Origin of the sequence: Rhizobium sp. YJ-22 (genome assembly GCF_029601685.1) — a bacterium.
Taxonomy (GTDB): Bacteria; Pseudomonadota; Alphaproteobacteria; order Rhizobiales; family Rhizobiaceae; genus Metarhizobium.
Window position 1 is genome coordinate 338074 of sequence record NZ_JARRIR010000004.1, and the last position, 56912, is coordinate 394985.

Genomic DNA, 56912 nt, shown 5'->3' on the forward strand with positions numbered 1-56912 from the left:
ATCGGCGGGGGCATCCATGGGCTCAATATCCGATCAGGAATGGATCGAAGCCAGCCCGCCGATACTCCGTCTCGCGCATCAGCAGATCGAGGCCGAGGCTGGCGACGTCGTCGGCGACGATATCGAGCGAAGGATTGCGGTTCTGGTAGAGGATTTTCGTCCAGCTTTGGCAGCCGTCGCAGATTTCCGCCTTGATCGACGCCTCCTCCGCCTCGACGGCGCGATAGCCGATACCCTTGGTCGAGCCGCAGGCGAGGCATTTAACCCGCACCTCGTTCCAGCGTGTGGCGCAGCAGGAACAGACGGCGTAACGCGCCCCTTCCGCCCCATGCACGCCAACGACCAGCGAGCCGACCGGCCGGCCGCCGCAGGCGGGGCAGACGCCGACGCCGACCGGCACGAGGCGGGATGCCTCCAGCATCGCAGCAAGGCGTGCGGCATGGACCTGCACCGCCGCCGCCACGAACAGATGATGGGCAACGCTATCAGGCGGGATGGTGTCGGAGAGCACGTTTTCCAGCATCCACCCGCGCGTGTCGGTATCCGTGCCGATGACCGCCTCCAGCGCCTCGCGGGCCTGTTGCGGCATGTCGACGGTTCTTGCCGATGTCAGGAAAGCCTCCAGCGTCTCGCGGCAGGCGGCCTGCCCAGCCAGCATCAGCCGGTCGATGGGCGGCATGGCGGCGGCGCGCGCCCGTTCCACCTGTTCGGCATCGAGCGGCGGCACCGGAGGAAGACTGTTCGAAAGAGTGGCCTGCAGGCGGGAAAGATCGGCGAGAAAATGCAGGTAGGACGCCAGCCGGCTGGTTTCCGCAAGCCCCTCGAACCGTCTGGCGCGATCCTCGAAAAGCTGCGGCAGGCGGGGGAGCACCGCAAACGGCGCCTTGGAGATACCGCCGATCACGGAAGGATCGGGCTGAAGCGTGGAGGACGTGTTCATTTCACCTCCGGGCCGACCGGCCACGGGTTTCAAGGAATTTATTCTGCCGGATCGATCCGGCCGCGTCCAGCCAGCTCTTTCAGCCATTTGCGATGATGCCGCCAGGCCCAGCCGCCGGTCACCGTGCCGCGCGTCATGGCGCTCAGCGTGCCGCGCGTCCAGATCGCTGCGTAGACATGCAGGATGAACAGCATGATGATCAGCACAGCCGAAACAGAATGCACGAGAACGGCGATGCGGCGAAGCAGGATCGGCGTCGATTCGCCGAAATACTGGTCCCAGATCATCAATCCGCTGCCGATCAGCACGATGATGAAGAAGGCCATGCCCCAGAAGATGAATTTCTGGCCGGCATTGTATTTGCCGATCTCCGGCAGCTTTTCCTCATGCCCGGCGACGACGTCGTTTATCTGCGACACCCATTGCACATCGACGCGATTGGGCAGGTTCGCCCGCCAGAGCTGCGCGAACAGGATGAAGAAGCTGACGAACAGCACGACGCCGATCCAGGGATGCAGCATGCGCGTATTCTGCCCGCCGCCGAACAGACCCGTCAGGAAGAACAGCGAGGGATGGAACAAAGCGAGCCCCGACAGGAGCAACAGGATCAGGCAAGTGGCCGTGATCCAGTGGTTGATCCGCTTGGCCGGGCCGTAGCGGTTCACCGTCACCGGCGGGCCGCGGTGGATCGCATCGCCGGGCAGCACATCCTTGGAGATGGACATCAGGCGTCCTCCTTCCGGCCTTTCGCCGCATCGACCAGCTTTTCGGCGTTTTCCTCGTCTTCCGGCTGCACCCTGTTGGCCTTGCCGAAGATGCCGTGCAGAACCGCGCCGGCGGCGGCAACGCCCATGGCGGCGAGGCCGACATATTTGGTGACGCCCTTCCAGGCCTGGACGATGCCGGAAATCTTCGGATCGTCCGGCAGGTTGGCGTAGATATGCGGCTTGTCGGCGTGGTGCAGCACATACATGACATGCGTGCCGCCGACGCCCGGCGGATCGTAAAGCCCGGCATTCTCATAGCCGCGCGATTTCAGGTCGGTGATGCGCTCCTCGGCATGGCTCTTCATGTCCTCCTTGGTACCGAAGACGATAGCCTGCGTCGGGCAGGCCTTGGCGCAGGCCGGCCCCTGGCCGACGGCGACGCGATCCGAACAGAGCGTGCATTTATAGGCGCGGTGATCGACCTTGGAGATGCGCGGAATGTTGAACGGACAGCCCTTCACGCAATAGCCGCAGCCTATGCAGTTCTCATGGATGAAATCGACGATGCCGTTCGAATATTGCACAATGGCGCCGGGCGCCGGGCAGGCCTTGAGGCAGCCGGGATCGGCGCAATGCATGCAGCCGTCCTTGCGGATCAGCCATTCGAGATTGTCGTTCTCGGGGTTGATCCACTCGGTAAAGCGCATCAGCGTGAACATGTTTTCGGTGAGGTCATGCGGGTTGTCATAAACCCCGACATTTTCCTCGATCTCAGGATGGGTATCGTTCCATTCGACGCAGGCCGACTGGCAGGCCTTGCAGCCGATGCATTTGGAGACGTCGATCAACTTGGCGACCGGGGTGAGCTGCCGCTCCGGCGGCGGCAGGTCCGCGGTCGCCGAACGCCGCACCAGATCGCGCGGCGTCAGGTTGGTTTCCATCGGCTGCACGGGGGGATTGCTGACGGCGGTGCGCGGACTGTCCATCATGCGATACCCTCCTGCGGCGGCGTCGTGGGCTCGATATTGACCAGAAATGCCTTGGATTCCGGCGTCTCGATATTGGCGTCACCGACGAAGGGCACCAGCGAATTCGGCCCGAAGCCCTTCTTCGCCGCGCCGGTGAAACCCCAATGCAGGGGAATGCCGACGACATGCACGGTCTTGCCGTCGCAGATCAGCGGCCGGATGCGCTTGGTAACCAGCGCCTTGGCCTTCACCGAACCGCGTTTCGACCAGACGCGGACCCAGCCGCCCTTTTCGATGCCCTTTTCCTTGGCCAGTTCCTCGGAGATTTCAACGAAGAATTCCGGTTGCAGCGCCGCATTCACGCGGTTGTGCTTGGTCCAGAAGTGGAAATGCTCGGTGAGGCGATAGGACGTCGCCGCATAGGGGAACTCGTCCGACTGGCCGAGCTGCGCGGCATCCGTCTGGAAGACGCGCGCCACCGGATTGCCGCGCATCTTCGGATTGAAGACATTGGCGACCGGCGATTCGAATGGCTCCATATGCGCCGGGAACGGCCCGTCGCGCATCAGCCCGCGCGTAAATAGCCGCGCTGTGCCCTCCTGGTTCATGATGAACGGGCCGACGTCCTCCGGCTTGGCGTTCGGCGCGATATCCGGTACGTCGTAGCCCGACCATTTCGTGCCGTCCCATTCGATGATTTTTCGCGTGGGATCCCAGGCCTTGCCCTGCAGGTCGCAGGAGGCGCGGTTGTAGAGTGTGCGCCGGTTCAGCGGCCAGGCGAAGGTCCAGCCGAGATAGGCGCCGGTCTCGTCGGGATCGTGGTTGTCGCGGCGGGCCATGTTGTTGCCCTGCTCATTGAAGCAGCCGGAATAGATCCAGCAGCCCGACATGGTCGAGCCGTCGTCGCGCAGTTGCGAGAAGTTCAGCACCTGCTTGCCGGCCGGCACCAGCATCTTGGTCGGATCGGCGGGATCCATGAGGTCGGTCAGCGCCCGGCCGTTGATTTCCTTGGCCAGTTCCTCCGGCGTCGGCTCGTTGGGATCGGCGTAATCCCAGGAAAGGTTGACCACCGGATCGGGGAAGGCGCCGCCTTCCTTGCGATAGAGATCGCGCAGCCGCAGGAAGATCTGGGCGATGATCCAGGTGTCGTGCTTGGCCTCGCCCGGCGGCGTGCCGCCGGCCCAGTGCCATTGCAGCCAGCGGCCGGAATTGGTGAGCGAGCCCTCCTCCTCCGCGAAGCAGGTGGTGGGAAGCTGGAACACTTCCGTCTGGATCGCGGCCGTATCCACCGGGTTGAAATCGCCGTGATTTTCCCAGAAGCGCGCGGTTTCCGTCTCCAGCGGGTCCATGGTGACCAGCCATTTGAGATTCGACAGGGCCTTGGTGTTCTTGTCCCTGTTCGGGAAGGCCAGGATCGGGTTGAAACCCTGGCAGATATAGCCGTTGACCTTGCCGTCATACATCAGCTCGAACATACGCAGGACGTCATAGGAGGGCACATCGAGCTTGGAGAGGTAGTTGAAGGCCCAGTCGTTGTCGGCGCGGGCGAAATCGCCCCACATGGCCTTCTGGAAGGAGACCATGAACTTCTTGTAGTTTTGCCAGTAGCTGGTCTGGCCCGGCCGCAGCGGCTTGAACAGCCGCGTCGACATATAGGTCTCGAACGTCTCGTCCTTCTCGCTCGGCATGGTCAGATAGCCGGTGAGCAGGTGCGACATCAGCCCGAGATCGGTCAGCCCCTGAATGTTGGAATGGCCGCGCAACGCATTCATGCCGCCGCCGCGCACGCCGATATTGCCGAGGATGAGCTGCAGCATCGCCATGGCGCGGATGTTCTGCGAGCCGCTGGAATGCTGGGTCCAGCCGAGCGCATACATCGAGGTCATGGTTTTCGTCGGCGTCGAGCATTCCGAGATCATCTCGGCCACCTTCAGGAATTTCTCCTTCGGCGTGCCGCAGATGCGCTCGACCATCTCGGGCGTATAAGGCGCCAGATGCTCCTTCAGCAAGTTCCAGACGCAGCGCGGATGAGCAAGCGTCGGATCGGTGGTGACGAACCCGTCCTCGCCCAGCACATAATCCCAGCTCGATTTGTCATAGTCGCGCTTTTCGGGGTCGTAGCCGGTGAACAGCCCGTCCTTGTAGGCAAAACCGTCCTTGACGATGTAGGAGGCGTTGGTGAACGCCTTCATGTACTCCCACTGCACCTTGCCGTTGTCGATGCAATATTTCATCACCCCGTTGAGGAAGGCGATGTCCGTTCCTTGGCGGATCGGCGCGTAATAATCCGAAACCGAGGCCGTGCGGGTATAGCGCGGATCGACGACGATCAGCTTGGCGCCGCGATGGGCCTTGGCTTCCGTCACCCATTTGAAGCCGCAGGGGTGCGCTTCCGCCGCATTGCCGCCCATGACGACGACGAGGTCGGTGTTCTTGATATCGGTCCAGGCGTTGGTCATCGCGCCACGGCCAAATGTTGGGCCCAAACTGGACACCGTAGGGCCGTGTCAGACGCGTGCCTGATTATCGAAACCGACTATTCCCAGGCTCTTGGCGAATTTGAAGGTCGCCCAGGCCGTTTCGTTGGTGGTGGCGGAGGCGGCGAGCATGCCGACCGTCGACCAGCGGTTTACCGCAATGCCCTTGGCATTGGCGGCGACGAAATTGGCGTCGCGGTCGTCCTTCATCCGCCGCGCGATGCTATCGAGGGCCTCGTCCCAGGAGATGCGCTCGAATTTATCGGCCCCGGGCTTGCGATGCATGGGATATTTCAGGCGGGTCGGCGATTTGACGAAATCCTTGAGCGCCGCCCCCTTGGGACAGAGCGTCCCACGATTGGTGGGGTGATCGACATCGCCCTCGATATGGACGATATCGGCCGTCTCGCCTTTGCGAAGGTCGCCCTTCGAATAGATGATGATTCCGCAGGCGACGGAACAATAGGGGCAGGTGTTGCGGGTTTCGGTCGTGGTGGTGAGCTTGAAAGGCCGGACATGCGCCGCTTCCGCAGCCTCCGCTTCTCCAAACCCCATCGCACCGAGCGACGTTGCCGCGACCCCTGCTCCCGCCAGCTTCAGAAAGCTGCGCCGGGAGAGATCCACGTTCATTGACGGTCTCCGTTAAACCAAGCCGTGCGACTAAGTTTAGGACTCAAGTCCTATAAGTCAAGCATGAAAGGCTTGGGGAAGCCGTTGCTTACCTCACTGAAGAGGGACGATATCCGCCGCCGCGCCCAGTTCCCGACGGGCGAGATCGACGACGCTGGCCTGATGGGTGAAGACGATGGTCTGGAAGCGTTCGCCGGTGGCCGCAAGCGTCTTCAGACCGAGTGCGACACGCTCGTCATCAAAGGTCTGGAAGATGTCGTCGACGATGAGCGGCGCCGGTTCGTTGCGGGTGGCGTAATCCTCCAGGAAGGCGAGGCGCAGCGCCAGGAAAAGCTGGTCGCCCGTGCCTTCGCTCAAACCCTCCAGCGGCACACGCTCGCCACCCTGACGCTCGACCATCAGCCGCAATTCGTCGCGCTCGTCATATTCCTGCAAAAGCCGGGCGAAACGCCCGCCGGTCAGCGCCGAAAAATGCTCGCCGGCGCGCTGCATCACCGGATCGGCATGGCGCTCGCGATAGGCTTCCATCGATTTCGCCAGCATCGACGAGGCGAGCTTCAGCACCACCCATTGCCGCGCGAGGTCGCGGGCCTCTTCCTGGGCCGCCTGCTTTTCGAAGACCGCATGCTCGGCGCTGGCGCCGGTTTCCAGCGCTTCGCGCTCGCGCTCGTTCTGGCTGCGGCGGGCGACGAGTTCGCCATGCTTTTCGAACTGGCGATTTTCCTCTTCCTCCAGAGCCTCGATCTCCAGCCCGGCGGCGACGGGATCGAAACCGGAAAGCAGGGCGCGCAATTCGGCTTCGCCCCGGCCTTCCGCCTGTGCATCGAGGCGCAAGCGGCGTTCCTGAAGGCGCTCCAGATGGCGGGCGCGTTCGGAGAGACGCGGCAGCGCGGCGTCGAGATCGCCTGACGGCAAAGCTTTGGCCAGTTCCTCGATGCGGCTCTCGGCCTCGTGCATCGCCGTCTCGGCCCGCTGATGCCGGGCGCGGGCCTCGCTCAGATTTTCGTCCAGTGCCTGCTTTTTCTGATGAGCCGTGCGGGCGGCAATTGCCTTTTCATGGACCAGGCTGATCGCGGCATCGGCGGCGAGCGTCGCGAGCGACGGATCGACCGTGCCGATGACGGCCGCGACACGCTTTTCATAAGAGCCATTGTCCCGCTGCATGCCGGCGACGCGGCGGCGGCGGTTTTCGCGCTCCAGCAGCAGTTCGGGCACGGCGCGCCAGGCCTCCAGCGCAGCGAGCGCCATATCGATTTCCGCTTGCGGCGATTCGCCCTGCCATTCCAACCGCAGGCCGACAACCGAGCAGGCAGCGGAAAAATGCTCGCGCCAATCCTCGCTCTGCGCGAACAGTTCCGATTGCCGCATTTCGAGATCGGATACGCGGCGCTGCGCCGCCCGGCGTTCGCCATCGCGGCTGCGGCTTTCCGCCCAACGTTCGCCAAGGGCGGTTATCTGGCGCTGGATCGCCTGTGCCAGCGCCGTGACCGGCAGCCCCTGCCCCTCGACGCCGATCGCATCGGCAATGCCCTGCAGGACGGGTGCAATACGCTCCGCCCCACGGGCAACGATGGCGATCTGGTCTTCCATCACCGATATCGCCGCCTGTTGGCGGAAAAGCTCATCGACGCCACGGCGCCAGTCGAGCATGGCTTCGACCGTCAGCGGCACGATGCCTGCATCGGCGAACTGGGCCTCGAAATCCGCGCGGCATTGTCCGGCCTGCGCTTCCGCCGCATCAAGAGCGGCACGGGCTTCCTCACTCTGGCGCTCGATGCGCGACAGGCGCAGCCGCGCCTCCGCATGGCGCGAGAGACGGTCAGCATTGGCCTCGGCGGTGTCGGCCAGACGATCCGCATAGGCGATCAGGTCGGCGACGACGGCGCGGTCCTCGTCGGTGGATTTTGGGCCGAGAGCGGCGAATTGCCGGTCGCGGCGGACACGCAGCGCCAGGATGTCGTCGCGGGTGACGACCGCGCCTTCCGCGTCGTCCAGCGTCTCCTCGATCTCAGCCGCTTCCGTGGCCAGCGTTGTCAGGCGCGTGGCGGCGGCGCGGCGCTCGGCCTCGATTTTCTCCTGCCGCTGACCGAAACGGGAGATGAACGCAAGTTCCGGCAGCGGGCGGGCAAGCAGGCGCTCGACATCATCGACAGCGGGTTTCAGGCGGCGGCCGGACAGGGCCAGCGCCTCGCGCGCCCGCTCCACCTGCACATAGAGGCCATCGAGACGGGCCAGCGCCGCCAGTTCGTCGGAGAGCGCGGCCAAACGTTCGGCATAGGGTTTCGGGTCGATCAGCCGGCCGAGATCGCCGGCCTCGTCAAGCGCCGCCAGCCGTTCCTGCTCGGCGGCCTGTTGCCGGGCGAGATCGGCGGTGGCGCGGGCGAGCGACTGGCCGCTATCGGCAAGGCGCTTCAGGCGGGCGAGATCGGCATCGGAGGGCTGGCGCGATTCCAGTTCCTCGGCATCGCCGAGCCCGAGCCGGCGGGCGAGATGCGACAGGTTGGCGTCATAGGTCGCGACCTCGCGCTCTATGGCCGGCAGGTCGCGCCGGGCCTTGGTATACCCGCCCGTATCGGCAAACAGGGTGGTGATCTCGGCGGCAACGGCGAGAAGCCCGGCATCGACTTCGATGCCGCCGCTCTCCGTCGAGAGGCGTTCTACGGTCTCAGCCTCGCGGCGCAAGCTGTCGGTCGCGGTGCGGCGCTGATCCAGCGCCTGGGTCAGCGCTTCGGCAAAACCGGCGGGCAGGCCGTCGAGATCGGAGAAGGCGGCAAGCGCCGCCGTCTCGCGGTCGATTTCCTGCACCAGCGGCTGCAGTTTCTTCAGGCCGCGAAGCTGCTCCAGCCTGGCTCGGCTCTTGCGGCGTTCTTCCTGAAGGCTAGCGAGTTGAGCTTCCAGCTCACCGGCTTCGCCGACCAGCTTCTTCCAGTCCGAAGAGCGCAGTTCGAGCTGGCTTTCGCTGTGGCGAGCGTTGTCGTAACGCTCCACCGCCTGGAAGAAGCTGTGCTCCTGCTTCTTGCGCGGGCCGAAAATCGTCGCCGCCTCGTCGTCCAGCGATTGCCGCAGCTTTCGCAGGCCCATCAGGCCGGAAGCAGCGGAAAACAGCAGCGTGCCGATCTCGCCGCCGCTTTCGAGCATGGCGCGGCCGCCTTCGCGCAGATCATGGGAATCGAGGCCGAAGGCACGCTTGAAAATCTCGCGGTTGAGCGAGCCGAGGAAGGGCACCAGCGCATCCTCGCGCAGCGCCGTTTCCTTGTCGTCATCGGCGAGCAGCGTGTTTTTGGTGCCGCGGCGGCGGCGGAACCGCAGCGTCTCGCCGTTGCGCGCGGCAATCGCCGCGCCGATGCGCAATTGCGCCGGATCGTGCAGGAAGCTGTAGTGCGCCGTGGCGCGCGGATAGCCGAACAGCAGGTCGCCGATAGCCGACAATGCCGAGGATTTGCCGGCCTCGTTGGGGCCATAGACGATATGCAGGCTGGCCGCCGGATTAAACTGCAGCATCCTGTCGGTCAGTGCGCCGTAGCGCAGGAGGTCGAGACAGTCGAAACGCATATCAGGCGCCCTCCCCATTCGCACGCGCCTGCAGCAGCGCGCGGGCCTCGCTCAGCAGGTCCGCAAGTTCGGTTTCGAGCGGATTGTCGCCCGCGCCCGCGCCGCCCGGCATTTTTTGCGCGATATCGCGGATGAAGGCGGCGATATCCTCGGCCAGTTCGCCCGCGCCGCTTTCGACCAGCAGCGCCGACAGGTCGAGCGCATCGCCCGCGCCGGCTTGCGGCAGCGTCAGCGGCTCGATGCGCAGGTCGAGCTTTTCCAGCCAGATATCCTGATGGCAGCGATGGGCGGCGGCCTGCGCCTCGTCGCGCAGATCCTGCCGGCGCGAAACGAGATGGGCGTGGTGGCGGCTTTTGCCTGTCAGGCGCAGCCGGAGCGCCAGCGGGCGATCCTCCATCCCATCGGCAAGGCCGGCGGCCTCCGCCTCGATACGCCGAACGACCGCGGACATATCGTCGTCGCCGTCGAGCGTGACTGTGAGTTCAGCAAAACGCGCCTCGTCGACGATCATCCGTTCATAGCGGATACGTCCCTCATCTACCGTCACCAGGACCGCGCCCTTGGAGCCGCGCTCGCGGATGCTGCGGCCCTGCAGGTTGCCGGGGAATATAATCAGCGGATCCGTGGCCACCACTTCGTAATCATGGACATGGCCGAGTGCCCAATAATCGTAGCCGCGCGAGCGCAAATCATCGACGGAGCACGGGGCGTAGGGTGCGTGCGGCTCGCGGCCGGTGAGCGAGGTGTGCAACACGCCGATATTGAACCAGCCGGCGACCGGCTTCGGATAGGTCAGCGCCAGATTGTCATTGGCAGAGCGCTGGGCGAAACCCTGGCCGTGCAGCGCCACCTTCAGCGCTTCCAGCAAAAAGGTCTGCGGGCGTTGTGTGGAAAATTCGTGGACATTTCCCGGCAGGGTGATGGTGCGGGTGATCACGCTTTCGGCGTCGTGATTGCCGCGCAACAGGTAGACGGGAATGTTTTCCCGCTCCAGCCGCGCCATTTCGCGATTGAAGAACAGGCCGATCTTGTTGTCCTTCCAGTCGCCGTCATAGACGTCGCCGGCGATCAGGAAGAAATCGACGCGGGCTGCGATCGCCTGGGTCACCAGATTGCTGAAGGCCTTGCGGCTGGCCTCGACGAACAAAGCGGCGATGCCGGCATCCTTCAGCGTCAGGCCCTGGAACGGGCTTCCCAGATGCAGGTCGGCGGCATGGACGAATCGAAATGAAGTCATCGGCTTCCTGACACAAGATAGATCCTTCATTTAGGAAATATCCGCCGCGATTGATACCGCCTTCGGCTTCTGTCCTATGGGATTTTGCCTCTGCGCATGGCATAGCGGTTCATTACCCCAAGCAACGGATGGAGATTTCCATGAGACAGCACGCATTCGGCCGCCTGCCCTTCACCGTCAGCGACATCGGCTTCGGCGCCTGGCAGATCGGCGGCTCCTGGGGCGATGTCAGCGAGGCGGATGGCCGCGCCGCCCTCAACGCCGCGCTCGACGCCGGCATCACCTTCGTCGACACCGCCGACGTCTATGGCGACGGCCGCTCGGAAAGGATCATCGCCGACGTGCTGGCCGCGCGCGGCGGCGACCGCCCGATGGTGGCGACCAAAGCCGGGCGGCGTCTGAACCCGCATGTCGCCGACGGCTACACCAGGGCCAATCTCGAAGCCTTCATCGATCGCAGCCTTGCCAATCTCAGGGTCGACAGCCTCGACCTCGTGCAGCTTCATTGCCCACCGACCGAGGTGCTTTACCGGCAGGAGGTGTTTTCCGCTCTCGACGACTTCCAGAAAACGGGCAAGATCAGGGGCTACGGCGTCAGCGTCGAGAAGGTCGAGGAAGCGCTCAAGGCGATCGAATTCCCCGGCGTCGCCAGCATCCAGATCATCTACAACATCTTCCGCCAGCGCCCGGCCGACCTGTTCTTCCACGAAGCGAAACGCAGGAACATCGCCGTCATCGCTCGCGTGCCGCTGGCCAGCGGGCTGCTCTCCGGCAAGATCACCGGCGAAACCGCCTTCGCCGCCGACGACCATCGCAACTTCAACCGCAACGGCGAAGCCTTCGATGTCGGCGAGACCTTCGCAGGCGTGCCATTCGAGGTCGGGCTGCTGGCCGTCGAAGAGGTGCGCAAGCTGGTGCCGGCAGGTGCCGGCATGGCGGCCTTCGCGCTGCGCTGGATTCTGATGAACGAGGCGGTCACCGTCGTCATTCCCGGTGCTCGCAATGCCGAACAGGCGAAGGCGAACGCGGCGGCCAGCGATCTCGCGCCATTGTCGGCCGACGTCATGGCGGCAACGCGCGACATTTACGACCGCCTGATCGCGCCGCATGTTCATCAGCGATGGTAAAGCCGGCATGGACTGAAAATGGAAAGGCCGGGCGACAACCCGGCCTTTTTTGATGTCCGCCAACCGCAATCCCCGATCAGTTGATACCTTCGAGGTCGACCGCGAAGAACAGGGTCTCGCCGGAGGAATCGTCGACGCCGTCATTGTCGGTCACGGCGTAAGCCTTGCCGGCCTTGTCGAAGGCGAAGCCTTCAAGCTTGTCGAGGACATAGCCGTTGGTGGCGGCCTTCAGGTCGGGGATGAAGTCGTGGACTTCTTCCTTGTTCACGACCGGCAGTTCGCCGCCGATCTTGCCCGGCTTTAGGTTGGCGATGGCGACGCGGTAGAGTTTCTTGATCCTGGCGGCATCGCCGATCTGGTTGTCGCGCTCGATGATGTAGACGTAATCGCCATGGGCGGTGATTTCGGAAAGGCCGACCCAGCCCTTGTCCGCCTTGTCGAGCGGGTAGCGCACGGCACCCCATTCCTTGCTCTCCGGCTTGTAGGAAACGAGCTTGACGAAACCCTTCTCGTCCGTGCCCCATTCGCGCTGCACCGCCATCCACAGTGTCTGCTCTGCGCCCGAACCGATGCTGGTGATGCCTTCGAAGCCGAAGCGCGTCTCGCCCTGCAGCAGTTCTGCCGGCAGCGCGATCTCCTTCTTGATCTCGCCCTTTTCGTTCACATTGTAGAGCGCATGCGGCACCAGCTTGGCGCTATCGCCCTCGGAGGCCAGCCAGAAGCCGCCCTTGCCGTCAAGCGTGATGCCTTCGAGGTCGAGCTTCTGGGCCGGCTGTCCTTCGCGCTTGACGACCAGCGCCCTGGTGATTTCCGCCGGCTTCTTCGTGGCGTCGATGGTGTAGATGGTCGGCTGCATCGAATAGAAGGAATCGGAGACGGCATAGAACGTGCCGTCCTTCTCCGCATCGCCCACGAGGCCGGACAGGGCGCCCCAGCCGATCGGCGCATCGTCGACCATGGCCGATTGCAGCGTCGGATAGGCTTTTTCGCCCTCGGCATATTCGTAGAGCATCACATGGGCGCCGGCGCCGCCGTCTTCGCGCAGGTCGGCCTCATTGGCAGTGACCAGCAGGCTGCGGCCGGGAATGGCGACCGCGCCTTCCGGCGAAATGCCGGACGGCAGGATCTGCATCAGTTCCGGCGCGCCACCCGTATCCTTGAAGACGCCGACGACCGAGGCGCGCTCGGCCAGAACGAAAAAGTAGGGCTGCCCGCCGAAGGTCGCGGCTTCCAGACCCTCCGGCTCGATGCCCTTGGCCTTGGAGCGCTTTTCCGGATAGTGGCCGAGACGGGCGACTTCGTGCTCGAAGCTGCTGCCGGCTTCGTAGAGGATCTTGCCGGTGGTATCGAAAATGGTGAAGCCGCGCGAGCCGCCCTCGTAGTCGCCTTCATTGGCGACGACGAGGCGGTCATTGCCGAGCCACTTGACGGCATCGGGTTCGCGCTTGCGGGCGTCCTGCTTGTCGGTAAACTTCAGCGCGCCGTTCGACTTGCTGTCGATGCCCTGGAGGTCGACGGTGCCAGCGGAGAAATGGCTTCTCACCGTGCCGGTCTTGCCGTCGATGATGACGATATGATTGTTTTCCTGAAGGGTGAGCGCGATCTCGCCCTTGTCGTTGATGGCGACGAATTCGGGCTCGGGATCCTCAGGCGCGATCTCTGCCAGGCCGGTCACGGCCACATGCCGGATCGAGCCGCAATCGGCAACGCCGTCCTTGAGGTCGACGATGACGAGATCGCCGGCCGGCATCTGCGGCAGCTTGCCGTCGTTCAGCTCTTCGTCGCGCTCGTTTTCGATGGCGATGGCGGCAAAGGTCTTGTCATGGGAGAGCGCGATCGAATCCGGCTGGCCGCCGAGGTCACAGCTCGCCTCTTCCTTCTTCGTTGCGATGTCGACCACCGACAGCTTGCCGGAGGGCTTCTGCTTGCTTTCCGAGGTGTTGACGGCGACCAGCGCCTTGGCGCCGGCAACGGCGACCGACGTCGGCTCGCCACCCATCTTCAGGGCGCCGAGCGGCTTAGGCGCATGTGGATCGGTGATGTCGACGAAACCGATGGCGCCATAGGGGCTGTCGGAATAGATGAGTTCCATGCCGTCTTCGGTCGCAGTGATGATTTCGGCCGAGGTCCTGGTCGCCTTGTCGGCGTCCTTGGGCAGGTTGTCTGCAACGGCAAAGGCAGCAATACGATTGAAAACCTGTTCGGCCTGCGCGGGAATTGCCGCCGAGGCCAAAAGAGCGGTCGTCAGGGCCACGCGGGAAAATCGGATCGTCATGAGGAAACCCCCTGTTTCCGGTCAAAAGATACGAGAGGGCTTTTGCGGCATCGACATGACAGCGGCATGACGGCCGAACGGTCTCGCCCATCAAAAAGCCCGGCAGGGCCGGGCTTATGAGAGTGCCAAAGCGCGTCACGATCTTTCAGATTCGCTCCTGCGCTTCAGGTCTTTGATTTTCGCATGTCAGCTATTGACGGCATCCTTCAGGCCCTTGCCAGGGGTGAACTTGGGCACGTTGCGCGCGGGGATGTCGACCTCGGCGCCGGTCGAGGGATTGCGGCCCTTCGACGCCTCGCGGTGGCTGACCGAGAAATTGCCGAAGCCGGCCAGGCGCACGTCGCCGCCCTTCTTCAGCTCCGCTTCCACCGCTTCGAAGACGGCATCGATGGCGGACGCAGCATCGGTTTTCGTCAGGCCGGACTTTTCGGCAACGGCAGCGACCAGTTCACTCTTGTTCATGTTTCCACCCTTTCCATGATTTGAAACGATCCGGCTTGGCCGGCGCCATGCACCAGACCTCGCCTTTGCAAACTCTTTCCTTGACGGCACGATTCGGAGTCCCGCCACACGGCCAAGCACAAGCCCGGCAAAAATGTCAAAAACAAGCAAAAGCCGCGGAATTCTCGTCATCCGGGCATCTCAGGTGGATAAAGTGGCGCATTGATCCGGGTTTTCAACATGCGAAAGGCCGGCAATTGCCGGCCTTTCGTGATTTCCTGTCCTGAAACCTCTGCGCGAGGCAGGGATCAATGGGCGATAAGCTGACCGTCGTCGACACCTTCGACCGACGTCACGACCGACGTCTCGACCACGCCATCCCATTCGATCGGCTCGGGCATGCGAAGCAGCGCATGACGCAGCACCTCGCCCATGCGTGACACGGGCACGATTTCCAGGCTGTTCTTCACATTGTCCGGAATGTCGGCCAAATCCTTGGCGTTCTCTTCCGGAATCAGCACCTTCTTGATGCCGCCGCGCAGGGCCGCGAGCAGCTTTTCCTTCAGGCCGCCGATCGGCAGAACACGACCGCGCAACGTGATCTCACCGGTCATCGCCACATCCTTGGAAATCGGGATGCCGGTCATGATCGAGACGATGGCGGTGGCCATGGCGACACCGGCGGACGGGCCGTCCTTCGGGGTCGCGCCTTCGGGAACGTGAACGTGGATGTCGCTCTTGTCGAAACGCGGCGGCTCGATGCCGAAATCCACCGCGCGCGAGCGGACGTAGGACGCGGCCGCCGAGATCGATTCCTTCATCACGTCCTTCAGGTTGCCGGTCACCGTCATGCGGCCCTTGCCGGGCATCATGACGCCTTCGATCGTCAGCAATTCGCCGCCGACTTCAGTCCAGGCAAGACCCGTGACCACGCCGACCTGATCCTCACGCTCGGCTTCGCCGTGGCGGAAGCGCGGCACACCCAGGTAGTCATGGATGTTGGCGGCGGTCACCTCGACCGAGATCGCCTTGCCCTTGATGATTTCCGTCACCGCCTTGCGGGCCAGCTTCATCAGCTCGCGCTCGAAGTTACGCACACCCGCTTCGCGGGTATACTGCTGGATGACCGCCAGGAGCGCATCGTCGCTGACCGAGAATTCGTGCGGTTGCAGCGCATGTTCCTTGATGGCCTTGGGCAGCAGGTGCCGCTTGGCGATTTCACGCTTCTCGTCTTCCGTATAACCGGCGATGCGGATGACTTCCATACGGTCCATCAGCGGCGCGGGGATGTTCAGCGTGTTCGCCGTCGTCACGAACATCACGTCCGAAAGGTCGTATTCGACCTCCAGATAGTGGTCCATGAAGGTGGCGTTCTGTTCCGGGTCGAGCACTTCGAGCAGGGCCGAGGACGGATCGCCACGGAAGTCCATGCCCATCTTGTCGATTTCGTCGAGCAGGAAGAGCGGGTTGGAGCGCTTCGCCTTCTTCATCGACTGCACGACCTTGCCCGGCATGGAGCCGATATAGGTACGGCGATGGCCGCGGATTTCCGCTTCGTCGCGGACGCCGCCGAGCGCCATGCGCACATATTCGCGGCCGGTCGCCTTGGCGATCGACTTGGCGAGCGAGGTCTTGCCGACGCCCGGAGGACCAACGAGGCACAGGATCGGGCCTTTGATCTTCGTGGCGCGCGCCTGAACCGCCAGATATTCGACGATGCGTTCCTTGACCTTGTCGAGACCGAAATGATCCTCGTCGAGAATCTTCTCGGCATTGTTGAGGTTGGTCTTGATCTTCGACTTCTTGCCCCACGGAATGCCAAGGAGCCAGTCGAGGTAGTTGCGCACCACCGTCGCCTCTGCCGACATCGGGCTCATCGAGCGCAGCTTCTTCAGCTCCGCATCGGCCTTTTCACGGGCTTCCTTGGAAAGCTTGGTCTTGGAAATGCGCTCTTCGAGCTCGGCCATTTCGTCACGGCCGTCCTCCCCGTCGCCCAGTTCCTTCTGGATCGCCTTCATCTGCTCGTTGAGGTAATATTCGCGCTGGGTCTTCTCCATCTGGCGTTTTACACGCGAGCGGATGCGCTTTTCCACCTGCAGAACGGAGATTTCACCTTCCATGAAGCCGAGCGCCTTTTCGAGGCGGGTCTTCACGCTGGTGGTTTCCAGCATTTCCTGCTTTTCGGTGATCTTGATCGACAGATGCGAGGCGACCGTATCGGCCAGCTTCGAGTAATCCTCGATCTGGCTTGCGGCGCCGACCACTTCCGGCGAGATCTTCTTGTTCAGCTTGACGTAGTTCTCGAATTCCGAGACCACCGAGCGCGCCAGGGCTTCCACCTCGACGGCATCGTCCTGCGGCTCCTCGAGCACATGGGCATTGGCTTCGTAGAATTCCTCGCGATCGCTGTAGCCGTCGATATGGGCGCGGGCACGGCCCTCCACCAGCACCTTGACGGTGCCATCGGGCAGCTTCAGCAACTGCAGGACATTGGCAACCGTGCCGATCTCGTAGATCTGCGACGGCGACGGATCGTCGTCGCTGGCATTGAGCTGTGTCACGAGCATGATCTGCTTGTCAGACCCCATGACTTCTTCCAGCGCGCGAATGGATTTTTCGCGTCCGACGAAGAGCGGCACGATCATGTGCGGGAAGACCACGATGTCGCGCAACGGCAATACCGGATAGGCAACGCTCTCAGTCGGGGCAGACGTTTTTTTCGTCATTCTCATTTCCTTTCCATAGCCCCGTCGCCGGGGTGTTTGCCGAGCCTGCTTTTATGCGATCCGGCAAAATTCTGTCCGCCTACAAGTGGAGGCCCCCGCCCCATTTTTCAAGGTTCGGTCCCCGCCGCCACCGCGATTGTGACAGCCACGTATATGCTACACTAACCGGTGCAAGCTGATGCGTGGCTTGCGCCCTTTGGCGGCGCGGAATCAGGCATTCAACGATGGTACGCCAATCGCCCGGGAACCAGAAGCTTTTCCTTCAGCCCCGCAAACCCCCGTGAAAACAAAAAGGGCCCCTGCTGGGGCCCTTCATCACTGCTTGGTCGTCGCCATCCGGCGACGGTCAGGCGGAAGCGTTGGCCTTTTCCTCGCGGTCGGCATAGATGTAGAGTGGACGGGCATTGCCGCGCACCACATCGTCCGAGATGACCACTTCGCGCACGCCTTCCAGTTCCGGCAGTTCGAACATGGTGTCGAGCAGGATCTTTTCCATGATCGAGCGCAGGCCGCGCGCGCCGGTCTTGCGCACGATGGCGCGGCGGGCGATCTCGCGTAGCGCATCCTCGTGGAAGGTCAGCTCGACGTCTTCCATCTCGAACAGGCGCTGATACTGCTTGACCAGCGCGTTCTTCGGCTCGGACAGGATCTGGATCAGCGCATCCTCGTCGAGGTCTTCCAGCGTCGCCAGCACCGGCAGACGGCCGATGAATTCGGGGATGAGGCCGAACTTCACCAGATCTTCCGGCTCCAGCTCGCGCAGGACTTCGCCGACGCGGCGATCATCGGGGGCCTTGACGGTGGCGGCGAAACCGATGGAGGTCTTCTCGCCGCGCGCCGAGATGATCTTGTCGAGGCCGGCAAAGGCGCCGCCGCAGATGAACAGGATGTTCGTCGTATCCACCTGCAGGAATTCCTGCTGCGGATGCTTGCGGCCACCCTGCGGCGGAACGGAAGCGACGGTGCCTTCCATGATCTTCAGCAGGGCCTGCTGCACGCCCTCGCCCGAGACGTCGCGGGTGATCGACGGGTTGTCCGACTTGCGGGAAATCTTGTCCACTTCATCGATATAGACGATGCCGCGCTGGGCGCGCTCGACATTGTAGTCGGCGGCCTGGAGCAGCTTGAGGATGATGTTTTCCACGTCCTCGCCGACATAGCCGGCTTCGGTCAGCGTCGTGGCGTCGGCCATGGTGAAGGGAACGTCGATGATGCGGGCCAACGTCTGGGCAAGATAGGTCTTGCCGCAGCCGGTCGGGCCGACCAGCATGATGTTCGACTTCGCCAGCTCGACGTCGCCGCCCTTGGAGGCGTGCGCCAGGCGCTTGTAATGGTTATGCACGGCCACGGAGAGAATGCGCTTGGCCTGCTGCTGGCCGATGACGTATTCGTCGAGAACCTTGATGATGTCCTGGGGCGTCGGAACGCCGTCGCGGGACTTGACCATCGAGGACTTGTTTTCCTCGCGGATGATGTCCATGCACAATTCGACGCATTCATCGCAGATGAAAACGGTCGGCCCGGCGATCAACTTCCGGACTTCGTGCTGGCTCTTGCCGCAGAAAGAACAATAGAGGGTGTTCTTGGAATCCCCCCCGTTGTTGCCGCTGACTTTGCTCATATCACTTTCCTTCCAGCACGCCGCCGATCCGCCAGCCTGCGGATAAGCGGTCCACTCTTTTCGCTTGGGCCCCACGGGAACATGCCCACTGGGCGACGCCAACAGGGAAGCCGTTTTACCGGAGTTTGTCCGCGTTTCCAGCGGTTCCAGGGCCCGACAACACGAATCCCACCGAGACTGATGCTATGTCATAAAAATTCAACATAGCATTAATGGCTATTTTGACAGCCCTCTCCGCCCTTGGAAACCCACCCATCGTTCACAAATGGGATAGAACTGTGGCGGAGAGACGACATGCCTTGCAATTATCAGGCCGTTTCGCCTTCAACCTCGACGCGCGAGGTCATGACGCGGTCGATCACGCCCCAGGACTGCGCCTCGTCGGCGTCCATGAAGTGGTCGCGGTCCAGCGTCTTCTCGACTTCCTCGAGGGTGCGGCCAGTATGCTTGACGTAGACTTCGTTCAGGCGGCGCTTCATCTTGAGGATGTCGCGGGCGTGGCGCTCGATGTCCGATGCCTGGCCCTGGAAGCCGCCGGAGGGCTGGTGAACCATGATGCGGGCGTTCGGGGTCGCGAAACGCATGTCCTTGTGGCCGGCGGCGAGCAGCAGCGAGCCCATCGACGCGGCCTGGCCGATGCACAGTGTCGAGACGGCAGGCCGGATGAACTGCATCGTGTCGTAGATCGCCATTCCGGCGGTAACGATACCGCCCGGCGAATTGATGTAGAGGGCGATTTCCTTCTTCGGATTTTCCGCTTCCAGGAACAGGAGCTGGGCGCAGACCAGCGTCGCCATGTGGTCCTCCACCGGTCCGGTGAGGAAAATGATACGCTCCTTCAGCAGGCGCGAATAGATGTCGTAGGACCGCTCGCCACGATTGGTCTGCTCAACGACCATCGGAACCAACGCCATGGCGGTATCAACTGGATTAGTCATCTCTGTCCTTCATCATGCTCATTCCGACCGCCTCGGTGGGCTTGAGGGAATCATTTTGAATTCGTGTCAACCCTTACATAGAGTGTCACAGGCCCGGACTTCAAGACGCGATGGGCGTTATCGTCGCAGCCGTCCCGGGGCCTCTGGCCGTCCTCCATGCCTGCTATCGGCCTCTTGTGACAGGATGGCCCTTAATTCGACGTTATGGGCGCCCGCGCCCACCGCTTTTCGCGCGCGTAAGGTGAAGGATGTGTGAAAGTGCCGATCCTGTTGGCATCTGTCCCTGTGTGAAACACCCGTCCACAATTTCGGCCTGTCGTGGAAACCGGAATTTAAGGTGTACTTGCTTAGCTGAACGCCGGATATTCAACCAGAAGGGGTAAGCCTTGATCGATGTGAAGACCGGCCTGCTTCTCTGGTCGGCGGAGGCGTTGACGCTGGCCGCGATCCTGATGGTCGCCTGGGTCCACAAGCGTGCGGTCCGTTCCTACCTGTTCTGGAGCCTGGGGCTCTTTGCCCATGGCGCCGGCGTCGCGCTCGTTTCGCTGCGCGGCCATATCCCGAATTTCCTCTCGATCGAGATCGCAAACGGCGTGGCTTTGAGCGCTTACGCCTTCGCCGTCTCCGGCCTCTGTCATCGTGACGGCAAGCCGTTGCGGGCTGCGGGACTGCTTCCGGCGACGCTCTGGGTCGGCTGCATGTTCATTCCGGGCGTGCGGGAAAACCTGGGCTACCGGGCGATGACTTTCAACTTCGGGTCGTGCATCGGCGCGCTGGTCGTCGCCCATTGCCTCTGGTCGCCCGGCTTCGCGCGCCTTGCGACGCGGCGCCAACTGGCGGTCATCTTTCTGCTGCAGGCGATTTCATCCTGCATCGGCGCGGTGGTGATGGCGATCTTTCCCGCCGACACGCTGCAGCAGATCGCCAGCACGCCGCTGACGGCGGCGACCTCCGCAACCTTCCTGGTGCTGGAAGTGCTGTTCGTCAGCAAGATGGTGATGGACGAATCGGAAAAACGGCTGAAGGATCTGGCGCTGATCGACTCGCTGACCGGCGTGCTCAACCGGCGCGGCTTCTTCGAGCGATTCGAATCGATCCGCGCGCAAGCCCTGCGCGAGGGACGATCGATCGGCATCGTGCTGTTCGACCTCGACCACTTCAAGCAGATCAACGACCGCTACGGCCATGCAGCCGGCGACCAGACGCTTATGGTGTTCTCGCGCATCGTCGCGCGGCGCATGGCGTCGCAAGGGGCGTTCGCCCGCCTCGGCGGGGAGGAATTCGCCGCCATCCTGCCGGTGGAAAACACAGCCGTCGCCCGCGCTTTCGCCGAGGGCGCGCGCCAGGAACTGGCGCTGAAGCGCATCTTCGCCGCGCCTTACACAATCGGCGCCACCGTCAGCGCCGGCGTCAAGGTGATGGCAGCCGAGACCGCCAGCGCAGACCTGATGCTGTCTATGGCCGACAAGGCGCTCTATGCCGCCAAACATGCCGGCCGCAACCGCATGGTCGTCGCCGGCGAGGAGGCCGAGCCTCAAGACGATGAGGAAGGGCCTGCCGATATCGATGCCTGCGTCCAGCAGCTGCGCAGCCTGCATATGTCGGGGAATTGCCCCGCCGACAGGACTTTCAAGCGCGGCTGAAACAGGATAAGCCGATCATCATGACTGCATCCTCGCTCCTTACCGTCGATCACGACGCCCGTCACGTTTCCCTCGATGTGCGCGACCCCGCCTTCTACCGCGACCCGAACCAGGTCTATGCGGCGCTGCACGCCATGGCGCCGACCTTCTATTGGAAAGAGCAGCGGCAGTGGTATTTCACCGGTTACGACCATGTGAACGCCCTGTTGCGCGACCGGCGATTCGGCCGGCAGATCCTGCATATCGCCACGCGCGAGGAACTGGGGATTCCGGCGCCGCTGCCGCATACCCGGCATTTCGACGCGGCCGAGGCCTGGTCGCTGCTGGAACTGGAGCCGCCGGAGCACACGCGGCTGCGCACGATGGTCAATCGCGCCTTCGTCTCGCGCCATGTCGAGAAGATGAAGCCGGAAATCGCCGCCCTCTCCCACCAGTTGATCGACCGTTTCGAAAGGGATGGCGAGACCGAGCTGTTGTCCAGCTATGCCGACGTCATCCCGGTCACCATGATCGCGCGGATGATCGGCATTCCCGAGGAGATGGGCCCGCAACTCCTGAAATGGTCGCATGCCTATGTGCGCATGTATATGTTCGCCCGTACGGAAGCCGACGAACATGCCGCGGACCAGGCGGCGGAGGAATTTTCCTATTATCTGCGCGGCATGATCGCCGAACGGCGCGCAAGCCCGCGCGACGACCTGCTCAGCCACATGATCCACACCGAACACAAGGGCCAGTACCTCACCGAGGAGGAACTGATCTCCACGGCCATCGTGCTGCTCAACGCCGGCCACGAGGCGACGGTGCATCAGATCGGCAATTCGGTAAAGACCATCCTCGACAGCGGACTATCGCCAAAGACATTGTTCGGCGATGCGACGGCGACCGAGCGCACGGTGGAGGAATGTCTGCGCATCGGCGCGCCCGTGCATATCTTCGAGCGCTATGCGCTTGAAAGTGTCGAGGTCGACGGCATTCCGTTCCAGCGGGGTGACAAGGTGGGACTCATTCTCGCCGCCGCCAATCTCGATCCGAAAAAATTCTCCGATCCTCTGGCATTCAAACCGGAGCGCAACGAGGGACCGAACCTGTCCTTCGGCGCCGGCATCCATTTCTGCATCGGCGCGCCGCTGGCGCGGCTGGAGCTCAACATCGCCCTGCCAATCCTGTTCGAACGCCTGCCGGGCCTGAAACTTGCAGGACAGCCGGTCGTGAAGGACGTCTATCACTTCCACGGATTGGACCGGCTGGATCTGAGCTGGTGATCTTTGGTTTTTTGTATGACGCGCAAAACGCTGCACAGTTTTGCGCGTCATGCTTCAGAGCCGGATCACATAATCCTTGCGAGTCGTTTCAACGACTTCCCAGCTTCCGTTGAAGCCGGGCTTCACGACCAGCCGGTCGCCTGCCCTTAGGTGAATCGGCTCGCCGCCCTCTTCCGTGAGGATGGAGTGGCCCTCGAGGATGTGGAAATATTCCCACTCGTCATAGGAAACGCGCCACTTGCCGGGGGTCGCTTCCCAGATGCCGGCATAAACGCCGCCTTCGGCCTCATCGAGGTTCCAGGTGCGGAATTTCGGGCTCCCGGAAATCAGCCGGTCGGCCGCCGGTTCGCCGGCCTCCGGCTCGATGCCGGCGGTGTCGAAGGTCAGGAATGTGGACATGGTCTGCTCCGAAGGAAAACGGGCGACCCCTTGGGCCGCCCGTGGAAAAATGCGTCAGGCTTTCGCCAGCGCCTGTTCGAGATCGGCGATGATGTCGGCGACATCCTCGATACCGACCGAGAGCCGCACGACGTCGGGTCCGGCGCCGGCCGCGACCTGCTGGTCCTCGGTCAACTGGCGGTGAGTGGTGGAGGCCGGATGGATGACCAGAGAACGCGTGTCGCCGATATTGGCGAGATGCGAGAAAAGTTCGAGGCCTTCGACGAAGGCCTTGCCCGAATCGTAGCCGCCCTTGAGGCCGAAGGTGAAGACCGCGCCGGCGCCCTTCGGCGAATAACGCTGCTGCAGGGCGTGGTTCGGATCGCTTTCAAGGCCGGCGTAATTGACCCAGGACACCTTGTCATGGCCCTTCAGCCACTTGGCTACGGCCAGCGCATTGTCGCAGTGACGCTGCATGCGAAGCGGCAGCGTCTCGATGCCGGTCAGCAGCATGAAGGCATTGAACGGCGAGATCGCCGGGCCGAAATCACGCAGGCCCAGCACGCGGCAGGCGATGGCGAAGGCAAAATTGCCGAAGGTGGAATGCAGCACCATGCCGGCATATTCCGGGCGCGGCTGCGACAGCATCGGATAATTGCCGGATTTCGACCAGTCGAAGGTGCCGCCGTCGACGATGACGCCGCCCATGGAATTGCCGTGGCCGCCCATGAACTTGGTCAGCGAATGCACGACGATGTCGGCGCCATGCTCCAGCGGACGCACCAGATAGGGCGTCGCCATGGTGTTGTCGACGATCAGCGGCAGGCCATGCTTGTGCGCGACCGCGGCAATCGCGGCGATATCGACGAAGGTGCCGCCGGGATTGGCGAGGCTCTCGATGAAGATGCCACGGGTGCGGTCGTCGATCTGGCTTTCGAAGCTCTGCGGATCGGCCGGATCAGCCCAGCGCACCTGCCAGCCGAAATTCTTGAAGGCATGGCCGAACTGGTTGATCGAGCCGCCGTAAAGACGACGCGCGGCGACGAAATTGTCACCCGGCTGCATGATGGTGTGGAAGACGAGAAGCTGCGCGGCATGGCCGGAGGAGACGGCAAGCGCCGCCGTGCCGCCTTCGAGCGCCGCCACACGCTCTTCCAGAACCGCTTGCGTCGGGTTCATGATGCGCGTGTAGATATTGCCGAACTGCTGCAGACCGAACAGGGCGGCCGCATGATCGGCATCGTTGAAGACGAAGGATGTCGTCTGGTAGATCGGCGTTGCGCGCGCGCCGGTCGTTGGGTCCGGCTGCGCTCCGGCATGAATGGCCAGCGTGTCGAAACCCGGATTGTCCTTGGGCATGAAGATCCCTCCCGTTTGAAATGTCGGGCGGATCATACTCATTTCGAAGGCGATGTTAACCCGCGAAGTTTGGCAAACCGACGAGAGTTTCCGCTTTTCCCTGACTCACGAAAACGCCCTATCTGCTTGCTTTACGGCCCTCCTGCCGGAGCAACCATCACGCCATCACGCGCGGATATTCGATTGCCGGGCAGCGGTCCATGACGACGCGGATGCCGGCGGCTTCCGCCCGTTCCGCCGCGTGATCGTCGCGCACGCCGAGTTGGCCCCAGATGACCTTCGGCAACGGGTCGAGCGCCAGCGCCTCATCCACCACCTGCCCCAGATATTCGGGGGCGCGGAAGACGTCGATCATATCGACGGGCTCGGCGATATCGGCGAGCGTCGCCACCACCGTCTGACCGTGAATCTGCTTGCCGGCCAGGCCGGGATTGACCGGGATCACGCGGTAGCCCTTGCGCAGCAGGAAGCCCATGACGCCATGGCTCGGCCGCTCCGGCTTCGGGGAGGCGCCAAGAAGAGCGATGGTCTTCACCGTGCCCAGGATATCGCGAATGAAACTCGCGTCATAGTGATCGTGACTCATGAAACCTTTCCTCGCACAATGCGTCAAGCAAGCGCCTCTCCTCGCCACACGTTAGCAGGCGGGCGCAGGGGCGCAAGAAAGGAACGCAATCATGCAACGATCAGTTCAGGCTGCCATGCTCGGCCTTCTCCTCTTCGCTGGCGCCGGTGAAGCCCAGGCCATCTCCCGGTACAATGCGCCGTCGATGACCTGCGCCGCCGCCAATGCCGCGGCACGCGCCGAAGGTGCGGTCATCCTGCGTTATCCCTCGCAGAAAGTGCGCGGCATGACGCTTTTCGAGCGGGCGGTGCGCAGCAGCGCCGAATGCGGCAATCATGAATATGCCGAGACACGCTTCATAACCACCTCCGACGCCGCTCGTTGCCCGATCCTCGCCTGCGCGCCCGCCACGGACGACGACTGGTGGCTGCGGCCCTGATCGAGGGGCAAGGAAAAAGGTCGACCGATCCCGAGGGATGACACTGCCGATTTTGCGGACGGATGCCACAAAGCATCTTGTTTTCGCCTGCGCGCTGGCCCAGAAGTTGGGCGGTCTTCCGCTTCCTTCGGATAATATCTCCCGTGTCCCCCGAAATCATCCTCCTCGTCCTGCTTGGCGCCCTGCTGCACGCCACCTGGAATGCCATCGTCAAGGCCGGCGACGACAAGCTGATCGGCGCGGCGATGATCTCGGCCGGCGGCGGGTTGTGCTGCATACCCTTCCTGCCCTTCGTGCCGTTTCCGCATGTCGAGTCGCTGCCCTATCTACTGGCCTCGACCGTTCTGCAATTCGCCTATTTCCAGCTCGTCGCCATTGCCTATCGCATCGGCGATATCGGGCTGGTCTATCCGTTGATGCGCGGTGTGGCGCCCTTGATCGTCGCCATGACCAGCGGCTTCGTCCTCGGCGAGCATCTGAGCCGCACGGCGATGCTCGGCGTCACCACCATCTCGGCCGGCATCATGACGCTGGCCTTCGAGGCGCGGCATGGAAACCGCAACGCCGTTCTCGCGGCGCTCGCCAATGCCGGGGTCATCGCTGCTTATACCTTCGTCGACGGGGTCGGGGCGCGGCTCTCGGGCAATGCCATTTCCTATACGCTGTGGATGTCGCTGCCGCCGCCGGTGCTGCTGTTCGCCTTCGCGATCTATAAGCGCGGCAAGGCGCAAGTGGCCTCCTATGTCCGCCGCCACTGGCCGCGCGGCCTGCTCGGCGGTGCAGGCTCGACCACCTCCTACGGGCTGGCGCTCTGGGCCATGACGAAAGCGCCGGTCGCCACCGTCGCGGCGCTGCGCGAAACCGCGATCCTCTTCGCCATCGTCATCTCCGTGGTCTTCCTGAAGGAGAAGGCGAGCCTCTGGCGCTACGCCGGCGGCGCGATCATCGCCCTCGGCGTGCTGGTACTCCGGCTCGCCTGATCATTCTTCCCATTGCGGATGGCGCTTGCCTAGGAAAGCGCCGATGCCCTCCTCGGCATCGCGGGCCAGCATGTTCTCGACCATGGTCGCGGAGGCGAAGTCGTAGGCTTCCTCCACCGGCATATCGAGTTGGCGATAAAACGCCTCCTTGCCGATCTTCAGCGCCTGCGGCGATTTCGAGGCGATGACGGAAGCATATTTGCTCACCACCTGCGCCAGATATTGCTTGGGTACGATGCGGTTGACGAGACCGAAATCCTTGGCGGTGGAGGCGTCGATGGTTTCACCGGTCAGCAGCATTTCCATCGCCTGCTTGCGGTGGGCGGCGCGCGAGACGGCGACCATCGGCGTCGAGCAGAACAGGCCGATATTGACGCCCGGCGTGCAGAAGGTCGCGGTATCGGTGCAGATCGCCAGATCACAGGAGGCGACGAGCTGGCAGCCCGCCGCCGTCGCCAGCCCATCGATCTCCGCGATCACCGGCTGCGGCAGCTTCATGATCTGCAGCATCAGGTCGGCGCATTGGCGCATGGTCTTTTCGAAGAAGGCGCGGCCGCGATCCTCGTCCTGGCGGTGCGCCGTCAGTTCCTTGAGATCGTGGCCGGCGGAAAACACCTTTCCGGCGGCGGCGATGACCACCACCTTGACCGCGCGGTCTTTTCTCGCTTTGTCGAGTTCCGCCGCGAGCGCATCCATCATGGCGATTGACAGCGCATTGGCCGGCGGATTGGTCAGGGTCAGCCGCAGGATGCCCTCGGTGCGATCGGCGGTCACCAGCGCCGGCGCATCTTCCACGCCGTCTTTCCTGAATGAGACAACTTCCGCCATGGCATCCTCCTGCTGATCCGTGCAGGAGAATTTAAACCCATGGGAAAACCCGGCAAGCCGGCCTGCCGCCGAAAACGCCTTTTCCTGATGTTTTTCGATCCCTGACGCCACCGAATGCGAGCATCAGGATGTGGTAATATGATACCACATTATTAAGCCTTTGATTTCAAAGGTTTCTTTTTACGGCGATGAAAAGCCGTCACCTTGACCGCATCCGACCGCTCCCGTATAAGCCACGCCAGCATGAAACATCGGCCTTCGTGGCCACGCGGCATGCGCTTTGGACCGGTTCTTCCATCCAAAAAATCAAGCAACAAGAAACGCTCCGCGCCACCAGCGCCGGGGTCCAACAAGAGAGTAACCGAAAATGGCAACTTTCGTTCAGAAGCCCGCAGAGGTGGAGAAGAAGTGGGTCATCATCGACGCCGAAGGGCTCGTCGTTGGCCGTCTCGCCTCCCTCATCGCCATGCGCCTGCGCGGCAAGCATAAGGCAACCTACACCCCCCACGTCGACGACGGCGACAACGTCATCGTCATCAACGCGGAGAAGGTCGCCCTCACCGGCAAAAAGTACAGCGACAAGACCTACTACTGGCACACCGGCTATCCGGGTGGCATCAAGGAGCGCACGGCTCGCCAGATCATCGAAGGCCGCTTCCCGGAGCGCGTCCTCGAGAAGGCCGTCGAGCGCATGATCCCGCGTGGTCCGCTGGGCCGTCGCCAGATGAAGAACCTGCGCGTCTACGCCGGCTCGAACCATCCCCATGAAGCGCAGCAGCCGACCGTCCTCGACGTCGCCAAGCTGAACAGCAAGAATGTAAGGAGCGCCTGATCATGGCCGATCTTTCTTCCCTGAAGGACCTCGCTCCGGCTCAGGACGCTGCCCCGACGCATGTCCGCAAGGTCGACGCCCAGGGCCGTTCCTACGCAACCGGCAAGCGCAAGAACGCCGTTGCCCGCGTCTGGGTCAAGCCGGGCTCCGGCAAGATCACGATCAACGGCAAGGAATTCGGTCACTACTTCGCCCGTCCGGTTCTGCAGATGATCCTGCGCCAGCCGGTCGTCGCCGCTGCCCGTGACGGCCAGTTCGACATCGTCGCCACCGTTGCCGGTGGCGGTCTTTCCGGTCAGGCCGGTGCCGTTCGTCACGGCATCTCCAAGGCGCTGACCTACTTCGAACCGGGCCTGCGCTCGGTCCTGAAGAAGGGCGGCTTCCTGACCCGCGATAGCCGCGTCGTCGAACGCAAGAAGTACGGCAAGGCCAAGGCCCGTCGTTCGTTCCAGTTCTCGAAGCGCTGATCGCGTCTTCCGATTTGGTTCATGGAAAAGGCGGGGCTTCGGCTCCGCCTTTTTCTTTTGCGCCCGTGTCTTGAAAGCCGTCCGGCGCTCGCATAACACAGTGCCCGACCCCTTGCGGAGCACAACGAGAAGCAAAATGGCCAAGACGATCGACCATGCATTCACCGCGAAAACCCTGACCTCGGCGGCGACCGACCCGACCTATGCCGGCACGCTGTCCTTCATGCGCCGCAAATACACCAAGCAGGTGAAGGGCACGGATGCGGTCGTCTGGGGCATTCCCTTCGATGCCGCCACCTCCAATCGCCCCGGCGCCCGTTTCGGACCGCAGGCCATCCGCCGCGCCTCCGCCATCTTCGACAACGATCCGCAATATCCCTTCGGCCGCGATCTCTTCGCCGAGATGGCGGTGGTCGATTACGGCGATTGCCTGCTCGATTACGGCAATCACTGGAAGACGCCTTCGGCCATCGAGAAGGAAGCCACCAAGCTGCTGTCGGCGACCGATTTCCTGCTGACGCTTGGCGGCGACCATTTCATCACCTGGCCGCTCCTGAAAGCCCATGCCGCCAAGCACGGGCCGCTGGCCATGGTGCAGTTCGACGCCCATCAGGACACCTGGTTCGACGACGGCAAGCGCATCGACCATGGCTCCTTCGTCGGCCGCGCCGTGCGCGACGGCATCATCGACCCTGCGAAATCGATTCAGGTCGGCATCCGCACCCATGCGCCGGACGATTGCGGCGTGCGCATCGTCTATGGCCATGAGGTCGAGGACATGTCGGCGGCGGCGATTGCCGAGACGATTCTTACGCATACACAGGGCGCGCCCGCCTATCTCACCTTCGACATCGATTGCCTGGACCCGGCCTTTGCGCCCGGCACCGGCACGCCGGTCGCCGGCGGGCCGTCGAGCTCGAAAATTCTCTCTGTATTGCAGCGGCTGCAGGCGCTCGATATTCGTGGCGCCGATGTGGTCGAAGTGGCCCCGGCCTACGACCATGCCGACATCACCGCCATCGCCGGCGCGACGGTTGCGATGTACATGCTCGGCCTGCGCGCCGAGGCGCTCGCGAAACGCCGTTGAGAAACTGAATCATCTTCATGCTAAACTGAGTCGGACAACCATCCCAAGGCATTGAAAAGGCAGAACGACATGGCCCCCAGGATCTTCATCGACGGCGAACACGGAACCACCGGCCTGCAAATCCGCACCCGCATGGCCGGCCGCCGCGACGTCGAGCTTCTGTCCATTCCGGAAGCCGAACGGCGCAACGCCGCCATGCGCGAGGACCTGCTCAACGGCGCCGATATCGCCATCCTCTGCCTGCCCGACGATGCGTCGAAACAGGCCGTCGAGATGCTCTCCGGCAACAACAAGGTGCGAGTGATCGACACCTCCACCGCCTTCCGCGTCGCGCCGGACTGGGTCTACGGCTTTGCCGAAATGGACAAGGCGCAGGCGGACAAAATTCGCGGCGCGCGGCATGTCGCCAATCCCGGCTGCTACCCGACCGGCGCCATCGGCCTCCTGCGGCCGCTGCGCGCCGCCGGCATCCTGCCGGACACTTATCCGGTCAGCGTCAATGCGGTCTCCGGCTATACCGGCGGCGGCAAGCAGATGATCGCGCAGATGGAAGACCCCAACCACCCGGAAGCGATCACCGCCCCGCATTTCCTCTACGGTCTGACGCTCAAGCACAAGCATGTGCTCGAGATGACGACGCATGGCCTGCTCAGCCGCGCGCCGATCTTCTCGCCCTCGGTCGGCAATTTCGCCCAAGGCATGATCGTGCAGGTGCCGCTGTTCCTCGAAGACCTCTCCGGCGACGCCTCGCTCGAATCGATCCATGCGGCGCTGACGGCGCATTATGCCGGCCAGGACATCGTCACCGTCGTGCCATTGGCCGAAAGCGCTGCCCTGCCGCGCATCGACGCCACGGAACTGGCGGGCCAGGACACGATGAAGCTTTTCGTCTTCGGCACGCCGGGCGGCGCGCAGGTCAACCTTGTCGCCCTGCTCGACAATCTCGGCAAGGGCGCTTCGGGGGCGGCGGTGCAGAACATGGATCTGATGCTGTCGGCTTGATGAAGGTCTCATTCCCGGCCGGATGGCGCATCGAAAGCGCCGTGGAGATTGCCGATACCCCCGCCGGCACAGTTTTCGAGGTAATCCGGGCCGGCAGCGAGCCCGCTGTCGTCAAGCTTCTCAAACCGAAAGCGCTGATCGACAGTCTGCGCGGCGCCGATTTCATGGCGTGGCGCGACGGCATCGGTTGCGTGCGGCTGATCGCGCGATCCGAAACCATGCTGCTGATGGAACACGCCGGCGCGGTGACGCTCCGCGACCGGCTGAAAACCCATGGCGATGCGGATGCCACCGGCATCGCCGCCGAGGTGTTGCTTGCCTATCACAGCGCCTCGGACACCGATTCGCCGGCCAGCCTGCAGCCCCTAGACCGCTATTTCGCCAGTCTATTCGCCAAGGCGGGGCAGGATCGCCGCGATGGTATCGAAAGCCCGTTCACCGAGGCTGCGGAACTGGCGGGCAGGCTGATTGCCGACCAGCGTGACATCAAGCCGCTGCATGGAGATCTGCATCACGAAAACATCATGCATGGCCCACGCGGCTGGCTGATCATCGACCCCATCGGGCTGATCGGCGATGCGGCGCTGGATGTCGCCAACATGTTTTCCAATCCGTTGGATCGCTTCGACCTGACCCGCAGCGAAGAACGCATCGCTGCCATGGCCGCCGTCTTTTCCGAAGCGTTGAAGCGTGACGTCAGGACCATCCTCCGCTACGCCTTCGCCTATGGCTGCCTGTCGACCGCATGGCATGAGGAGGATGGCAATCCGCAGGAGCGAGACAATGAACTAGCCGTCGTAACCGCCGTCAAGGCGGTGCTGGCGCAGGCGTGATGCCCGCGCCCCCCGTTCCTTACCCGCGCGGATATTCCCCGACGAAGCCGCGCCAATGGGCGACGGCGAAGCCGAGCACGACCAGCGCGCCGCCCTGATGCAGCAGCGCCCAGTGCAGCGGCACCTGCAGCACCAGCGTGGTGATGCCGATGGCGGCCTGCAAGGTGACCAGCGCAAAGAGCACGACCGAACGGCGGGCATGGGTGGTGTTCGGTGCGGCGCGCAGCGAGGCGATCATATGCATCAGCACCAGCGCAAACAGCACATAGGCGCCGAGGCGGTGGATATATTGCACCGTCTTCGGGTTTTCGAAGAAGTTGACGATCACAGGCTTCTGGATCAACAGGTCGCCGGGAATCCACGAACCATCCATCAGCGGCCAGGTGTTGTAGGCAAAGCCGGCATCGAGGCCGGCGACCAGCGCGCCCAGATAAATCTGGAACAGCGCGAAGCAGGCGATGATGATGGCCATTTTCTTCGAGCGGTCAGTCGGCGCCCGGTCATGGGAATGCGGCGACAGGCCGCGCAGGATCCACATGCAACTCGCAAAGATCAGACAGGCGGTGATCAGGTGCGCCGCCAGCCGATACTGGCTGACATCGGTGCGCACGGCGAGGCCTGAGGACACCATCCACCAGCCGATGAAACCCTGGAAACCGCCGAGCGCCAGAATGCCGAGCAGCGGCCAACGCAGGCGGCGCTCGATGCGGCCGGTCACCCAGAAGAACAGCAGCGGCAGGCCGAAGATGACGCCGACGCTGCGCGCCAGCAGCCGGTGCGACCACTCCCACCAGAAGATCGTCTTGAATTCGTCGACGGTCATGCCCTTGTTGAGTTGCTCGTATTGCGGAATACGCTGGTAGAGCTGGAATTCCTCCTCCCATTCCGTGGCCGTCAGCGGCGGGATGACGCCGTGGATCGGCTTCCACTCGGTGATCGACAGGCCGGAATCGGTCAACCGCGTGGCGCCGCCGACGATGACGAGACAGAAGAGAACGACGAGCACCACGCCCAGCCAGATACGAACGGCGAGCCGGTCGCGATCCTGCCGGGTTCGGGCGTCGAGAACGGGGCTTTCCCGCAAGGTCTGATACGCTGCCATGATCTTCCTCGTTTCTGGCGGTTGATTTGCCTCACCCGCCCATGCAAAACAAGGCCCAAACGTTTGCGGCATGCGGTCGCGGCCTGAAAAGGGCTGCCTGCCCTGCCCCCAAAGAGACAAGGGATCGACCATGCCCGCTCGCCTGCGCAGCTTCATCGGCACTGTTCTGCTGATCATCATCGTTCTGGTCTACGCCTTCCTGGCGACCACCATCGCGACGCTGACGCTCGGCGCGTCGCCCTGGTGGGTGCACCTGCTCTACTTCACCTTTACCGGCCTGTTGTGGATCCTGCCGGCGATGGTGCTGATCAAGTGGATGGCCGGGCCGAAAAAGAAATCTTAACCGGCCGCTAACCCAAGCAGACGGAATTTTGGCCCCGCCACGGCGCGTGTAACCCAATCTGCGTGGCTACATCCTAAACTGCCGGCCGAACCCCGCTCGTCACGTCAGGGAATGTCACCGTGCAGGCCGAACCCGTTTCTTCGCTGTTTTCGCCAGCGGCGCAGGCCGATCTGGTCATCGAGGTCTTTGACGGCATGGAGCCGCTCAAGGCCGACTGGGCGGCGTTGGAGCGCGAGGAATTGAACTCTCTGCATCAAGGTTACGCGTGGTGCCGCGCCTGGGTGAAAACCCATGATGTGCCGCTCGCCATCCTGCGCGGCCGGCAGGGCGGGCAGACGGTCTTCATCCTGCCGCTGGAAATCGTCCGCCACAATATGGCGCGCGTGGCGCAGTTCATCGCCGGGCGGTTCAGTAATCTCAACACAGGACTGTTTGCTCCCGCCTTCCGCGACAGCCTGACCCCGCACGATGCGCAGGCGCTCGCGAGGCGCATCGCCGAAGCGCTCAGGGACCGTGCCGATCTCATCGCGCTGCGCAACATTCCCGCGCAGTGGCGTGGCGCGGACACCGCGCTCGCCGCCCTGCCCGCGGTCGAAAACCAGAACCATGCCTTCCAGCTTCCCTTGTCGCCCAGCTTCGAGGAGACGCTGCAGCAGCTCAACGCAAAGCGGAGGCGCAAGAAATTCCGCCAGCAGACGCGGCGGCTGGAGGCGACCGGCGGCTATCAGCATGTCATCGCCCGCGAGACGGCCGAAAAACACGCGCTCATGGAAAAATTCTTCGAGCAGAAGGCAATTCGCTTCAAGGCGCTCGGCCTGCCGAATGTCTTTCATGCGTCGGAGACCCAGAGCTTTTTCCACAGGCTGCTCGATTCGGGCAGCGATGGACAAAATGTGCCGCTCGAACTGCATGCCCTGCGGCTGAAGGGCGAGCATGAGGGACATATCGCGGCGATCGCCGGACTGTCGCGCAAGGGACGACATGTGATCTGCCAGTTCGGCTCGATCGACGAATCGGTGATGGCGGATGCCAGCCCCGGCGAACTGCTGTTCTGGCACATGATCGAGCGCGCCTGCGCCGAGGGGGCCGAACTGTTCGATTTCGGCATCGGCGACCAGGCCTACAAGCGCTGCTGGTGTACGCAGGAAACCGTGCATTACGACGTGCTGCTGCCGGTCACCGCGCTCGGCCGCCTCGCCGCCCTCGCGCAGCGCGGGGTGACGCGCACCAAGGCGGCGATCAAGGGCAATGCCCAGTTCTACGGTCTCGTCCAGCGCTTGCGCGCTCGTGTTTCAAACGGTGGCGATAAGGATCAGGCGGCGCGCGACGCCGCGAGCGAAGGATGATCGGGGTCCGAGAGCAGGATCGGATTCGCGTAACCGGCCTTGGAGAGTTCGCCAAGCGCCTTGGCCAGCTTGCGCTCCTCCGGCTTCGGCATCGACAGGACGATATGCGCCTCGCGATTGCGCGATACCCGCTCGATGGCATGGGCGGGCGCCGGTCCGCATTCGACGACGACACGATCGTAAACCTCGGCCAGGGCATCGACGATCATCGAAAGGCGTTCTGAAGCGCGCATGGCGCCGATGAAATCGGCATTGCCCTGCGGGATGACATGCGCCGTCGAATCCCGGTCGGAATGGATGGTCTGGGCGAAGGCGGCCTTGCCTTGCAGCAGGTCGGTGATGCCCGGCAGTTTCGGGCCTGATGCCATCAAGCGGCTCGGGCAACCGGAGCCGGTGAGATCGAGCAGCACGGTGTGCAGGCCGTTTTCACCGAGCTGCCGGGCGAGCGCCACCGTCATCGCCGAGCCGGCGTCGCCATCCGGCGACAGGCTGATGACGATCTTGCCTGGGCGCGCCGCCAAGAGGGCGGCGACCGAGGCGACGGAAAACTCGTCCTCTTCCGGCTGCGCATCCACCGGTTGGGCGACAGCCGCCGGAAGTTCCTCCGGCTGGTCGGCAAGAAGGCTGACGGGCGCATCCTTCACCTCCTCGTCAGGGCGCTTCGCGACGATGGGTGCTGCGACAACCGCCGGCACAGCCGGGCCGACCGGCTTCAGGGCGCGACCGCTGAACAGTTCCATCAGCATGATGACAACGGAGGAGAGCACGAAACCAGCGAGCGCTGCGACGATGACGATCGGCAGCACCTTCGGGAAATAGGGCTCCTGCGGATCGACGGCGCGAGAGATGATGCGGGCATCGGCCGGCGTCGCATTCTTGTCGATGCGCGAGGAGGCCTCGCGGTAGCGGGCGAGATAGGTTTCGAGCAATTGCCGCTGGGCGGCCGCTTCGCGCTCCAAGGCGTTCAGCTCCACCGTATCGTTGCCGGCACGGGCCGAATCGGCCTTCAGGGCATTGAGCTGGCCGAGAAGCTGGCGCTCACGCATCTGCGCGACCTTGGCATCGTTGGTGAAGCCGGAAATGACCTTCTGGCCCTCGCGCTCGATCTGGGCGCGCACATCCGCCAGCTGTGCGCGCAGGCCCTTGATGCGCGGATGGCCGTCGAGCAGCGAAGTCGAGAGGTCGGAAATCTGCGCCTGAAGCTGCGACTGCGTTTCCTTGAGGCGCTGGATGATTTGCGCGCCGGCGACATCGGTCAGCGTGTCGAGCGAACGGCCGTCCTGCAAGGCGGCGCGAACGTTTTCAGCGCGTGCCTCCGCCGTCGCCTTCTCGCCGCGTACGCGGGTCAGCTCGGTGGAGATATCGGCGAGCTGGCGGCTGACGAAGGTGCCGCCGGTGGCCGCATCGCCGGTCTGAAGCAGATCGGCCGAGGCGCGGTAATCGGCGACCTTCTTTTCCGCCTCGCGCACCTTTTCGCGCAGGTTGGCGATTTCCGGCTCCAGCCAGCGGGCGGCCTCGGAATTGGTGTCGAGCTTGGCACCGCTCTGCAACGATAGATAAACGCGCACCATTTCGTTCGGCACGGCGGCGGCGAGCTTCGGATCCTTCGACGAGAACTGGATGCCGATGACGCGCGACTTCTCCGCCTGGTAGACGGTCAGCCGGTCGGTGAATTCCTTGATGACCCGCTCCTCGGGAGCGAGATCCAGCGGATTGCTCTTGAGGCCGAGCAGCACCATGACGTCGGAGATAGCGGACGGCTTGACGGTCGGGTCGAATTCCTCGCGCTCGTAGAGCTTCAGGTCGCGGGCCACCTGCTTGATCAGGTCGACGGATTGCAGCACCTGCACCTGGCTGGCAATGTTGAGGTCGTCGAGCAGCGGCTGGCTTTCGCCGGGCGCGCCCTGGTCGCCCTTGCCGCTGTTATAGGTCGGCGTGCGCTGTTCGATGAGGATGCGGCTTTCGCTGCGATAGGTCGGCGAAATCAGCCGCGCGCCGCCATAGGCCAGGATTGCGGCGGCGACGGTGATGGCGAGAACCCTGCCCTTCCTTTTCCAGATCGCCCGGAAAAGCTGGCCGAGATCGATATCGACATCCTGCTGATGATTTGCGCCCGACATGGCGTACTCCAAACTATGAGATGCCGGGATCGTAAACGGACATGGTAACTCAACCGTTAAGACGGAAACCGCGCATTACACGCACTTTCAAGCCTGAAAATTTCGTCATCATTTACCGGACATTAACCTTAATGGATCGATAACGGAGGCAACGAACACACGGTTTGGAGCACCAAACGAATGTCCTTGGCGACATCAAGACATGTCCTGGCGTTGGCCTTTGCCGCGGCGACGGCGATCCTGCCCGGCTGCTCGACCTACAAGCCGGCGCCCAAGGCCTTCCACGAGGCGACCATCCAGCCCTATACGCTCGATGCCGGCGACCGCCTGCGCATCACCGTCTTCGAGCAGGAGGGACTGACGAATTCCTATACGGTCGATCAGGCCGGCTACATCGCCTTTCCGCTGATCGGCCAGGTGCCTGCGCGCGGCCGCACGCTGCAGCAGCTCGAAGCCCTGATCGCGCAAAAATTGCGCGGCGGCTACCTGCGCGATCCCGATGTCAGCGTCGAGGTCGATCGCTATCGCTCGGTCTTCGTCATGGGCGAAGTCGGGCAGGCCGGACAATATTCCTATGTGCCGGGCATGACGGTGCAGAACGCCATCGCGGTCGCCGGCGGCTACAGCCCGCGCGCCTATCAGGGCAATGCCGATATCACGCGGCGCATCAACGGGGAGATTCTGACCGGCCGGGTATCGATTTCCGATCCCGTCATGGCTGGCGACACCATCTATGTCAGAGAGCGGTTCTTCTGACGGTCCATGCCTCCTCCCCAACGCCCACTGCGCATCATCCACTGCTTTCGCTCGCCGGTCGGCGGCATTTTCAGGCATGTGCGCGATCTCGCCGAACAGCATGCGGGCGCCGGTCATCAGGTCGGCATTCTCTGCGACAGTTCGACGGGCGGGGAGCATGAGGAGCGGCTGTTCGAGCAGATAAGACCGCATCTCGCCCTCGGCCTCATCCGCCTTCCGATCCGGCGATCCGTCTCTCCGACGGATCTTGGGGCGCTGTGGACGAGCTACAAACAGATCAAGGCATTGCAGCCTGATGTCCTGCACGGTCATGGCGCCAAGGGTGGCGTTCTGGCCCGCATCATCGGCTCAGCCCTGCGGGTGAACAAGTATTGCGTAGCCCGCCTCTACTCGCCGCATGGCGGCAGCATGCATTTCGAGCCGCGCTCGCTGACCGGCCAAGCCGTGCTGCGGCTCGAACGGCTGCAGGAACGTTTCGGCGATGCGCTCGTCTTCGTCTGCGATGACGAGCGGTGGACCTATGAACGCAAGGTCGGAAAACCCATCCGGCTGACGCGGCGCATCTATAACGGCATTGGCGACGACGAATTCGAACCGGTGCCGCTGGCGCCGGATGCGGCGGACTATCTCTATATCGGCATGTTGCGCGACCTGAAGGGGCCGGATGTCTTCATCGACGCCTTCGCCCGCACAGAGGCTTTGGTCGGACATCCCCTGCGTGCGAAAATCATCGGCGACGGGCCGGATCGCGACCGCTATGCACGGATGATCGCCGATCTCGGCCTTTCGGAACGCATCGCCCTGATGCCGGCCATGCCGAGCAGGCAGGGTTTTGCGCTGTCGCCGCGCGTCGTCGTGCCCTCGCGGGCCGAGGCCATGCCCTATACCGTGCTGGAAGCGCTGGCCGCCGGGCGCGCGGTGATCGCCTCGCGCGTCGGCGGCATTCCCGAAGTGCTGGGTACGGATAGTGAAGCCCTTGCAATTCCCGGCGACGCTGCCGATCTTTCACGCATCATGGCCGCTTCACTTGGCGATCCCGGATGGCAGGCGCGGGTCATGCCGCGGGCGGATGATTTCCGCAGCCGGTTTTCCGCTAGTATCATGGCGCGGGACATGCTCGATCTCTACCGCGATATCCTCGATTCTCCCGGCCTGTCCTGAAGCGGGACAACCTGCCGTAAGCGTTTCTTAGGGCCTTTTTGCTATCGATCGAACCCAAGATGCTGCTCGGAAGCGCAATGCCGCGCCTTCGGGCTTCAGGCAGTCCGGCAATGCCGCAGGGACCGGGTGGACGCGATGAACCAAATCCAGAAGTCTGACGAATTCGATCTCGAGGCCATCCGCCAGAAGATTTGGCAGGAATCCGCCGCCGTGCGCGACAGCGAGGCGCCGCCGGCCAGCGAAAGCGTTCCCCTCAATGCCTTTGCACGCCAGATCGCCGAGCAGTTTCGCCAGACCAGCTACACGCCCAACCTGCTCATCGGGCAACTGCGGCTGCTGGAATTCCTCGCGCTGCTGGCGATCGGCATGGGCATCCATGCCTGGTACAATCCCTGGCAGTCGCCGTTTTCGCCGCTCACCCTGCTTTTCATGCTGATCGGCGCGGGTGCGGCCGTGCTGTTCCTGCATGTCATGGATACCTATCAGGTGCAGGCTCTGCGCGCCTCCTTCAAGACACTGCCGAAGGTGATGAGCGCCTGGGGCATCGCCTTCGGGTTGATAGCGCTGGCGCTGTTTCTGCTGAAATCCGGCGGCGATCATTCCCGCCTGTGGTTTGTCGCCTGGTTCGTGACCGGCGCGGTCTACCTGACGGTCGAGCGCAGCCTCGTGTCCTATGGCGTTCGCCACTGGGCCCGCAACGGAACCATGGAGCGCCGCGCCGTCATCGTCGGCGGGGGCCAGCCGGCCAAGGATCTGATCCGCGCGCTGGAGCAGCAGCCGGAAAACGACATCCGCATCTGCGGCATCTTCGACGACCGCAACGAAACCCGTTCGCCTTCCATGGTGGCCGGCTATCCCAAGCTCGGCACCGTCGCCGAACTTGTGGAGTTCGCCCGCCTCGCCCGCATCGACATGCTGATCATCTCGCTGCCGCTCAGCGCCGAAGCGCGCATCCTGCAACTCCTGAAGAAACTCTGGGTGTTACCGCTCGACATCCGCCTCGCCGCCCATGCCAACAAGCTGCGTTTCCGCCCGCGCGCCTATTCCAAGGTCGGCGCGGTGCCGATGCTCGATATCTTCGACCGGCCGATTCGCGATTGGGATTCGGTCGCCAAGCGCATCTTCGACGTCACTTTCTCGCTGATCGCGCTTGCCCTGCTGTGGCCGATCATGCTCGGCGCCGCACTGGCCGTGAAGCTGACCTCCAAGGGGCCGATCATCTTCATGCAGAAGCGCCATGGCTTCAACAACGAGATCATCAACGTCTTCAAGTTCCGCTCGATGTATACCGAGATGAGCGACCCGACGGCCCGCAACGCCGTCACCAAGAACGATCCGCGCGTCACCCCGGTCGGCCGTTTCATCCGCAAGACCTCCATCGACGAGTTGCCGCAAATCTTCAACGTGCTGCGCGGCGACCTGTCGCTCGTCGGCCCGCGTCCGCATGCCGTGCTCGCCCAGACCCACGACCGGCTCTATGTCGATGTCGTCGAGGGTTATTTCGCCCGTCACCGCGTCAAGCCCGGCGTCACCGGCTGGGCGCAGATCAACGGCTGGCGTGGCGAGGTCGATAATGACGACAAGATCAAATTCCGCACCGCCTACGATCTGTATTACATCGAGAACTGGTCTTTGCTGCTCGACCTGAAGATCCTGTTCCTGACCCCCTTCCGCCTGCTGAACACGGAAAACGCCTATTGAGCGCGCTCGCCGACCACGCTGCCCTGCCTTTTCTGCCGCAGCGCGCCGCGTTGCGGCTGATCGGCTCGTTCATGGTCGGCTGCGGCGTTTTCCTCTCCGGCTTCGTCATCTCGGAGCCGGCGCCCTATGAACTGATCCATGTGGCGCTGATCGGGGTCGGCTTTCTTGGCGGTTTGCGTATCTCGCGCAATGTCGCGCCGCTGCTCGCTTTGCTGCTGGTGTTCAATGTCGGCGGCATCCTGTCGCTGACGGTGATGGCCGATCTCGATGTCGGGCCGATGTATCTCGCCGTCTCCACCTTCCTGGCGCTGACCTCGGTCTTTTATGCCGCCGTGATCGAGGGGGATGCCTCGCGGCTGAAGGTCATCTTCAATGCCTGGGTGCTGGCTGCTGTCATCACCTCGCTGCTCGGCATTCTCGGCTATTTCCATGCCTTTCCCGGCTCGGAAATCTTTACGCGCTACGACCGCGCCATGGGCGCCTTCCAGGATCCAAACGTCTTCGGCCCCTTCCTGATCGCGCCGGCGCTCTATCTGGTCTATGGTCTGCTGACCGGCCGGCCGCTCGAATCGCTGTGGCGCATCGGCGGGCTGCTGGTCATCGTGCTTGGCATCTTCCTGTCGTTCTCGCGCGCCGCCTGGGCGCTGTTCCTGTTCTGCGCCTGCCTGATGGTGTTCATCATGCTGCTGAAGGAACGCACCGGCGCCTTCCGCTTAAAAATCCTCGTGCTGTCGCTGTTGGCGGTGATCGTTTTGTTCGGCGCCATCGTCGGGGCGATGCAATCGCAAAAGGTCTCGAACCTGTTTTCGAGCCGCGCCCAACTGGAGCAGGATTACGACGCCGGCCATCTCGGCCGTTTCGAGCGCCACCGCATCGGCTTCCTGATGTCGATGGAGCATCCGCTCGGCATCGGTCCGATGACCTTCAGCAAGATTTTCCCCGAGGACGAACACAATATCTGGCTGAAATCGCTGACCACCTACGGCTGGATCGGCTTTATTTCCTACATCACCATGATGATCTGGACGCTATCGACGGGCTTCAAATACCTGCTGCGCCATCGCGACTGGCAGCCTTATCTGATGATTTCCTGGATCGTCATCCTCGGCCATGTGCTGATCGGCAATGTCATCGACACCGATCACTGGCGGCATTTCTACCTGCTGCTCGGTATCGTCTGGGGCTGCAGGGCGCTGGAAATGCGCCATCAGAGAAACCTTTCCCGGAGCGCGGCAATTCCATGACCCGACACAAGGCCAGGCAATCCCTGTCGATTCTGCAGGTTCTGGAACCGAGCGGCGGCGGCTCCGGCCGGCATTTCCTCGATCTTTGCCGGGGATTGAAGGAACGCGGTCACCGCGTCGTCGCCGTCTATTCGCCGCTGCGCGCCGAGGAACGTTTCGTGCGCGAACTCTCGGCGCTCGACCTTGCGGGCGTGCACGCCGTGCCGATGACCCGCGCCCCCGGTCCTTCCGATTTCAAGGCCTGGCGGATGCTGAATGCCGTCATCCGCGACGACGGCCCGTTCGACGCCATCCATGCCCATAGCTCCAAGGCTGGTGCGCTCACCCGCCTGCGCCTGCCGGGCTCCCATATCCCGCGCGTCTATACGCCGCATGCCTTCCGAACCATGGACCCGACGCTCGGCCGCGCCGGGCGACTGATCTTCGGCACGATCGAAAGTCTTCTCGGACGCTTTCTCTCCGACCGTATCGTCTGCGTTTCGCAGGACGAGCAGGCCCATGCGAAAAGCCTGGGGATCCCGGCACGCCGGCTGGCAACCGTCGTCAACGGCGTCACCCCGCCACCGACCGGGCATGGCTCGGCCCTGCGCGAACGGCTCGGCATTCCCCATGATTCGCTGCTTTACGGCTTCGTCGGCCGCCTGTCACACCAAAAAGCGCCCAATCGCTTGCTCGATGCCTTCGACCGCATCGCCGGCGCGCACCCTTGTGCCCATCTGCTGATGATCGGCGCCGGCGAGTTGGAAAGCGAGGTCCGCACCCGAATCGCCGCCTCCCCCTTTGACACGCGCATCCACCTCGAACCCGGCATTCCCGGCACCGAGGCCATGGATGCCTTCGATGCGCTGGTCATGCCCAGCCGTTACGAGGCGATGTCCTATGTGATGCTGGAAGCCGCCGCCGCCGGGAAGCCGATGATCCTCACCGATGTCGGCGGGGCGGCCTGCGTGCTGGACGACGGTCTCAACGGCCTGCTGGTGCCGAACACCGACGCCCCCGAGGCGCTGGCTGCCGCGATGGCGGTTTTTGCCGCACCGGACAGCCTGCACGCCTTCACGCGCGAGGCCGGTCGACGCAAACATCGTTATGCGCTGGGGGTAATGGTCGATGGCATCGAGTCGATCTATCGCACGCTTGTCCCGCAACGCAGCGATATCAGGGCATTGACGCCGGCCGATACCGCGCTAGTTGAAAAGGCATGATCACGGCCGCCCACCTCCGCGCCGCCCGCGCCCTTCTCGGACTGACGATCGACGACATCGCCAGCGCAGCCGGGCTTTCGTCTGAGATCGTCGAACAGGCGGAAGCCGGTCAGGAACATGATTTCGACATCCTGCGCCTGCTGCGCAATGCGCTGGAAGAAAAAGGCATTGCTTTTCTGGCCGATAATAGCGGCATGGAAGGCGGAATCGGCGTGCGCTTACGCCATACGGACCAGGCCTCTCAAGACGGCATTCGCCCGGAAAACCTTAACGCCGCCAATGACGGCTGAGGCGTAACGCGCTTCTCCGTCAAGGTTCCGCCGGAACCTTGGGCAGCGATTGCTTCATCTGGAAACTGATGGGGAAATCAAGGATTTAAATGGTCGGGGTGGCCGGATTTGAACCGACGACCCCTTGACCCCCAGTCAAGTGCGCTACCGGGCTGCGCTACACCCCGACCCGCCGTAAAGGCTTGGGTTGTTTATGGCTTTCGGCCTGAAAGCGCAAGGGCCAAATTGCCCCTGCAGAGAAAAATACACGAGACTTGGATTTCGCAGGGAACAAATCCCCATTTCGCCAGTTGAGGCGTGCAGGGAGGAAGTGACCATGTCGTTCAATATCGATCCCAGTGCCTTCGAACAGGAAACCCTGCGGCAGATCTGGCCGATTCGAGACTTCTGCATGCAATACAATCTCGACCTCGACAATGAGCGGCGCCTGCGCACGCTGTTCGGGGAGTATGCGACCGCCGTCGAACTGCTGATGAATGTCGAACGCCGGCCGCGGTTCCGGTAAGAACTGCCTTCAGCCGCCTGAGCCCGCCCTGCGGCCGCCTTTTTGATCGGCGGCCGCGTTCATTTCCCGAAAATGTCGCGGCATTGCCGCATTCACTCGCCGAGCGGGGAACTTTTTGGCCACATTCGCCGTTTAGGTTTCGCATGTCGCTGGCATTGGGGCCTCTCGAAAGAGGCCTGCTCATCCTGGAGGGACAAATCCATGAAGCAAATCGCCGCCATACTGGGCCTGCTGGCCTTTTCGTCCCCGGCTTTCGCCGCAGATGCCGTCATCGAGCAGCCGCCGGAGCCGGTTGCCGAAACGCCTGTTATCGCTCCCTTTACCTGGAGTGGCCCTTACGTCGGTCTTCAGGGTGGCGCCGGCTGGCTGAAGGCGGATTTCGACACCATCGGTTTCTCCGATTCGCAAAGTTTCAACGGCGGTATTCTCGGCGGTTTCGTCGGGTATAACTACCAGATGGACAATAACATCGTCCTCGGTGTCGAAGGCGATCTGAACTACAACTGGAACAAAGAGGATCTGATTGGCGGCGTTACCGCCGGCACGGAACTCAGCGGCTCGGTTCGCGGTCGCATCGGCTATGCCATGGACAACCTGCTGTTCTACGGTACCGCTGGCTGGACGGTGGCACGCGGCTATGTCGATGTGCCGGGCGTCGGCAAGGACAAGTCGACCTTCGACGGCTACACCGTTGGCGCGGGTGTCGAATATGCCTTCCAGAACAATGTTTTCGGCCGCGCCGAATATCGCTTCAACAATTATGGCAGCGAAAATATTTCCGGTTTCGATGTCGATGCACGCCAGCATCAGGTGATGTTCGGCATCGGCGTCAAATTCTGATTACACAAGAAACGCTTCGAAAGGGCTGGCAGCGATTGCCGGCCCTCCTTCATGTCCGCATCCCGGGAACATAAGCGCGCGGGCGTGGTTGGGAGGGTAATACTCCATTATTCGAGGAGCGTCGCATGCCCGACCCAATCATCCCAATCCCCGGCTCCGGTCCCGGCACAACCGGCCCCGTCGCTCCCCAACCGCCGCTCGGTCAACCGCCACCTCCGGACAAGCCGCCGCCGAAAGGCAAGCCTGGCGATGCCCCCAAGCCGCTGACGCCCCTGTTGTAAAACCCGGACTGTGACGGGATTTCACCGGCGGCCTGATCAGCGCACCTGATCCAGGAGGCGCTTGCATTCCAGGAGATCGTAGAGCGCTTCCTGCAGCAAGGCCCGGTCTTCCTTACCGATCGCGCCCTTGCCGACCGAGATTTCCGGCGTATCGTCGTCGCCACCGACAAAACTGAAGAAACGGCGGCTGATCGGCGGCTTGGCGCGGCCGACGATCTGATCGTCTTCCGGAGATGCGACGCGCGGCTCCTGATGCGCCGTATTGTCATCACCCGCGGCGGCCAGGGCCTCCACCGTTGCGAGATCGCCCTGGGCAATGGCGGCGACGAATTTGTTGCCGTTGGTCTTCAGGAGTTTCTGCACGCCCTTGATCGTATAACCGTGATCGTAGAGCAGATGGCGGATGCCCTTGAGGAGATCGACATCTTCCGGCCGATAATAACGCCGGCCGCCGCCGCGCTTCATCGGCTTGATCTGGGGAAAACGGGTTTCCCAGAAACGCAGGACATGCTGTGGCAAATCCAGATCGTCAGCGACTTCGCTGATCGTACGAAAAGCGTCCGGGCTCTTGTCCAACGTTCACAAACCCCCGGCATTCCGGCAGGGAATGCCCATTCCTCTGTCCTGCAGTCCCAAGCGAACTGCCCTCACGTCATCGTTCATGGCTATACACCACGCTCGACCAATCGTCCACATTTCAACGATTTACACGCGAAAATTCAAGCAGTTTACGCCGCTTGTCCTCAGAAATATCGTAAGGCGCTCAGGAGGCCGGGTTCTGCACCGGCGGCTTCTGCTTGGCCTTGCGGGCATTGTGCGCCTTGAGAACGCGCTGTTTCAGCACGTTGGAAGCCTTGAAGGTCATCACCCGGCGCGGCGAGATCGGCACTTCCTCGCCGGTCTTCGGGTTGCGGCCGATACGTTCGTTCTTGTCACGCACCTGGAAGGTGGCGAAGGAGGACAACTTGACCGTTTCGCCGCGCACGATGGCGTTGCAGATCTCGTCGATGACCGTCTCGACCAGTTCCGCCGATTCCGTCCGCGAGAGCCCGACCTTCCGGAAAACCGATTCCGCCAAATCCGCGCGCGTCACTGTTTTCCCGGCCATTGCTCTCCGCCCATTCTTGTGATGATCGTGAAATCGGGCTGAGAGTATTTCCCTTGTCGGAAACGGTCAAGCTCTTGTTTCGCGCCACATATTGGCGATTGCTTTACCAGCGCAGCAGAACGGCGCCCCAAGTGAAGCCGCCGCCCATCGCTTCGAGCATCACGAGGTCGCCCTTCTTGATGCGGCCATCGCCGGCCGCTACCGCCAGCGCCAACGGAATGGAGGCGGCCGAGGTGTTGCCGTGCTGGTCGACGGTCATCACCACCTTGTCCATCGGGATCGAAAGCTTCTTGGCGGAGCCCTCGATGATGCGACGGTTGGCCTGGTGCGGCACCAGCCAGTCGAGTTGCTCGGCGGTGGTTCCGGTCGCCGCGAAGGCGGCGTCGATGACGTCGGTGATCATGCCGACGGCATGCTTGAAGACCTCGCGGCCCTCCATGCGCAACTGGCCGACCGTGCCCGTCGTAGAAGGCCCGCCGTCGACATAGAGCTTGTCCTTGTGCGAACCGTCCGAGCGCAGGCTGGCGGTCAGCACGCCGCGATCGTCGGTCGTGCCCTCACCTTCCGCCGCTTCGAGAATCAGCGCGCCGGCGCCATCGCCGAACAGCACGCAGGTGGTGCGGTCCGTCCAGTCGAGGATGCGCGAAAAGGTTTCCGCGCCGATCACCAGTACACGCTTCGCCAGCCCGCCGCGAATATAGACGTCGGCGGTAGCAACCGCATAGACGAAGCCGGTACAGACCGCCTGTACGTCGAAGGCGAAGCCATGGGTCATGCCCAGGCGATTCTGGATGTTCACGGCGGTCGCCGGGAAGGTGTTGTCCGGCGTCGAAGTGGCCACGATAATGAGGTCGATGTCGGCCGGCGTCAGGCCGGCATTGTCGAGAGCTGCGCGCGCCGCCGCTTCGCCGAGCGAGGCGGTGGTTTCGCCTTCGCCGGCGATGTAGCGCTGTTTGATGCCGGTGCGCTGGACGATCCACTCGTCCGACGTATCGACCGTCTCCTCCAGCTCGCGATTGGTCACTACCCGTTTCGGCAGCGCTGCCCCGAAACCACGAACCACTGAACGGATCATTCTCGTGCTACTCCGCGCTCATGCCGCTTCCGGCCCGGCGGGCGGAACACGCTTTGCATGATATTTCCTGAGGTCTTCCTGAATCTTGTCGTTCAGCCCGTTGCGCACCATGTCGTAGCCGACGGCGATGGCGGCGGCGAAGCCTTCCGCATCCGCGCCGCCATGGCTCTTGATGACGATGCCATTGAGGCCGAGAAATACGCCGCCATTGACCTTGCGTGGATCGAGCTTCTCGCGCAACACGTTGAAGGCGCTGCGAGCCAGCAGATAACCGAGGCGCGACAGCCAGGTGCGGCGCAGCGCTGAGCGCAGCAGCTCGGTGATCTGGCGGGCGGTGCCCTCGGCCGCCTTCAGCGCGATATTGCCGGTAAAGCCTTCGGTGACGACGACATCGACGGTGCCCTTGCCGATATCGTCGCCTTCGACGAAGCCCGCATAGTCGATGGTGCCGAGATTGGCCTCGCGCAACATGCGCGCCGCCTCTTTCACCTCTTCCAGGCCCTTCACCTCCTCGACGCCGACATTGAGCAGGCCGACGGTCGGGCGCTCGATCTCGAACAGGGCGCGCGCCATGGCGCCGCCCATCAACGCGTAATCGAGAAGCTGCTGCGAATCCGCGCCGATATTGGCGCCGATATCCAGCACCACGCTTTCACCCTTGAGAGTCGGCCAGATGCCGGCGATGGCAGGTCGTTCGATATTGGCCATGGTGCGCAGGCAGAATTTCGCCATCGCCATCAGCGCGCCGGTATTGCCGGCGGAGACCGCGACATCCGCCTCCCCGCTCTTCACCGCTTCGATCGCCTGCCACATGGACGAGACATAACGGCCGCGGCGCAATGCCTGGCTCGGCTTTTCGTCCATGCCGACAGCAACTTCGCTGGCGTGAAACCGCGAGCGATCGCGCAGCTTGGGATATTGGGCCAGAAGAGGCAGGCAATCCGCCTCGATTCCGTAGAGCAGAAAGGTGATATCAGGATGCCGCTCCAGCGCCTTGGCTGCGCCGGGGATGACGACTTCCGGACCGAAATCGCCACCCATGACATCAAGGGAAATTCTGACCACGCGTTCCTGATTCCTTTTTCTTTCCACCCGGGCGGGCGAATTTTCGGCCAAAATAACGGTTTTGACGCTGCTTACAACTCTATTGTGACGAAAGACCAGTGCCTGGAGAGCGTCGTGCTGTCGTTGGAACGCCTTATTCGTCTTTCTTCCAGTCTTTCAACACGGCGAAAGGATTGGGTTTCTTGTCGTTCTTGCCGTCATCCTCGATATGATCGCCGAAAACAATGCCTTCCTTGCGCGGATAGGGGTCGATGGCAAGAGCGACCGCTTCCGCCACGACAACGCCGGCATCGATCGTGTCGCCGACGAACGGTTCGGGCATGTCTTCACCATCCGGATCCAGCAGAAGTTCGCTGCTTTCCTCGCTGATGCGGCGGGCAAGTCGCGAATTTTCGGGCACGAAAATCTGGTCGATGGCCTCGTCGATCTCGGCCGGCACCGGCTCCAGCGTCACCACGCAGGCTTGTGCGATTCGCGCCTGCACGCTGCCCTTGATGCGCACGCCATCCTTCTTCCACTTGGCAATCTGCAGCTCGGCCTTCAGGCTGTCGACGGAGAGGATGTTCCACAGGCGAGCGAGCCCCGCCCGCTCCTGCGCATTCGCCTCCAGCCGCACGGAGACCGGATTGGCGGAGATATGGCCGACCTTCACCAGATAGGAAAAGGGGGTATCGTTGATCTGGTTCATCTCAGCTCTCCTCTTCGGCAGGCGATGGCACTTGCAGCGAGCCGACGGCGATGTCGGCCTCGTCGACGACCGCCAGCGCCGCCTCGGCGGCAAAGGCCCAATCGGCAAGCCGCCGCATCGGTTGCGCCATTTCGCCGTCCTGCGGATGAATGTTGCGCGCCAATGCCGCAGCCAGCGCCTCGCGGTCGCCCGTGTCCAGTGCCTTGGCATAGGATTCGAGGCGGCCGTAGAACATGCCGGCCAGCTTCTTCATGCGCTTGGGCACGCCGGTGTCGCCGACCCCGAGTTCGCGGATCGAGTAGTCGATATCCAGAAAAAAGGCATCGACGATCTCCTGGGCGATCTCCTGGCCGCTGGTCGCGGAGGCCCGGGTGCGCCGGAAATACAGGATAAAGACCAGCGACAGCATCTCGAAACGGCCCATCACCGTGTCGGGCACGCCCATATCGGTGTAGAAAGCCGGCGCGCGGCCCGCCGCCGTCAGGATCGCATACTGCCGATCGACGATCGAACGATTGTTGTTTCTTTTTCGAAAAAGCCCGAAAATCATCAAATTTCCCAGAATTGATCGGCTCGACCGCCGGGATCAATGCTGCCGCTTGTTGCATGATTGCAAAAGCTGGTTTACCGAAGCAGTCGCGAATTGCAATGCCGTTGTTACCGGCATCGCAAAGCCTTGCCTCGGCTGCTCCGTCCTTGGAATGGCCATAATGGTTGTGCAGCAGGTCCGAGGCAGATCGGGCATAGCGAGGGGATACGGTTAGGAACATGGCGTCGTACAAGCGGTCTTTGAAATCGAACGCGAAATTTGTAAAAAGCGCCGCTGTCGCCGTTGCGCTCCTTAGCGCCGGCGTGACCGGCTGCGCCTCCACCACCGAAGTCATGAACAACGGCTATGTCGTCGACGAACAGTCGCTGGCGCTGGCGCCCGTCGGGGCCAGCCGCGAGCAGGTGCTGCTGTCGCTCGGCTCACCCTCGACCATCGGCACCTTCGATGGCGAAGTTTTCTACTACATCTCGCAGAAGCGCGTGCGCCAGGCCGCCTTCCTGAAGCCGCAGCTGGTCGACCAGAGCGTCCTCGCCATCTATTTCGACAAGGACGGCGTCGTCTCGCAGCGCGCCAACTATACGCTCAAGGACGGCAAGGTGTTCGACAACATCTCGCGCACCACGCCGACCGGCGGCAAGGATCTCACCTTCCTGCAGCAGTTGCTCTCCGGCGGCAGCAACGCGGCCAGCATGGCCAAGAGCATTCTCGGCGGGCCGACGCAGCAGGGCCAGTAAGCCTTTTCCATTCCCAGCAAAACCCCGCCGGATCGCTCCGGCGGGGCTTTTGCTTGAAGGCCTGGCTTCAGGCCAGAACGGCCAGAAGCAGCAGCGCGACGATGTTGGTGATCTTGATCGCCGGGTTGACGGCGGGGCCGGCCGTGTCCTTATAGGGATCGCCGACCGTGTCGCCGGTGACGGAGGCCTTGTGGGCTTCCGAACCCTTGACATGGCGCACGCCATCCTTGTCGACAAAACCGTCCTCGAAGCTCTTCTTCGCGTTATCCCAGGCGCCGCCGCCGGATGTCATGGAGATCGCCACGAACAACCCGTTGATGATGACGCCGAGCAGCGAGGCGCCGAGCGCGGCAAAGGCCGAGGCCTTGGAGCCGGAGAGCAACAGCACGCCGAAATAGACCACGATGGGCGCAAGCACCGGCAGCAGCGAGGGAATGATCATCTCGCGAATCGCCGCCTTGGTCAGCAGGTCGACGGCGCGGCCGTAATCCGGCCGTTCCGTGCCCTGCATGATGCCCGGCTTCTCGCGAAACTGGCGACGCACCTCTTCGACGATGGCGCCCGCCGCACGGCCCACGGCCGTCATGGCGATGCCGCCGAAAAGATAGGGTACCAGACCGCCGAACAGCAGGCCGGCGACGACGTAAGGGTTAGACAGGTCGAAGGAGATGGTGCCGACATCGGCGAAATATGGATATTTGTCGCCGTTCGAGGCGAAATATTGCAGGTCGTTGGCATAGGCCGCGAACAGCACGAGCGCACCGAGGCCGGCCGAACCGATGGCATACCCCTTGGTGACGGCCTTGGTGGTGTTGCCGACGGCATCGAGCGCATCTGTGGAGCGACGCACTTCCGGCGGCAGATGCGACATTTCGGCGATGCCGCCGGCATTGTCGGTGACCGGGCCGAAAGCGTCGAGCGCCACGATCATGCCGGCAAGGCCAAGCATGGCGGTGACGGCGATGCCGGTGCCGAACAGGCCACCCAACTGGTAGGTGGCGATGATGCCGCCGACGATGACGAGAGCCGGCAGCGCCGTCGATTCCAGCGATACGGCCAGGCCCTGGATGACATTGGTGCCGTGGCCGGTGACCGAGGCCTGGGCGATGGAATTGACCGGCCGCTTGTTGGTGCCGGTGTAATATTCGGTGATGACGACGATCAGCGCCGTGACCACGAGGCCGACAAGGCCGCAGACGAACAGGTTGGTGCCGGTGATGTCACGGCCGGCGACGATGCCGAGCGAGCCCCAGCCGACGGTCAGCGACGTGGCGACGCCGAGCCCGAGGATCGACAGGACGCCGGTGACGATCAGCCCCTTGTACAGCGCGCCCATGATCGAGCCGTTGATACCGAGCTTGACGAAGAAGGTGCCGACGATGGAGGTGATGATGCAGGCGCCGCAAATCGCCAGCGGGTAGATCATCGCCGATTGCAGGATCGGGGCGCCGGCGAAGAAGATCGCGGCGAGAACCATGGTCGCGACCACGGAAACGGCATAGGTTTCGAACAGGTCGGCCGCCATGCCGGCGCAATCGCCGACATTGTCGCCGACGTTATCGGCGATGGTGGCGGGGTTGCGCGGATCGTCTTCGGGAATGCCGGCTTCCACCTTGCCGACGAGATCGCCGCCGACATCGGCGCCCTTGGTGAAGATGCCGCCGCCGAGACGGGCGAAGATCGAGATCAGCGACGCGCCGAAGCCGAGCGCCACCAGCGCGTCGATCACCTCGCGCGAGCCGCTTTCATGGCCGAGCGGGCCGGTGAGAACATAGAAATAGATCGAGACGCCGAGAAGGGCGAGACCCGCGACCAGCATGCCGGTGATCGCGCCGGACTTGAAGGCGATATCGAGGCCGGCCGACAGGCTATGTGACGAGGCCTGTGCCGTGCGGACGTTGGCGCGCACCGAGACATGCATGCCGATGAAACCGGCCGCCCCGGACAGAACCGCACCGATCAGAAAACCGATGGCCGCCTCGCCCGACAACAGGTACCAGGTGGCGATGAAAACCAAAATACCGACAATCGCAATCGTTTTATACTGGCGCGTGAGATAGGCCTGGGCCCCTTCCCGGATATAGCCGGCAATCTCCTGCATCCGTGCATTGCCCTGGTCAGCGGCAAGAACAGACTGTGTCGCCCAAATAGCGTAGATTACCGAGAGCAATCCGCACGCGATAACGCCAAACAAAATGGTCATTCCGCTTAGTCCTCTCCTAAAGGCCGGGCGATCTTCTCCCGGCGTCACCCACAGGCAGACATGCCGGCTCCTCTCCGGCGGGACTCCCGTGTGCGGCGAGATTGCGTGCAGGAACTTGCGGCGTCAAGCCCCGACCATTCAAGCGCTATGCGCCCTGCGAATGCCGATATGCCTTATTTAAAAATGACATAGTCAGTCGCGTCTTACGCGCCGGCCTTGGCCTTGGAACGCCAAAGGAGAAGCACGAGAAAGAGGCAAAGGCCCGTGATCGGCCAGATGATCAGGTTCATCGCTTCCCAGCCGAACGCGTTGAAGACCTTGCCGGAGGCGAAGGAGGCAAGCGCCACCGATCCGAACAGCACGATATCGTGGAACCCCTGGACACGATCGGCCTCTTCCGGCGCATAGCTCGACGCGACGATGGAGGTGGCGCCGATGAAGCCGAAATTCCAGCCGATGCCGAGCAGGATGAGCGCACCCCAGAAATTCCACAGAGCGATGCCGGCATGGGCCACGACCGCGCAAGCCATGAGAATGACCAGGCCGATGGCGACGATTCGCTCGGTGCCGAAGCGGCTGATCAGCATGCCGGTGAAGAAGCTCGGCGCGAACATCGCCAGCACATGCCACTGAATGCCGAGTGTTGCCAGATCAGAGGAGAAGCCGCAGCCGATGACCATGGCGAGCGGCGCGCCGGTCATCATGAATGTCATCAGCGCATAGGTGGAAATGCCGCAAACCATGCCGGTCAGGAAACGCTGGGTCAGGATGATTTCGCGCAATGGCCGGCGCGATGCGACGGCATGCTTGCGACTTTCCACTTCCGGCAGGTCGAGCAGGGAAAAGACGGCGAGCGCCACCAGGCAGATGGGCACCAGCGCCACGAAAGAGCCGGCAAACAGCACAGGCGACAGCAATTCCCGCGTCCAGATGGCGAGTTGCGATCCCAACACCGCCGAGACGATGCCGCCGGCGAGAATCCAGGAAATGGCGCGCGGCTTGAAGAAGGAGGGCGAGGAATCCGCCGCCGCAAAACGAATTTTCTGCGAAAAGCCGGAGGAGACGCCGATGACCAACAGGGCGGCGCCGAACATCCAGAAATCCTGCCGGAACAGCGCAATCGCCGCCAGCGCGCTGCCGATGGCGGCTAGCGCCGCCCCCAGCATGAAGCTGGCGCGACGCCCGATCCGTTGGGAGAGAAAGGCGATCAGCATGGCGCCGCAGGCGACGCCGATGTTGAAGCCGGTCAGCGGCGCGGTGGCCAACGACTTGTCGGCGCCGAGCAACTGGTAGCCGACGAGCCCGCCGACGGCAAAGCTGAGCGGCGGGGCGGCGCCGAGAATCGCCTGCGCCACGGTGAGAATGAGAACATTCCGCTTGGCGATGCGCAGCTGCGCGTCGAGACCGGTACTGCCCATGGCTTCGGCTTTGTTCAGCATCGGCAGTCTCGCTCCCTCGTCTATCGCTTATGCACGGCCGTTTTGCCCCTCATCCGGCCTGCCGGCCATCTCGCCGCAGACGGGGCGAGGATATATGCCGCACCGGTCTTCTCACACAACGTGGCTCGTTGGGGCAAGTCCCCTCTCCCCGTCTTGCGGCAAGAGGATCAGGGCGCGGGAGGAATTGCCTTATTTGCGCGTATCGCCGCGCACCTGGCGGGCGATGCGGTCGAGCACGGCGTTCACCAGCTTCGGCTCGTCCTCGGAGAAGAAAGCGTGGGCGATTTCGACATATTCGGTGACGATGACGGCGACCGGCACGTCCTTTCGCTCGCGCAATTCGAAGACGCCGGCACGCAGGATGGCGCGCACAGTACTGTCGATGCGCGACAGCGCCCAGTCGTCCTGCAGCGCCGTGGCGATCAGCGGATCGAGGTTCTTCTGGTCACGGACAACGCCCGAGACGATAGAGCGGAACCAGCCGGCATCCGCCTTGAGATAGGTATCGCCATCGACTTCCTGACCGAGACGATGCGCCTCGTATTCGGCGACGACTTCGAGAACGCCGGCGCCGCCGACATCCATCTGATAGAGCGCCTGCACGGCGGCAAGACGCGCCGCGCCGCGTTGGTTGGCCTGCTTGACGACCGGCTTGTCGTTTTCCTGATTGCTCATGGCCTCAACCACCCAGACGCTGCTTGATCTCGATCATGCGTAGGGCCGCGCGGGCGGCGAAACCGCCCTTGTCCTTGTCGGAGCGGCGGGCGCGCGCCCAGCCCTGCGCCTCGTTCTCCACGGTCATGATGCCGTTGCCGATGGCCAGCGACTCGCTGACGGCCAGATCCATCAGGGCGCGGCTCGACTCGTTGGAAACGATATCGAAGTGGTAGGTTTCGCCACGGATGACCATGCCGAGCACGACATAGCCGTCATATTCCGTGCCGCCATTGTCGGCGCCGTCGAGCGCCATGGCGATGGTCGGCGGGATTTCGAGCGCGCCCGGAACCGTGACGATGTCATAGGTGGCGCCGGCGTCTTCGAGGGCCGTCTTGGCGCCATCGAGCAGAGCATCGGCCATGTCGTCGTAAAAGCGGGCCTCGACGATGAGAAGGTGGGGCTTCGAGCTCATGTGAGATTATCCAATGATGTAACGGCGCAAATGCGCAAGGATCCAAGCGCCGGAGAAAACACGGCGCTTGGCGCTTTGCAAGCTTTTTCAGGCCAAACGACCCATTTCGACGCTTCGCTGGCCTCGTGGCTCAAGGCTGGGTCGCCGGAAACTGGGCGAGGCGCGCCGCGTAACGCGCCATGGTGTCGACTTCGAAATTGACGAAATCGCCGGCCTTGCGCTCTCCCCAGGTCGTCACCTCCAGCGTGTGGCGGATCAGCAATACGTCGAATTCGACGTCTTCCACCGCATTGACGGTCAGCGACGTGCCGTCGAGTGCGATCGAGCCCTTGGGCGCCACGAATTTCGCCAGATGCTCCGGCGCGCGCAGGCGGAACCGGGTCGCGTCGCCCTCCGCCGTCACCGAGAGGATCTCGGCCTTGCCGTCGACATGGCCGGAGACGATATGGCCGCCGAGTTCGTCGCCGATCTTCAGCGAGCGTTCCAGGTTGATGCGGGTGCCCGGCAGCCAGTTCGCGATGGTCGTCAGGCGCAGCGCTTCTTCCCAGGCCTCGACCTCGAACCAGCGGGCGTTGTCGCCTTCCGCCGGCAGGCCTGTAACGGTGAGGCAGACGCCGGAATGGGCAATCGAGGCGCCCATGTCGATGCCGGCGGGATCATACGCCGTCGCGACCTTGAGCCTGATGCCCTGCCTCAGCGGCGTGACGGCCTCGACCGTGCCGATATCGGTGACAATGCCGGTGAACATTCATGAAGCCCTTTCATAATCGTCGCAGCGATCGCTGCCGAAGGCATAGGAGCGGATCAGGGTGAAGCCGGCTGGCATATCGTTTGCCACGACAGGCGATTCAACCCCGCCGGCGCCGATTTCGACTGCGCCGCGAAACAGGAGGATGCGATCGACCAGCCCGGCCTCCAGGAAGGCGCGGGCGACGCGTGCGCCGCCCTCGACCATCAGCGAAGAAATGCCGCGCGTCGCCAGCCCGAACAGCAGGCTTTCGACATCGGTGGTTTCCAGCACCTCGACGCCCTCGGCCTCCAGCGCGGCGCGGCGACCGCCGCCGTTTTCGCCGACGGCAGGGGCGGCAACGGCGATGACCGGCACATGGCCCGCCGAGCGCGCCATCTTGCCCCCGGCCGGCAGCTCAAGCCTGGCATCGACGACGATGCGCACCGGCGACCGGGCTTCGAGGCCCGGCAGGCGGCAGGTCAGTTCGGGATCGTCGGCCAGCGCCGTGCCGATGCCGACCAGAATCGCATCCGTCTCGGCGCGCAGCGCATGCACCTGCGCCCGGGACACCGGGCCCGTGATCGCCACCTGCCCCGAGCCGGCGCGGCCGATCATTCCATCGGCGGAAACGGCAAGCTTCAGAGTCACATAGGGCCGCTTGTTCGTCTGGCGCATCAGGTAGGCGGCCAAGGCATGGCGGCATTCGGCCTCCAGCACGCCGGTCTCGACCGCAATGCCCGCCTCTTCAAGCATGGCGATGCCGCGCCCGCAGACACGGTGATCGGGATCGGCAACGCCGATCACCACGCGGGCGACGCCGGCCGCAATCAGCGCATCGGCGCAGGGCGGCGTCCTGCCGTGATGGGAACAGGGTTCGAGCGTGACATAGACGGTCGCGCCATGCGTCTTGTCGCCGGCCATGGCCAGCGCCTGCGGCTCGGCATGGGGACGTCCGCCGGGCGCGGTCACGCCCGAGCCGACGATGGCGCCATCCTTGACCACAAGGCAGCCGACGGAAGGGTTGGTGGCCGTATTCCCGGCATTCCAGCGCGACAGACGCACCGCTGCCGCCATGAAGCGGCGGTCCTGACCTGCACCATCCATGACGGTCAGGCGTCCGAGCCGGTGTCCCGGCCGATCTTGGCGTTGATTTCCTTGATCACCTGTTCGAAGTCCTCGGCGTGGGAGAAGTCGCGATAGACCGAGGCATAACGCACGAAGGCGACGTCATCCAGTGTCTTCAACGCTTCCAGCACCTGCAGGCCGATTTCTTCCGCAGGAATATCCGTCTCGCCCGAACTTTCCAGCCTGCGGACGATACCGGAGACCGCGCGCTCGATGCGATCGCGGTCCACGGGGCGCTTGCGCAGCGCGATCTCGAACGACCGCACCAGCTTGTTGCGGTCGAAGGGCTGCTTGCGCCCGGTCTTCTTGGCCACCATCAGCTCGCGCAACTGCACGCGCTCGAAAGTGGTGAACCGCCCGCCGCAATCCGGACAGATCCGGCGGCGGCGGATGGACGTGCCATCCTCCGCCGGCCGGGAATCCTTGACTTGCGTGTCTTCCGAACCGCAGAACGGGCAGCGCATGGATCAGGCCATGTAGCCGTACATCGGGAAGCGGCCTGTGAGCTTCAGCACCTTTTCGCGCACGCCCGCTTCGACACCGGCATTGCCCTCGTCCGAATTCGCCACCTTCAGGCCGTCGAGGACTTCGACGATCAGCTCGCCGATTTCCTTGAACTCGGCTTCCTTGAAGCCGCGGGTCGTGCCGGCCGGGGCGCCGAGACGGACGCCCGAGGTGACGAAGGGCTTTTCCGGGTCGAAGGGAATGCCGTTCTTGTTGCAGGTGATGTAGGCGCGGCCGAGAGCGGCCTCGGCGCGCTTGCCGGTGGCGTTCTTCTTGCGAAGATCGACCAGCATGAGGTGGTTGTCGGTGCCGCCGGAGACGATATCGAGACCGTTGGCCTTCAGGGTTTCGGCC

Annotated in this window: 52 protein-coding genes, 1 tRNA gene and 1 pseudogene (2 of these 54 only partly in view); 21 read left to right on the forward strand and 33 right to left on the reverse strand. The window is 63.1% G+C overall.

Features of this window, described 5'->3' with window-relative positions:
- The 7 genes and pseudogenes from selA to P7F60_RS12275 all read right to left on the reverse strand — a co-directional run.
- Positions 1-18 (reverse strand): annotated as a pseudogene (gene selA, locus P7F60_RS12245) (L-seryl-tRNA(Sec) selenium transferase); it reaches 1375 nt to the left of the window's first position.
- 4 nt (positions 19-22) lie between these two features.
- The gene (gene fdhE, locus P7F60_RS12250; protein ID WP_277918002.1) at positions 23-940 is read right to left on the reverse strand and encodes a formate dehydrogenase accessory protein FdhE; all 918 of its coding nucleotides are present in this window, start codon (positions 938-940) and stop codon (positions 23-25) included.
- Positions 941-978: 38 nt separating this feature from the next.
- Positions 979-1665 (reverse strand): formate dehydrogenase subunit gamma, encoded by a 687-nt coding sequence (locus tag P7F60_RS12255; protein ID WP_277918003.1) that lies wholly within the window; start codon positions 1663-1665, stop codon positions 979-981.
- A complete protein-coding gene (gene fdxH / locus P7F60_RS12260; RefSeq protein ID WP_277918004.1) occupies positions 1665-2636 on the reverse strand; it encodes a formate dehydrogenase subunit beta in 972 nt (323 codons plus the stop codon). Before fdxH ends, P7F60_RS12255 begins: the two co-directional genes overlap by 1 nt.
- On the reverse strand, positions 2633-5722 hold the full coding sequence (fdnG, locus tag P7F60_RS12265) for a formate dehydrogenase-N subunit alpha (protein ID WP_277918005.1): 3090 nt from the start codon (positions 5720-5722) through the stop codon (positions 2633-2635). The genes fdxH and fdnG overlap by 4 nt, the downstream gene beginning before the upstream one ends.
- 93 nt (positions 5723-5815) lie before the next feature.
- Positions 5816-9274 carry a YhaN family protein gene (locus tag P7F60_RS12270; protein ID WP_277918006.1) on the reverse strand — a complete coding sequence of 1153 codons (3459 nt, stop codon included), beginning with the start codon at positions 9272-9274 and terminating at the stop codon, positions 5816-5818.
- A 1-nt stretch (position 9275) separates the two neighbouring features.
- Positions 9276-10511, reverse strand: coding sequence for a DNA repair exonuclease (locus tag P7F60_RS12275; RefSeq protein WP_277918007.1), 1236 nt, complete (start codon positions 10509-10511; stop codon positions 9276-9278).
- Between the two features lie 140 nt (positions 10512-10651).
- Here P7F60_RS12275 and P7F60_RS12280 point away from each other — a divergent pair, with 140 nt between their 5' ends.
- Positions 10652-11638: an aldo/keto reductase gene (locus P7F60_RS12280; RefSeq protein ID WP_277918008.1), complete on the forward strand. Its 987-nt coding sequence runs from the start codon at positions 10652-10654 to the stop codon at positions 11636-11638.
- Positions 11639-11714: 76 nt separating this feature from the next.
- Here P7F60_RS12280 and P7F60_RS12285 read toward each other — a convergent pair whose 3' ends face one another.
- The 5 genes from P7F60_RS12285 to clpP form a co-directional block, all read right to left on the reverse strand.
- On the reverse strand, positions 11715-13913 hold the full coding sequence (locus tag P7F60_RS12285) for an esterase-like activity of phytase family protein (protein WP_277918009.1): 2199 nt from the start codon (positions 13911-13913) through the stop codon (positions 11715-11717).
- Positions 13914-14099: 186 nt separating this feature from the next.
- Positions 14100-14375: a DNA-binding protein HupB gene (gene hupB / locus P7F60_RS12290; protein ID WP_277918010.1), complete on the reverse strand. Its 276-nt coding sequence runs from the start codon at positions 14373-14375 to the stop codon at positions 14100-14102.
- A 287-nt stretch (positions 14376-14662) separates the two neighbouring features.
- A complete protein-coding gene (gene lon, locus P7F60_RS12295) occupies positions 14663-17080 on the reverse strand; it encodes an endopeptidase La (RefSeq protein ID WP_277918011.1) in 2418 nt (805 codons plus the stop codon).
- A 346-nt stretch (positions 17081-17426) separates the two neighbouring features.
- Positions 17427-18701, reverse strand: a complete 1275-nt coding sequence (gene clpX, locus P7F60_RS12300; protein ID WP_277918012.1) for an ATP-dependent Clp protease ATP-binding subunit ClpX — start codon at positions 18699-18701, stop codon at positions 17427-17429.
- A gap of 308 nt (positions 18702-19009) precedes the next feature.
- The gene (gene clpP, locus P7F60_RS12305) at positions 19010-19639 is read right to left on the reverse strand and encodes an ATP-dependent Clp endopeptidase proteolytic subunit ClpP (protein WP_277918013.1); all 630 of its coding nucleotides are present in this window, start codon (positions 19637-19639) and stop codon (positions 19010-19012) included.
- A gap of 395 nt (positions 19640-20034) precedes the next feature.
- Here clpP and P7F60_RS12310 point away from each other — a divergent pair, with 395 nt between their 5' ends.
- Positions 20035-21282, forward strand: a complete 1248-nt coding sequence (locus P7F60_RS12310) for a GGDEF domain-containing protein (RefSeq protein WP_277918180.1) — start codon at positions 20035-20037, stop codon at positions 21280-21282.
- A 20-nt stretch (positions 21283-21302) separates the two neighbouring features.
- A complete protein-coding gene (locus P7F60_RS12315; protein WP_277918014.1) occupies positions 21303-22547 on the forward strand; it encodes a cytochrome P450 in 1245 nt (414 codons plus the stop codon).
- A 54-nt stretch (positions 22548-22601) separates the two neighbouring features.
- Here P7F60_RS12315 and P7F60_RS12320 read toward each other — a convergent pair whose 3' ends face one another.
- From P7F60_RS12320 to P7F60_RS12330, 3 genes are all read right to left on the reverse strand, one after another.
- Positions 22602-22946: a cupin domain-containing protein gene (locus P7F60_RS12320; RefSeq protein ID WP_277918015.1), complete on the reverse strand. Its 345-nt coding sequence runs from the start codon at positions 22944-22946 to the stop codon at positions 22602-22604.
- Positions 22947-23000: 54 nt separating this feature from the next.
- Entirely contained in the window at positions 23001-24284 is a 1284-nt protein-coding gene (locus P7F60_RS12325) for an O-acetylhomoserine aminocarboxypropyltransferase (protein ID WP_277918016.1), read from the reverse strand.
- A gap of 157 nt (positions 24285-24441) precedes the next feature.
- Positions 24442-24870, reverse strand: a complete 429-nt coding sequence (locus P7F60_RS12330) for a CoA-binding protein (RefSeq protein WP_277918017.1) — start codon at positions 24868-24870, stop codon at positions 24442-24444.
- A 91-nt stretch (positions 24871-24961) separates the two neighbouring features.
- Between P7F60_RS12330 and P7F60_RS12335 the strand changes: the two genes are divergently transcribed.
- Together P7F60_RS12335 and P7F60_RS12340 are read left to right on the forward strand one after the other, a co-directional pair.
- On the forward strand, positions 24962-25288 hold the full coding sequence (locus P7F60_RS12335) for a hypothetical protein (protein ID WP_277918018.1): 327 nt from the start codon (positions 24962-24964) through the stop codon (positions 25286-25288).
- A gap of 143 nt (positions 25289-25431) precedes the next feature.
- The gene (locus tag P7F60_RS12340) at positions 25432-26268 is read left to right on the forward strand and encodes a DMT family transporter (RefSeq protein WP_277918019.1); all 837 of its coding nucleotides are present in this window, start codon (positions 25432-25434) and stop codon (positions 26266-26268) included.
- Here the strand turns inward: P7F60_RS12340 and P7F60_RS12345 are convergent, their stop codons facing one another.
- Positions 26269-27096 (reverse strand): enoyl-CoA hydratase, encoded by an 828-nt coding sequence (locus P7F60_RS12345; protein WP_277918020.1) that lies wholly within the window; start codon positions 27094-27096, stop codon positions 26269-26271.
- 367 nt (positions 27097-27463) lie between these two features.
- On the opposite strand from P7F60_RS12345, the gene rplM reads away from it, so the two are divergent.
- The 5 genes from rplM to P7F60_RS12370 all read left to right on the forward strand — a co-directional run bounded on the left by rplM (position 27464) and on the right by P7F60_RS12370 (position 31317).
- On the forward strand, positions 27464-27928 hold the full coding sequence (gene rplM, locus P7F60_RS12350) for a 50S ribosomal protein L13 (protein WP_277918021.1): 465 nt from the start codon (positions 27464-27466) through the stop codon (positions 27926-27928).
- 2 nt (positions 27929-27930) lie between these two features.
- The gene (gene rpsI, locus P7F60_RS12355) at positions 27931-28395 is read left to right on the forward strand and encodes a 30S ribosomal protein S9 (protein ID WP_277918022.1); all 465 of its coding nucleotides are present in this window, start codon (positions 27931-27933) and stop codon (positions 28393-28395) included.
- Between the two features lie 136 nt (positions 28396-28531).
- The gene (gene speB / locus P7F60_RS12360) at positions 28532-29482 is read left to right on the forward strand and encodes an agmatinase (protein ID WP_277918023.1); all 951 of its coding nucleotides are present in this window, start codon (positions 28532-28534) and stop codon (positions 29480-29482) included.
- Positions 29483-29551: 69 nt separating this feature from the next.
- Positions 29552-30484, forward strand: a complete 933-nt coding sequence (gene argC / locus P7F60_RS12365) for an N-acetyl-gamma-glutamyl-phosphate reductase (protein WP_277918024.1) — start codon at positions 29552-29554, stop codon at positions 30482-30484.
- Entirely contained in the window at positions 30484-31317 is an 834-nt protein-coding gene (locus tag P7F60_RS12370; protein ID WP_277918025.1) for an aminoglycoside phosphotransferase family protein, read from the forward strand. The genes argC and P7F60_RS12370 overlap by 1 nt, the downstream gene beginning before the upstream one ends.
- A 19-nt stretch (positions 31318-31336) precedes the next feature.
- Here P7F60_RS12370 and P7F60_RS12375 read toward each other — a convergent pair whose 3' ends face one another.
- A complete protein-coding gene (locus P7F60_RS12375; RefSeq protein WP_277918026.1) occupies positions 31337-32419 on the reverse strand; it encodes a COX15/CtaA family protein in 1083 nt (360 codons plus the stop codon).
- Between the two features lie 130 nt (positions 32420-32549).
- Between P7F60_RS12375 and P7F60_RS12380 the strand changes: the two genes are divergently transcribed.
- Positions 32550-32762: a DUF2842 domain-containing protein gene (locus P7F60_RS12380; RefSeq protein WP_277918027.1), complete on the forward strand. Its 213-nt coding sequence runs from the start codon at positions 32550-32552 to the stop codon at positions 32760-32762.
- Positions 32763-32881: 119 nt separating this feature from the next.
- Entirely contained in the window at positions 32882-34108 is a 1227-nt protein-coding gene (locus P7F60_RS12385) for a GNAT family N-acetyltransferase (protein WP_277918028.1), read from the forward strand.
- Here the strand turns inward: P7F60_RS12385 and P7F60_RS12390 are convergent.
- On the reverse strand, positions 34075-36228 hold the full coding sequence (locus P7F60_RS12390) for a Wzz/FepE/Etk N-terminal domain-containing protein (protein ID WP_277918029.1): 2154 nt from the start codon (positions 36226-36228) through the stop codon (positions 34075-34077). The two genes, P7F60_RS12385 and P7F60_RS12390, sit on opposite strands and share 34 nt — an antisense overlap.
- A 180-nt stretch (positions 36229-36408) precedes the next feature.
- On the opposite strand from P7F60_RS12390, the gene P7F60_RS12395 reads away from it, so the two are divergent.
- The 6 genes from P7F60_RS12395 (at position 36409) to P7F60_RS12420 (ending at position 42582) form a co-directional block, all read left to right on the forward strand.
- Positions 36409-36984, forward strand: coding sequence for a polysaccharide biosynthesis/export family protein (locus P7F60_RS12395; RefSeq protein ID WP_277918030.1), 576 nt, complete (start codon positions 36409-36411; stop codon positions 36982-36984).
- 6 nt (positions 36985-36990) lie between these two features.
- Positions 36991-38145: a glycosyltransferase family 4 protein gene (locus P7F60_RS12400; RefSeq protein WP_277918031.1), complete on the forward strand. Its 1155-nt coding sequence runs from the start codon at positions 36991-36993 to the stop codon at positions 38143-38145.
- A 135-nt stretch (positions 38146-38280) separates the two neighbouring features.
- Positions 38281-39846, forward strand: coding sequence for an undecaprenyl-phosphate glucose phosphotransferase (locus P7F60_RS12405; protein ID WP_277918032.1), 1566 nt, complete (start codon positions 38281-38283; stop codon positions 39844-39846).
- Entirely contained in the window at positions 39843-41090 is a 1248-nt protein-coding gene (locus P7F60_RS12410; protein WP_277918033.1) for an O-antigen ligase family protein, read from the forward strand. The genes P7F60_RS12405 and P7F60_RS12410 overlap by 4 nt, the downstream gene beginning before the upstream one ends.
- A complete protein-coding gene (locus tag P7F60_RS12415; RefSeq protein WP_277918034.1) occupies positions 41087-42292 on the forward strand; it encodes a glycosyltransferase family 4 protein in 1206 nt (401 codons plus the stop codon). The genes P7F60_RS12410 and P7F60_RS12415 overlap by 4 nt, the downstream gene beginning before the upstream one ends.
- On the forward strand, positions 42289-42582 hold the full coding sequence (locus tag P7F60_RS12420; RefSeq protein WP_277918035.1) for a DNA-binding protein: 294 nt from the start codon (positions 42289-42291) through the stop codon (positions 42580-42582). Before P7F60_RS12415 ends, P7F60_RS12420 begins: the two co-directional genes overlap by 4 nt.
- A gap of 90 nt (positions 42583-42672) precedes the next feature.
- On the opposite strand, the gene P7F60_RS12425 is transcribed toward P7F60_RS12420, so the two are convergent.
- Positions 42673-42749: transfer RNA gene (locus tag P7F60_RS12425), tRNA-Pro, on the reverse strand.
- A gap of 149 nt (positions 42750-42898) precedes the next feature.
- On the opposite strand from P7F60_RS12425, the gene P7F60_RS12430 reads away from it, so the two are divergent.
- Positions 42899-43087, forward strand: a complete 189-nt coding sequence (locus P7F60_RS12430; RefSeq protein ID WP_277918036.1) for a hypothetical protein — start codon at positions 42899-42901, stop codon at positions 43085-43087.
- Between the two features lie 201 nt (positions 43088-43288).
- Positions 43289-43927, forward strand: coding sequence for an outer membrane protein (locus P7F60_RS12435; protein WP_277918037.1), 639 nt, complete (start codon positions 43289-43291; stop codon positions 43925-43927).
- 317 nt (positions 43928-44244) lie between these two features.
- On the opposite strand, the gene P7F60_RS12440 is transcribed toward P7F60_RS12435, so the two are convergent.
- The 6 genes from P7F60_RS12440 to P7F60_RS12465 all read right to left on the reverse strand — a co-directional run bounded on the left by P7F60_RS12440 (position 44245) and on the right by P7F60_RS12465 (position 48694).
- A complete protein-coding gene (locus tag P7F60_RS12440) occupies positions 44245-44784 on the reverse strand; it encodes a MerR family transcriptional regulator (protein ID WP_277918038.1) in 540 nt (179 codons plus the stop codon).
- 187 nt (positions 44785-44971) lie between these two features.
- Positions 44972-45316, reverse strand: coding sequence for an integration host factor subunit alpha (locus tag P7F60_RS12445; RefSeq protein ID WP_277918039.1), 345 nt, complete (start codon positions 45314-45316; stop codon positions 44972-44974).
- Positions 45317-45419: 103 nt separating this feature from the next.
- Positions 45420-46391, reverse strand: coding sequence for a beta-ketoacyl-ACP synthase III (locus P7F60_RS12450; protein WP_277918040.1), 972 nt, complete (start codon positions 46389-46391; stop codon positions 45420-45422).
- A gap of 18 nt (positions 46392-46409) precedes the next feature.
- Positions 46410-47456: a phosphate acyltransferase PlsX gene (plsX, locus tag P7F60_RS12455; RefSeq protein ID WP_277918041.1), complete on the reverse strand. Its 1047-nt coding sequence runs from the start codon at positions 47454-47456 to the stop codon at positions 46410-46412.
- Between the two features lie 133 nt (positions 47457-47589).
- Positions 47590-48144, reverse strand: coding sequence for a YceD family protein (locus tag P7F60_RS12460; protein ID WP_277918042.1), 555 nt, complete (start codon positions 48142-48144; stop codon positions 47590-47592).
- 1 nt (position 48145) lies between these two features.
- Positions 48146-48694 carry a ubiquinol-cytochrome C chaperone family protein gene (locus P7F60_RS12465; RefSeq protein ID WP_277918043.1) on the reverse strand — a complete coding sequence of 183 codons (549 nt, stop codon included), beginning with the start codon at positions 48692-48694 and terminating at the stop codon, positions 48146-48148.
- A 218-nt stretch (positions 48695-48912) separates the two neighbouring features.
- On the opposite strand from P7F60_RS12465, the gene P7F60_RS12470 reads away from it, so the two are divergent.
- A complete protein-coding gene (locus P7F60_RS12470) occupies positions 48913-49428 on the forward strand; it encodes an outer membrane protein assembly factor BamE (protein WP_277918044.1) in 516 nt (171 codons plus the stop codon).
- A 67-nt stretch (positions 49429-49495) separates the two neighbouring features.
- Here the strand turns inward: P7F60_RS12470 and P7F60_RS12475 are convergent, their stop codons facing one another.
- From P7F60_RS12475 to glyA, 8 genes are all read right to left on the reverse strand, one after another.
- Positions 49496-51631 (reverse strand): sodium-translocating pyrophosphatase, encoded by a 2136-nt coding sequence (locus P7F60_RS12475; RefSeq protein WP_277918045.1) that lies wholly within the window; start codon positions 51629-51631, stop codon positions 49496-49498.
- 203 nt (positions 51632-51834) lie between these two features.
- Positions 51835-53070 (reverse strand): MFS transporter, encoded by a 1236-nt coding sequence (locus P7F60_RS12480; RefSeq protein ID WP_277918046.1) that lies wholly within the window; start codon positions 53068-53070, stop codon positions 51835-51837.
- A gap of 189 nt (positions 53071-53259) precedes the next feature.
- Positions 53260-53745: a transcription antitermination factor NusB gene (gene nusB / locus P7F60_RS12485; RefSeq protein ID WP_277918047.1), complete on the reverse strand. Its 486-nt coding sequence runs from the start codon at positions 53743-53745 to the stop codon at positions 53260-53262.
- Positions 53746-53749: 4 nt separating this feature from the next.
- Entirely contained in the window at positions 53750-54199 is a 450-nt protein-coding gene (gene ribH / locus P7F60_RS12490) for a 6,7-dimethyl-8-ribityllumazine synthase (protein WP_277918048.1), read from the reverse strand.
- 130 nt (positions 54200-54329) lie between these two features.
- Complete coding sequence (locus tag P7F60_RS12495; RefSeq protein WP_277918049.1) at positions 54330-54947, reverse strand: riboflavin synthase; 618 nt, start codon at positions 54945-54947, stop codon at positions 54330-54332.
- Positions 54948-56033, reverse strand: coding sequence for a bifunctional diaminohydroxyphosphoribosylaminopyrimidine deaminase/5-amino-6-(5-phosphoribosylamino)uracil reductase RibD (gene ribD / locus P7F60_RS12500; RefSeq protein WP_277918050.1), 1086 nt, complete (start codon positions 56031-56033; stop codon positions 54948-54950).
- A gap of 5 nt (positions 56034-56038) precedes the next feature.
- A complete protein-coding gene (gene nrdR / locus P7F60_RS12505; protein ID WP_277918051.1) occupies positions 56039-56518 on the reverse strand; it encodes a transcriptional regulator NrdR in 480 nt (159 codons plus the stop codon).
- 3 nt (positions 56519-56521) lie between these two features.
- Positions 56522-56912 carry the 3' end of a serine hydroxymethyltransferase gene (glyA, locus tag P7F60_RS12510; RefSeq protein WP_277918052.1) on the reverse strand. 902 nt of this gene lie beyond the right edge of the window, so only the last 391 of its 1293 coding nucleotides appear in the window; the start codon falls outside the window, past its right edge — the gene reads right to left on this strand; the stop codon is at positions 56522-56524.

Excerpts from the sequence above, each read along its gene's own strand:
- fdhE (WP_277918002.1), bottom strand. The coding sequence starts at position 940 with ATGAACACGTCCTCCACGCTTCAGCCCGATCCTTCCGTGATCGGCGGT.
- P7F60_RS12255 (WP_277918003.1), bottom strand. The coding sequence starts at position 1,665 with ATGTCCATCTCCAAGGATGTGCTGCCCGGCGATGCGATCCACCGCGGC.
- fdxH (WP_277918004.1), bottom strand. The coding sequence starts at position 2,636 with ATGATGGACAGTCCGCGCACCGCCGTCAGCAATCCCCCCGTGCAGCCG.
- P7F60_RS12270 (WP_277918006.1), bottom strand. The coding sequence starts at position 9,274 with ATGCGTTTCGACTGTCTCGACCTCCTGCGCTACGGCGCACTGACCGAC.
- P7F60_RS12275 (WP_277918007.1), bottom strand. The coding sequence starts at position 10,511 with ATGACTTCATTTCGATTCGTCCATGCCGCCGACCTGCATCTGGGAAGC.
- P7F60_RS12280 (WP_277918008.1), top strand. The coding sequence starts at position 10,652 with ATGAGACAGCACGCATTCGGCCGCCTGCCCTTCACCGTCAGCGACATC.
- P7F60_RS12285 (WP_277918009.1), bottom strand. The coding sequence starts at position 13,913 with ATGACGATCCGATTTTCCCGCGTGGCCCTGACGACCGCTCTTTTGGCC.
- hupB (WP_277918010.1), bottom strand. The coding sequence starts at position 14,375 with ATGAACAAGAGTGAACTGGTCGCTGCCGTTGCCGAAAAGTCCGGCCTG.
- lon (WP_277918011.1), bottom strand. The coding sequence starts at position 17,080 with ATGACGAAAAAAACGTCTGCCCCGACTGAGAGCGTTGCCTATCCGGTA.
- clpX (WP_277918012.1), bottom strand. The coding sequence starts at position 18,701 with ATGAGCAAAGTCAGCGGCAACAACGGGGGGGATTCCAAGAACACCCTC.
- clpP (WP_277918013.1), bottom strand. The coding sequence starts at position 19,639 with ATGACTAATCCAGTTGATACCGCCATGGCGTTGGTTCCGATGGTCGTT.
- P7F60_RS12315 (WP_277918014.1), top strand. The coding sequence starts at position 21,303 with ATGACTGCATCCTCGCTCCTTACCGTCGATCACGACGCCCGTCACGTT.
- P7F60_RS12320 (WP_277918015.1), bottom strand. The coding sequence starts at position 22,946 with ATGTCCACATTCCTGACCTTCGACACCGCCGGCATCGAGCCGGAGGCC.
- P7F60_RS12325 (WP_277918016.1), bottom strand. The coding sequence starts at position 24,284 with ATGCCCAAGGACAATCCGGGTTTCGACACGCTGGCCATTCATGCCGGA.
- P7F60_RS12330 (WP_277918017.1), bottom strand. The coding sequence starts at position 24,870 with ATGAGTCACGATCACTATGACGCGAGTTTCATTCGCGATATCCTGGGC.
- P7F60_RS12335 (WP_277918018.1), top strand. The coding sequence starts at position 24,962 with ATGCAACGATCAGTTCAGGCTGCCATGCTCGGCCTTCTCCTCTTCGCT.
- P7F60_RS12345 (WP_277918020.1), bottom strand. The coding sequence starts at position 27,096 with ATGGCGGAAGTTGTCTCATTCAGGAAAGACGGCGTGGAAGATGCGCCG.
- rplM (WP_277918021.1), top strand. The coding sequence starts at position 27,464 with ATGGCAACTTTCGTTCAGAAGCCCGCAGAGGTGGAGAAGAAGTGGGTC.
- rpsI (WP_277918022.1), top strand. The coding sequence starts at position 27,931 with ATGGCCGATCTTTCTTCCCTGAAGGACCTCGCTCCGGCTCAGGACGCT.
- speB (WP_277918023.1), top strand. The coding sequence starts at position 28,532 with ATGGCCAAGACGATCGACCATGCATTCACCGCGAAAACCCTGACCTCG.
- argC (WP_277918024.1), top strand. The coding sequence starts at position 29,552 with ATGGCCCCCAGGATCTTCATCGACGGCGAACACGGAACCACCGGCCTG.
- P7F60_RS12370 (WP_277918025.1), top strand. The coding sequence starts at position 30,484 with ATGAAGGTCTCATTCCCGGCCGGATGGCGCATCGAAAGCGCCGTGGAG.
- P7F60_RS12375 (WP_277918026.1), bottom strand. The coding sequence starts at position 32,419 with ATGGCAGCGTATCAGACCTTGCGGGAAAGCCCCGTTCTCGACGCCCGA.
- P7F60_RS12380 (WP_277918027.1), top strand. The coding sequence starts at position 32,550 with ATGCCCGCTCGCCTGCGCAGCTTCATCGGCACTGTTCTGCTGATCATC.
- P7F60_RS12390 (WP_277918029.1), bottom strand. The coding sequence starts at position 36,228 with ATGTCGGGCGCAAATCATCAGCAGGATGTCGATATCGATCTCGGCCAG.
- P7F60_RS12395 (WP_277918030.1), top strand. The coding sequence starts at position 36,409 with ATGTCCTTGGCGACATCAAGACATGTCCTGGCGTTGGCCTTTGCCGCG.
- P7F60_RS12400 (WP_277918031.1), top strand. The coding sequence starts at position 36,991 with ATGCCTCCTCCCCAACGCCCACTGCGCATCATCCACTGCTTTCGCTCG.
- P7F60_RS12405 (WP_277918032.1), top strand. The coding sequence starts at position 38,281 with ATGAACCAAATCCAGAAGTCTGACGAATTCGATCTCGAGGCCATCCGC.
- P7F60_RS12415 (WP_277918034.1), top strand. The coding sequence starts at position 41,087 with ATGACCCGACACAAGGCCAGGCAATCCCTGTCGATTCTGCAGGTTCTG.
- P7F60_RS12420 (WP_277918035.1), top strand. The coding sequence starts at position 42,289 with ATGATCACGGCCGCCCACCTCCGCGCCGCCCGCGCCCTTCTCGGACTG.
- P7F60_RS12430 (WP_277918036.1), top strand. The coding sequence starts at position 42,899 with ATGTCGTTCAATATCGATCCCAGTGCCTTCGAACAGGAAACCCTGCGG.
- P7F60_RS12435 (WP_277918037.1), top strand. The coding sequence starts at position 43,289 with ATGAAGCAAATCGCCGCCATACTGGGCCTGCTGGCCTTTTCGTCCCCG.
- P7F60_RS12445 (WP_277918039.1), bottom strand. The coding sequence starts at position 45,316 with ATGGCCGGGAAAACAGTGACGCGCGCGGATTTGGCGGAATCGGTTTTC.
- P7F60_RS12450 (WP_277918040.1), bottom strand. The coding sequence starts at position 46,391 with ATGATCCGTTCAGTGGTTCGTGGTTTCGGGGCAGCGCTGCCGAAACGG.
- P7F60_RS12460 (WP_277918042.1), bottom strand. The coding sequence starts at position 48,144 with ATGAACCAGATCAACGATACCCCCTTTTCCTATCTGGTGAAGGTCGGC.
- P7F60_RS12465 (WP_277918043.1), bottom strand. The coding sequence starts at position 48,694 with ATGATTTTCGGGCTTTTTCGAAAAAGAAACAACAATCGTTCGATCGTC.
- P7F60_RS12470 (WP_277918044.1), top strand. The coding sequence starts at position 48,913 with ATGGCGTCGTACAAGCGGTCTTTGAAATCGAACGCGAAATTTGTAAAA.
- P7F60_RS12475 (WP_277918045.1), bottom strand. The coding sequence starts at position 51,631 with ATGACCATTTTGTTTGGCGTTATCGCGTGCGGATTGCTCTCGGTAATC.
- P7F60_RS12480 (WP_277918046.1), bottom strand. The coding sequence starts at position 53,070 with ATGCTGAACAAAGCCGAAGCCATGGGCAGTACCGGTCTCGACGCGCAG.
- nusB (WP_277918047.1), bottom strand. The coding sequence starts at position 53,745 with ATGAGCAATCAGGAAAACGACAAGCCGGTCGTCAAGCAGGCCAACCAA.
- ribH (WP_277918048.1), bottom strand. The coding sequence starts at position 54,199 with ATGAGCTCGAAGCCCCACCTTCTCATCGTCGAGGCCCGCTTTTACGAC.
- P7F60_RS12495 (WP_277918049.1), bottom strand. The coding sequence starts at position 54,947 with ATGTTCACCGGCATTGTCACCGATATCGGCACGGTCGAGGCCGTCACG.
- ribD (WP_277918050.1), bottom strand. The coding sequence starts at position 56,033 with ATGGATGGTGCAGGTCAGGACCGCCGCTTCATGGCGGCAGCGGTGCGT.
- nrdR (WP_277918051.1), bottom strand. The coding sequence starts at position 56,518 with ATGCGCTGCCCGTTCTGCGGTTCGGAAGACACGCAAGTCAAGGATTCC.